A 56,718-nucleotide genomic window follows, 5' to 3' on the forward strand; every position below is an offset into this window, starting at 1 on the left:
CTCGCTCGGCTATTCCTTCAACTCGATCAAACCGGAGGAACTGGCCAAGGCAGAAGAACTGCTGATCAAGGTCAAGCCGCATCTCTACGGCATCAACAGCGACTATCAGCCCGGCATGCGCGGCACCGACGCCTGGATGACCATGTGCTGGACCAATGACGGTGCGCAGCTCAACCGCGACATGCCGGAAATCGCCTACATTCTCGGCTCCGACGGCGGCGAGATCTGGACCGACTTCTACGCGATCCCGAAGAGCGCCGCCAACAAGCCGGCCGGCTATGCCCTGCTTAACTTCCTGATGACACCGGAAAACGCCGTCAAGGAGCACATCGCCAATGGCGCCCCGACCACCGACAGCCGCGTGATGGCCCTGCTGCCGGCCGACGTGACGTCGAACAAGATCGTCTATCCGGACGAAGCATCGCTCACCCCGCTGGAATTCGGCGCGGCCGTGACGCTGACCGACCCGGCCCGTGCCGAGCTGATGGCACGGTTCAAGTCTGCTTGATGGTCTTGGCCGGGTAGGGGTGAAAGCCCCTGATCCGGCCGCCACCACCTCTCCCCGCTTGCGGGGAGAGGGCCGGGGTGAGGGGCAAATCCTCGCTCGATACCTGCCGATCATACACATCAGGACCGCCGCATGGCTCTTGCACCGGACACACGAAAGAGACTGATTACCGCCACGCTGGTCGCGCCTGCGGCCATCTGGCTGTTCGTCTTCCTCGTCCTGCCCTTCATGGCCATCGTCGTCTTTTCGGTTGGCGAGCGGGCGCCCGAAGGCGGCTACCAGGCGGCCTTCACCTTCGCTCAGTTCGCCAACCTCGGGTCGCGCGCCGCTGCCTTCCGCAACACCATGCTGATTGCGCCGCTCGGCGCCTTTCTTTGCCTGATCGTCGCCTATCCGGTTGCCTATTACCTGGCGATCAAGGCCAGTCCGCAATACCGGCTGCTGCTGGTCTCGCTGGTCGTCGTGCCCTTCTGGACCAGCCTGCTGGTGCGCACCTATGCCTGGATGTACATCCTCGGCTCGCGCGGCATCCCCAACCTCCTGTCGATGATCGGCATCGAGGACGTTCGGCTGCTGAACACGCCGGGCGCCGTGCTGCTCGGCATCGTCTATGGCTACCTGCCGCTGATGATCATGCCGATCTACGTGAGCCTCGAAAAGCTCGACCGCCGGCTGCTCGAAGCCTCGGCCGATCTCGGTGCAAGACCGGTCTCGACCTTCTTCGGCGTCACCTTGCCGCTCTCTCTTCCGGGCGTCATGACAGGCGTGGCGCTGGTTACCATCCTGCTTCTCGGCGAATACCTGATCCCCCAGCTTCTCGGCGGCGGCAAGGTGTTCTTCATCGGCAATGCGCTGGTCGACCTCTTCCTCCAGTCGCGAAACTGGCCGTTCGGTTCGGCGATTGCCGTGACGCTGGTGGCGGTCGTCGTCATCGTTCTCAGCGTCGCCATGCGCATCGCCTTCAAGATATCTGGCTCAAGACAGGTGGATCTCGTCTGATGCGCGCGCTCGTCACCTCCGTCTACCTGTTCCTCTATGCACCGATCGCGCTCGTCGTGCTGTTCTCGTTCAATGCGGGCCGCAGCGCTTCCGAGTTCACCGGCTTCTCCACCATCTGGTACGGCAAGGCGCTCACCAACACCTTCCTGATCACGGCTCTGCAGAACAGCCTGCTGATCGCGTTCACCAGTGCCGGGCTGGCCGCCGTTTTCGGCACCATGGCAGCGCTCGGCATGGAGCGGCTTGGCCCACGCGGGCGTGCCATCTTCGACGGCCTGTTCGCCGCGGCCATCGTCGTGCCGGGCGTGGTGATCGGCATCGCCACCCTGGTGGCGCTGGTCGAGGTCTTCTCCTTCGTCAACCCGGCGCTCGCCTCGATCTGGCCGGGCGAAAAGCCGCCGCAGCTCGGGCTTGGCTACGGCTCGATCGTCGCCGCGCACGGCCTCTTTTCGCTGGCGCTGGTGACGATGATCGTCAAGGCGCGGATCGCCAGCCTTGGCCGCGACATCGTCGAGGCGTCGAGCGATCTCTATGCGACGCCCTTCACCACCTTCCGCGAGATCGTCCTGCCGCAGATTCTGCCCTCGGTTCTCGCCGGCTTCCTGCTCGCCTTTACCTTTTCCTTCGACGATTTCATCGTCGCCTTCTTCGTTGCCGGCTCCAAGACCACGCTGCCGATTTATGTCTTCGCGTCGATCCGCCGTGGCGTCACGCCGGAGATCAACGCGATTGCCACGTTGGTGCTGGTCGCCTCGCTCTTCCTCATCCTGACAGCTCGCACGCTGATGCGGGACAAAAAAACGCATGCCGGGGAGTAACCCATGATCCTGAAAGACCGCGTCGCGATCGTCACCGGCGCCGGCTCCGGCATCGGCCGGGCGGGCGCTGCCATCATGGCGCGCGAAGGCGCCCATGTCGCCGTCGTCGACCGCAACATCGACGCTGCGGAGACCGTCGTAGCCGAAATCCGCACGACGGGCGGCAGCGCCGAGGCGCTCGGGCTCGACGTCACCGACGACGTCGCCCTTGAAGCCGGGCTGTCGGCGCTCATGGCCCGCCATGGACGCATCGACATCCTGCACAATCACGCCGGCGCCCAGGTCGCCGGCGACCTCGAGCATGTCGCTATCGAGGGCTTCGACCGCTCGTGGAACCTCAATGTCCGGGCGCACTTCATGGCCGCTCGCTTTGTCACGCCGATGATGAAACGTCAGGGGTCCGGCGTCATCCTCAACACGTCGTCATCGTCCGGCGTGCTCTACGACCGCGAGATGATCGCCTATACGACGACCAAGCACGCCGTGATCGCCATGACCCGCCAGATGGCCGGGGACTATGCGCGGTTCGGCATTCGCGTCAATGCGCTCTGCCCCGGCTGGGTCGACACGCCCTTCAACATACCCTTCATCGAGCAGATGGGCGGCAGAGATGCGATCGAGGCCTATGTGCGCGAAAAGGTGCCGATGGGCCGCTGGGCAAGCGTCGAAGAGATCGCCGAATCCGTCCTCTTCCTTGTGTCCTCGCGCTCGTCCTACATGACCGGCCAGATCCTGGTGGTCGACGGCGGCGAAACCGTTGTCTGACGGAGAGCGCACGCAGCGTCATCGTGACGAAACCTCACCGGAGAAAGTCCGGTTGCGGACTTGTCTAGAAATTTCTGGCGTATTTGTAGACGGTGTTGCGCGACACGCCGAGCGTCCGCGCCGTTAGGCTGATGTTGTTGCCGTTGCTGCGCAGCATCTCCGTGACTTCCCGGCCGATCTTGGTGCGCAAGGAATGGGTCTGACGGCCGTCGCTGTCTCCCGGGTGGCCGAGCAGGTCGAGAACATCGGGAGGTGCGATCCTGTTTCCCTCGGCGGCCATCACCAGCTGCAGCAGGGCCGAGCGCAGTTCGCGCATGTTTCCGCGCCAGCCGAATGCCGCCATCAGCGTCGCGGCGGCGGGATCGATCTGCGTGCCCGGCGAAATCTCCGCCAGCATGCTGTCAAGCACGGCGCCGAAATCGGTTCGGTCGCGTAGCGCCGGCAGCTCCAGACGAATGACGCCAAGGCGATAGAACAGATCCTCCCGGAAGCGCTTGGTGGCGATCGCCTCCTCGAGGTCGACATTGGTGGCGGCGACGATCTGGGTATCGACCTTGCGCACCTGATGGCCGCCGACCGGGCGGACCTCGGAACTGTCGAGGAAGCGCAACAGCGCCACCTGGCTCGACAGCGGCATGTCGCCGATCTCGTCGAGGAACAGTGTGCCGCGATCGGCGGCGACGGCCAGCCCCTCGGCGCCCGTGCGCTGGGCTCCGGTGAATGCGCCGCCGACATAGCCGAAGAGTTCGGCCTCCAACAGATGCTCGGGCAGCGCGCCGCAATTGATGGCGATGAAGCTCCCCTGGCGCCGGCTTGCCTTGTGGATATGGCGTGCCAGCATTTCCTTGCCGGTGCCGCTTTCGCCGCGGATCAGGAAAGGCGGCTTGAAGCGGACGGCGCGCGCTATCTTGTCCAGTTGCTGGCGCACGACCGCGTCGTTGGCGACGAAGTCGGGCTTTGCCGACGGCGGAAGGCCGCCGACGGCCGCATCGGCGCCGGCTGGTTTTCCGGCTTGGGGCAGGCGCTTCTCGAAGCTGTGGCGATTGCGCCAGTGGACGGCGTAGCGGCTGCCGAAACCATCGCGCAGCGTCGGCTGTCGGCTGTTCGACATCTCCGCCAGAGCCAGATCGAACGGAGTGTCGAAGATGGCGTCGAATTCCGTGCCGGGGCGCAGCGAGATGCCGCGCAGGATTTCCCGTGCGCGCTTGTTGACTGCCACCAGCCGTCCGCTGGCATCGAACGAGACAAGCCCGCCGCTGACCGAATTCAGCAGTTCCCAGCGGGAATGAAACAGCACGACGATGTGCTTTTCCTGCTGGGCAAGAAACAGCGAGTTCTCGATATGGGTGGCGGCCATGCGCATCAGCGCCAGGGTATGGCTGTGGCGTGCGCTGCAATCGGACGAGGCGTCGAGCACGCCGGCAAGTTCACCGTCGGAATGCAGGATCGGCGCGGCAAAACAGCTGACGTCGGAATAGGCGGCGAAGAAGTGCTCCTCGCCGTGAACGATCAGCGGCTGGCGACCGGCCGCGCAGGTTCCCAGAGCATTGGTGCCGCGCAGGCTTTCCTTCCACACGGCGCCCGGCACGATGCCCCGACCCGGTCTGCTGGACTGGAAGTCACCGTCGGCGATGGTATCGAGCACCGTTCCCTCGGCATTGCCGAAGGCAATCAGGAAATTGCTCCCGGCAATCTGCTGATAGAGCGAGTGCATTTCGGCCACGGCAAAGCGATGGGTCAGCTCATCGCGCTCGCGCAACTGCTTGAGCTCCCGCATGCCAATCTGGAGCGGTGGCGGCGTCACCCGCGGATCGAGCCCGGATTCGATGCAGCGCTGCCAACTCTCGGCGATCTGCGGGTTGACGAGATTGCCGTCGACCTGACCACCCTGCATCAACGTGATCCTGAGCCTCTTCAGGCGCTCAGTCCGTGAAAGCATTTGTCTGTTCCCCCCGGACAGCGCCTCTCCTCAGGCTTTTCAAGGTTTTTTTCCTTCTTGTCCTGACCTCAGTGGACCAATTTTCGTTCCCGCTGGCAAGTGTTCATGATTTGAACAGGCGAAGTCCCGCCGCTGTTGCGGGCCTGAACATCATGCGCTGCCGCGAGCGCACTGCACCAAAACTTCATCTCTATGATTTTGCTCATCTCTCTCGGATGAACAGGCAGTTGGCACGGCGACTGCAGTGAGAAAGGCGAAATGACAGTGCGCCGAGTGAGGAGGCTTAGGAATGAAGGCAGCAGTTCTGCACGAATATGACGAGAAGCTCGAGAAGAGCGAATTCGTAGTTTACGAGGATGTTCCAGATCCCCGTATCGAGGGGCCAAACGATGTGATCGTGCGGATCGGCGGGGCGGGCGTCTGCCGCACCGACCTGCACGTCATCGAAGGTCTGTGGCGCAACAATTCCGACGTTCAGCTGCCCTATATCATGGGGCACGAAAACGCCGGATGGGTCGAGGAGGTCGGTCCGGGCGTCACACACTTCAAGCCGGGCGATGCGGTGATCTGCCATCCGCTGGTCACCTCGGGCCATTGCCTCGCCTGCCGGCGCGGCAACGACATGCACGCCGAGGAGAGTTCCTTTCCCGGCATCAACGCCAATGGCGGCTACGCCGAATACCTGCGGACCGGCGCACGCTCGCTGATCAAGCTGCCGAAGACGCTCGCGCCGAAGGATGTGGCGCCCTACACCGATGCCGGCCTCACCGCCTACCGCGCCTGCAAGAAGGCCGCTCAACATCTGCTGCCGGGCCAATATGTCGTAGTGATCGGCGTCGGTGGGCTTGGTCATATCGGCGTCCAGGTACTGAAATCGCTCTGTGCGGCGAAGGTCATCGCCGTCGACCGGTCGAAGGAAGCGCTGGAGCTTGCCGCCAAGTGCGGCGCCGACGAACTGGTGCTCGCCAATGGCGAACAGGTCGACAAGGTGTTGGCGCTGACCGGCGGCTGGGGCGCCGAGGCGGTCATCGACTTCGTCGGCGAAGGTAGCGCCATTACCGAAGGTCTGGAAATGACGCGAAGTGACGGCGCCTACTACATCGTCGGCTATGGCGGAAAGCTCGAAATTCCCACCATCGACATGATCACTTCGGAAAAGCGCATCGTCGGCAATCTCGTCGGCACTTATCCCGAACTGGTCGAACTCATGGCGCTTGCCGATCAGGGCAAGGTCCATCTCGCAACGGCGGAATACCGGCTGGCCGATGCCAATCGCGCCCTGCTCGACCTTCACCACGGCAAGATTCATGGCCGCGCGGTGCTTATTCCTTGAGGAGGAGCCGGATTTCGCCGGCAAGGACTTTAAACCTGGGAGAGAGAAAAAATGACATTGAAGACATTGCTTCTGACCGCCAGCACGCTTGCGCTGGCGGCCGCCGCGGCACCCGCCATGGCGGCCGACTACAGCCGCTTCGGTATTCCGTCCGACCTGCCGGGAACCTGCTCCTACGAGGCGATTGACGCCAAGGACTATTCCGGCCGCACGCTCAACATCATCACCCATGCCGTTCCGGTGATCGGCGAGCCGACGGCACTCCATGCCAAACAGTTCGAGGAACTGACCGGTGCCAAGGTGAACGTCGTGCACGTGCCGTTCGGCGACCTGTTTCAGCGCATCCTGATCCCATTCCAGACGGGACAGAATGCCTATGACGTGCTGTTCTACGGCTCGCTGTGGATCGGCGACCTCAACCCCTTCCTCGCCCCCGTTCCGGATGTCTATCGCGAGTCGACCGGCATGAAGGACGTGACCCGCAACTACATCGACGTCGCCAAGTGGGGCGACCAGATGGTGCAATATCCGATCGACGGCGACCGGCATTATCTGAAATACCGCGCCGACGTGTTCGAGAACGCGGAGATGCAGGCGAAATTCAAGGAGGCGACCGGCCGCGACCTGACCGTGCCCGCCACTTGGGAAGAATATAACGAAGTCGCCAAGGTCTTCTCCGGCTGGGACTGGGACGGCGATGGCAATCCCAATTACGGCTCGGCGGAAGTCGCCAAGCGCGACGACCTGATGTTCTCTGCCTTCATCAGCCGCGCGGCTCCCTACGCCAAGAACCCGAACGTCAAGGGCGGCTTCTTCTTCGACCTCGAGACCATGGAACCGCTGATCAATTCGCCCGGCTTCGTGCGCGGCCTCGAACTGTTCGTCGCGGCCTCGAAGGACTGGGCGCCGGGCGGTGCCAATTTCGGCCTCGGCGACGAAATCTTTGCCTTCGGCGGCGGTCAGTCGCTGATGAGCTATTCCTGGGACGATGCCTTCGTCCAGGCGCAGCAGGCTGACAGTCCGATCCGCAACAAGGTGGCCGCGGCTCCGCTTCCGGGCGCCCGCGAGGTCTGGAACCGCAAGACCAACCAGTGGGACAAGTTCGAGGAGCCGAACCGCGCGCCCTACATCACCTGGGGCTGGACTTCGGCAGTGTCGGCCAAATCGAAGAACCAGGACATGGCCTTCGACTATCTGTGCTTCTTCTCCAACGAAGCCAACACCCTGTCCGACCTGCAGGTCGGCCGCTTCGGCGTCAATCCCTACCGCACCAGCCATTTCGATCCGGCGCTGTGGACCGACAAGCTCGGCTGGGATGCCGATCTTGCCAAGAGCTATGTCGAAACGCTGTCAGGCATGGACACCAGCCAGAACCGCGTCTTCGACCTGCGCGTTCCCGGCGTCAACCAGTTCATGACCTCCATGGCGACGGGCGTCGCCTCCGCGATCGCCGGCCAGGCGACGCCGCAGGCGGCGCTCGACCAAGTGGCCAAGGAGTGGAAGGACATCGTCGACCGTATCGGCGTCGACAAGGTGCGCGAGGCCTATGCCCGCGTCGTCGCGCTGGAAGACAACCAGTAACTCCAGGACCGTCGAAAGGGGCGCATCCGAAGCGGTGCGCCCTTCTCCTGGAAAAGGCATGCCGCCGTCCCGTGTCCGTCGACCGGGGGTCGATGTGGCCGTGAACTGAGGAACGAACCGCGTGTATGGGCTGTCGCGCTACAAACTCTTCTTCCTGCTGCCGGGGCTTCTCACCCTGCTGGCGATCATCCTGTTTCCACTGATCTTTACCATCCGCGTGAGCTTTTCGGGATGGGATGCCGCAAGTCCGGGCCTGAACTTCATCGGCGGCTCCAATTACGGGCGCATTTTCAGCGATGCCCGTTTCTGGGAATCGCTCGTCCGGCTCGGCTTCATCGCCACGGCTTGCGTGCTGCTCGAATATGTCATCGCGTTCGCGCTCGCTCTGCTCGTCTGGCACCAGGTACGCCTGAGGCGTCTCACGCGGGTCCTGTTTCTTATTCCGATGATGACGACCCCGGTGGTGATGGCTGTCATCTGGCGCACCATCTTCCACGAATCCCTCGGGCCGGCCAACGACCTCATGCAGTTTCTCGGCATCGGCAATGTCGCCTGGTTGACAAGCGCCGGCTGGGCGACGGTGGTCGTCATTCTCGTCGATGTCTGGCAGTGGACGCCGTTCATGTTCCTGCTGCTGACGGCGGGCCTGCTATCCCTGCCAAAGGAGCCGTTCCTGGCTGCCGCGATCGATGGGGCCGGACCGATCCGAACCTTCTTCAACGTGACCTTTCCCGCCATGGCGCCGATCTCGGCCGGTGCCGTGATCATCCGTCTGATCGAAGCGTCGAAAATCATGGAGACGATCTACGTCGTCACCTCAGGCGGACCCGGTACGGCCACAGAGACCTCGAGCTACTACATCTTCATCCGGGGTCTGCGCGACTTCCAGATCGGCTACGCGGCGGCGCTGTCGATCACCTATCTGGTGATCATGATCGTGCTCTTGACGATCATCGCCAAACTTCTCGCCAGATACCTCGTCAAGTCGGGAGTCTGATTCATGCCGCGCCTTTTTCGCATCATCAAGACGGCGGCGATCCTCGGATGGAGTGCCTTCGTCATCGCACCGTTCCTGTGGGCGCTGACAACCTCGTTCAAGACCGCCAACGGGGTTACTGCCGGGCCGACCTATCTGCCCTATGTCGACTACGAGCCATCGCTCGCGGCCTGGAAGGGCCTGTTCGGATCGGGCGCCGGCAGCATCGACATCGTCGGGCCGTTCGCCGCCAGCATGATCGTGACGCTGTCGGCCAGCGCCATCAGCCTGGTTCTCGGAACGCTCGCCGCCTATGGATTGTCGCGCTTCGTCTACAAGGTGGGACCGATCGGCAATAACGACCTCACCTTCTTCTTTGTCTCTCAGCGGATCATGCCACCGGTGGTGCTGGCCATCCCGTTCTTCCTGATGCTCGGCTTCTTCGGCTTGCTCGACACGATCCTCGGCTTGGTGATCGTCTACATCGCCCTGCTCCTGCCGATCGCCGTCTGGGTGATGGTCGATTTCTTCAACAGTATTCCGCGCGAACTCGACGAGACGGCGATGATCGATGGCTGCACGCCGATAGAGACCTTCTGGCGGGTGATCCTGCCGAATTCGCTGCCCGGCCTGGTGGTCGCCGGCATTTTCTGCATCGTCTTCGGCTGGAACGACTTCTTCTTCGCCTTCACGCTGACCTTCACCGAGACGCAGTTGCTGCCGGTGGCGATCGTCTCGCTCAATTCCTCGGTGACGCCCTGGTGGAGCCTTTCCGCCTCGGCGCTGGTCTCGGTGGCGCCCCTGATCGTGGTGGCCTTCCTGGTGGAGCGCTACCTCGAAAAAGGCAGCCTCGCCGGCGCACGGAAGTAGGAGGCATGATGACCTACGCAATCCGCAATCTGACCGTGGCCGAGGGGAATGCCATCCATGTCGACGGGCTGAACGTCGATCTGCCGGCCTCCGGCGTCGTCACCGTCATCGGCCGCACGCTCTCCGGCAAGACGACCTTCCTCAAGGTGCTGGCCGGGCTGCAGGCCGTGCGCTCAGGCAGCCTCGTGCGTGACGGGGTCGATCTCCTGAAAATCCCGGCCTGGAAGCGCCGGGTCGGCATGGTCTACCAGCAGTTCGTCAACTATCCGCACCTGAACGTGCGCGACAATATCGTCTTTCCGCTGAAGCGGGCCGGCTGCCCGTCGTCAGAACTCGAGGCGAAACTCACCTATGTGAGCGACTTGCTTGGCCTTCGCCCCTATCTCGATCGGCGCCCGGCGGAGCTTTCCGGCGGCCAGCAGCAGCGCGTGGCGCTTGCCCGGGCGCTGGTGAAGGACACCGATTTCCTGCTGCTCGACGAGCCGCTGGTCAACCTCGACTACAAGCTGCGCGAACAATTGCGCGACGAGTTCCGCCGCATCTTCCGCGACAGCAAGGACCGGCTGGTCGTCTACGCGACGACCGAGCCGGCCGAGGCGATGATCCTGCAGGGGCACGTCATCATCCTGCACGAAGGCAAGGTGATCCAGACGGGCGACTACCGCGACGTCTTCCACTATCCCGCCAACACGATCGCAGCGCAAGTTTTCAACGATCCGCCGATGAACCTGCTCGAAGGCGAGATCGCGGGCGGGCGCCTGATCCTCGGGCCATCATTCAAGACGCCGCTGCCGGAGCATTTTTCGACGCTTGCGCCGGGTCGCTACATCTTCGGCCTCAGGGCGACCGACCTGGCGCTCCACGGAGACTTTTCCGCGACCGTGGCGCTCGCCGAGGTCAACGGCTCGCTGACCGTGCTGCATCTCGATCTCGACGGGCGCAATCTCGTACTGGAGGAGGAGGGCGTACATCTCTTTCAGCCCGGCGACAGGATTGGATTTACCCCGGACAGCACGCGCTTCTACGCCTTCGATGCGGCGACCGGCACGCTGATCGCCGCCCCGCCGCGCAGAAGCGTCTCCGGCCAGAAGGATTGATTGCATGGCAAAGATCGAACTCAGGGGCCTTGGACATTTCTATAATACCGTCGACGGCAAGCCGAACTATGCCCTCCATCCGCTGGACCTGACCTGGGAGGACGGCGGCACCTATGCCCTGCTCGGCCCTTCGGGCTGCGGCAAAAGCACGATGCTGAACATCATTTCCGGTCTGCTGACGCCGAGCGAAGGCAGGGTGCTGATCAACGGTGTCGACATGACCTCGGTCGGCGCGGTGAAGCGCAACATCGCCCAGGTCTTTCAGTTTCCGGTGGTCTATCCGTCGAAGACGGTGTTCGAGAACCTCGCCTTTCCGCTACGCTGCCGCAACAAGCCGAAAGCCGAGATCGACCGGCGCGTCAACGAGGTGGCAAGCCTGCTCAATCTGGACGAAGTGCTGCGGAAGCCTGCACGAAAGCTCACACCCGACCTTAAGCAACTGATCTCGCTCGGGCGAGGACTGGTGCGCGACGACGTCGCGGTCATCCTGATGGACGAACCGCTGACGGTGATCGATCCGCAGCTGAAGTTCAGCCTCAGGCGCAAGCTGCGGGACATCAGTGCCCAGCACGGGCACACGCTGGTCTATGTGACGCATGACCAGAACGAGGCGATGACGCTGGCCGAACAGGTCGTGGTCATGGATCATGGTCGCGTGGTCCAGATGGGGAGCCCCCAGGTTCTGTTCGAGGAGCCAGTGCATCGTCACGTTGGCTATTTCATCGGCTCGCCGGCGATGAATTTTCTCGACGGCACTGTCCAGGCGGGCACGGTGTCGATCCTCGGACGTGAGGTCGGAGCGCTCCGCTCTGCTGAAGGCCGTTCGCTGAGCGAGGTGGTGGTCGGCATTCGCCCGGAATTCGTCACGCTTGCCGACACCCCGCAAGCAGGCACATTGCCTGCCACCGTCACCGATGTGCAGGACATGGGCTGCTTCGCGATTGTCAGCGTCGACCTCGGCAATGGCACCATAGTGAAACTCCGCACGCCCGATCGCGTTCCGGCCGTCGGCGCCCCAGCCCATCTTGTTTTCGAGCGCGACAAGGTGCGCTTCTACAGGGACAATTGGCTCGTGGCTTGAGCCGGACTTTCATGCAAAGAGAGGCTCGGCGTTCCCGTCGGTAGCCTTCTCCTTGAAACGCTTCACCAGTAGAGCTTGCCTTTTTCGGGCTTCGAACGGAGCGGAAACAAGGAGAGTTCCTCGACGCTTGCGTGGAGGAGCCAAGCAGGTTGTGCCAGAGTTAACATGAGCGCAGCTTACTTCGCGACAAAAAGCGGTAAACCCGACCGTTTGCTATTGATATGCGTCAAGTCGCGTGTCTCGAATGATGTTACTTCTAACAAAATGGAATTCTTCCGATACAATTGCATTTCCAGATGAGAATCTCGAGCGTGCCACACAACCAGGGAGGTTACCATCATGCTCTACAGTGAGAAGTTCTTCGCGAGTGCTGCGGTAACGGCAGCGTTGTTGCTAGGCTCCGTTTCTGCCGCTGCGGCGTTCACGGCTTGTCAGGTGACAGACACCGGCGGAATTGACGACAACAGTTTCAATCAGACGGCGTGGAAAGGCGTTCTGGACGCGAAGGAAAAGCTTGGCGTCGAAGGCAGATACCTCGAATCGCAGGCTGAAACCGATTACGAAGCCAATATCAATTCCCTGCTTGGCGGGCAGTGCGATATCATCATCACCGTCGGCTTCCTGCTCGGCGATGCGACCAAAAAAGCCGCCGAGGCGAATCCGGATCAGAAGTTTTCCATCGTCGACTTTTCGTACGATCCGCCAATCAACAATGTGGTAGGCCAGGTCTACTCTACCGATGAAGCAGCGTTTCTCGCCGGCTACCTTGCCGCGGGCGTTTCGAAATCCGGCACGATCGGCGTCTTCGGAGGCATCAACATTCCGCCGGTGACGATCTTCATGGATGGGTTCTACCGCGGTGCAAACTACTACAACAAACAGAAGGAAACGAAGGTTGCCGTTCTCGGCTGGAACCCCGAGACGCGCGAAGGCCTCTTCACGAACAACTTCGATTCACTCGATGACGGACGCGCCTTCGCTCAGAACCTCTTTGATGAAGGCGCAGACATCGTGCTGCCGGTCGCAGGTCCCGTGGGCCTTGGTTCAGCGGCGCTCGCCGATGAGCTCGGGACAGACAAGCTGAAGATCATCGGTGTCGATGCCGACCTCTATCTGACCGACCCGCAAAAGAAGCATGTCTATCTCACATCGATCACCAAACGCATGGATTCGACCGTTTACGCGGTCATCGAAGCGGCAATGAAGGGCACCTACAAGGGCGGCGTTCTCGTCGGATCGCTTGAAAACGACGGCGTGGGGCTTGCCCCCTTCCATGACATGGAAAATGCAGTCTCTGCCGAAATGAAGCAGGAGCTCTCCGACCTTCGCAAGGCGATCATCGACGGCACGATCAAGGTCAACGAATAACCCGATCGCACCTTTCCCGTCGCCTGTTGCCAGGCGGCGGGTACGGTTTCTTGCGTCGGCCTTGGGAGAGAGCGGCAGTGGACATCGAGCTAAAGGGGATCACCAAACGCTTCGGTCCGGTAATCGCCAATTCGAATGTGAATCTGACGATTCGCGCGGGGGAGGTGCTTGGGCTCCTCGGCGAAAACGGTGCCGGCAAATCGACGTTGATGAATATCTTGAGCGGGCTTTATGCCGCCGACGAGGGCCAGATCCTGATCGATGGCAAACCCGTCGTGTTCCGGGGGCCGGGGGATGCGATCGCGGCGGGGATCGGAATGGTGCATCAGCATTTCATGCTGGTTCCTGTATTCACCGTCGCGGAAAACGTCATTCTGGGCGTCGAACCGACCGGCAAGCTCGATTGGCTCGATCTGGCGACCGCCCACGACAAGGTCAATGAAATCAATGGAAAATATGGTCTGGAGGTTGATCCCGGCACCCGTGTCGAAGACCTTCCGGTCGGACTTCAGCAGCGCGTCGAGATCATCAAGGTCTTGTTCCGCTCGGCCGATGTCCTGATCCTGGACGAGCCGACAGCAGTTCTGACCCCGCAGGAGGTCACCGAGTTCTTCGAGATCGTCAAGTCACTGCGCGACGCCGGCAAGGCACTCGTCTTCATCACGCACAAACTGAACGAAATTCTTGAGATCGCCGACCGCATCAGCGTGTTGCGCGACGGCCAGATCGTCGGCGAGGGCGACCCCAGGACGCTGACGGAGGCGCAGCTTGCGGAAATGATGGTCGGCAGGCCGGTTGTTTTCGAGGTCGAGAAGGCGCCCTATGCGCCGGGCCGCACGCTTCTTGACGTCAGCGAACTGACAGTCTTGAGCGAGGACGACAAGATCGCAGTCGACCGCGTCAGTTTTCAGGTCAAGAGCGGTGAAGTCGTCGGCATCGCCGGCGTCCAGGGCAATGGCCAGTCGGCACTGATCGAGGCATTGACCGGTCTCCATTATGCCGCCAGCGGCAAGATACTGTTCCTCGACAAGGATATTACGCACGCGTCGGTTCGTGAACGTCACCGTATGGGTATGGCGCACATTCCGGAGGACCGGCAACGAAGCGGCATGATCTCGAATTTCACCGTCGCAGAGAACATGGTGCTCAACACCTATTACGACGAACGATATGCATCCGGCCCGAATATCCGCTGGCCTGACGTGTTCGAGAGCGCAGCGAAGTACGCTGTCGATTTCGACGTGCGCACGCCTTCGGTTTTTTCCAGGGCAGGCAGCCTGTCGGGCGGCAACCAGCAGAAACTCATCGTGGCGCGCGAACTGGAACGAGAGACGTGTCTGGTCGTCGCCGCGCAGCCGACACGCGGCCTCGATGTGGGTTCCATCGAATATATCCATGGCCGGCTGATGCATGCCCGCGACACAGGAGATGGCGTATTGATCGTCTCCTCCGAACTGGATGAGATCCTGTCCCTGTCGGATCGGATCCTTGTGATGTTCAAAGGTCGCTTTGTTGCGGAATTCGATGCGACCAAAGGTCCTGTCGACAAGAACGCCGTCGGGCTCGCCATGGCAGGAGCACAGGCATGACCGTTCAAACCAGCAGCGATACGCTCTCTGAGAAGCTCCTGCAGCGAGCGGCACCGAGCCGTGCCGAGTACGAGGACCTCGTGGTCGTGCCGATCTTCGCGTTCATCGTCGCGTTGATCATCGGGGCTCTGGTCATGCTGGCGACCGCGGTCGATCCGGCGACGATCGGCCGCTCCTACATTGCACTACTGGAAGGCTCGGTCGGTTCGCTCAACGCCGTTTCAGAGACATTGACGGCAGCTGCACCGCTTGTCCTGGCCGGCCTCGGCCTTGCATTGGGCTTCCGGGCGGGCCTCTTCAATATCGGTGCGGAAGGACAAATCATCGTTGGCGGGCTCGTGGCTGCAATCGTAGGCTTCAGTATCGAAGGCTTGCCATGGGTCCTGCATCTGCCGCTGACGCTTTTGGCCGGAGCGTTTGCCGGTGCCGCCTATGCGTCGATTGCGGGATGGCTGCGGGCCGCCACGGGCGCGCATGAAGTGATCTCGACGATCATGCTGAACTTGATCTCCTACCGCCTGCTTGACTACATGCTACGACTGCCCTGGGTCCAGAAGGCGGAACGGGCCGATCCGATTTCCAAATCGGTCGTGGAAAGCGCGGAACTTCCGCGGCTGCTCGCATGGATTGATGCGAACCTCCGCGTCCATGCCGGCCTTTTTCTCGTGGTCGCGGCCGTCATCCTGATCTACTGGCTGCTGTTTCGTACGAAACTGGGATTTGAGTTCCGTGCAAGCGGCGAGAACGCCGATGCCGCACGCTATGCCGGCATCCGCGCGCCGCTCATTATCGTCACCGCGATGGGGTCGGCCGGCGCACTTGCGGGGCTCGCCGGCGCGAACCAGGTGCTGGGCGTTCTCGGCCGCGCGACACCGGGTTTTTCCGCCGGTATCGGTTTCGATGCGATTTCGGTTGCTCTGCTCGGACGTTCCCATCCCGTAGGCGTCCTGTTTGCCGGGCTGCTCTTCGGCGCACTGAAAGCGGGAGGGCGTCAAATGCAGGTCGATGCCGGCGTCAGCATCGATCTGATCGGCATCATTCAGGCCCTGATCATCGTTTTCATAGCTGCACCTCTCCTGGTGCGTGCGATCTTCCCCTGGGGATTTCGAAAATCTGTCACGGATCAGAAGGATAGCGCGGCATGACCATGGCAGCGCCGCATTCAACCTCTTCCGCGCGCGACATCGATACGCGCAAGAACCGTCAGGCGTGGATATCGGGCGCCACGCTCATCGCGCTGTCCATTCTCGTGACAACCGTGTTCAGCTTCGAAACGACCGGCAACGCGGTGTTTCGACTGTCGCGTCCGTCCGATACCTGGGTTCTTCCGGATCTCGTGGTCGCCGCCGCCCCGTTCAACTATCTGGCGGCAGCGGTTCTGGCCTTCCTGGGCGTGCGCCAGTTCTTTCGTGGCGGGGCGAGGTGGACCGCGCTCTCGATCGGATTCGGACTGGTTCTTGCCGTCGCCGCCTTTCTGGTCTGGGCAACTGCGGGCAAGTCCTTTTCGCTGACCGGAATGCTGCAGGCCACGATGGTGAGGGCAGTGCCTATTGCACTTGGCGGATTGGCTGGCGTGCTGTCCGAGCGGGTTGCAGTGGTCAACATCGCCATCGAGGGCATGTTGCTCGCCGGCGCATTCACAGGTGCGCTGATGGGATCCTTGATCGGCGGGTTCGGCGGATTGATCTCTGCGGTCATTGTCGGCGGCCTCTTCGGGCTTATCCTTGCTGCCCTCGTTGTCACCTACCGCATGGATCAGATCATTGCCGGCGTCGTGATAAACCTGTTTGTGCTCGGCCTGACATCTTATGTCAGCAGCCAGGTCTTCCAGGAATACCGCTTCTTGAACGACGCCCCCGTGTTTCGCGCGTTCAAAATCCCGTTTCTCGGCGACATACCCGTGATCGGCCCCATGCTCTTCCAGCAGAATCTCTTCGTCTATGGCGCCTTGGTCATGGTTGCCCTCGCTACCTACTATCTCTTCTACACGCGCCACGGATTGCAGGCCCGTGCAGTGGGCGAGCATCCGCGCGCGGCCGATACGCTCGGGATCAATGTCTATCGAACCCGCTATGTGAACGTCGTCATGGCCGGCATGGTCGCGGGCTTCGGCGGGGCATGGTTCACCCTCGGCTCGGTGGGTCGCTTCGACGAAAACATGACCGGCGGGCGTGGTTTCATCGGCCTTGCCGCCATGATTTTCGGACGTTGGCATCCCGTCGGCGCGCTGATGGCCGCACTGATATTCGGATTTGCGGATTCGTTGCAGCAAAAGCTCGCCCTGCTGCAGACCCCGATCCCATCGGAATTTCTTGCCATGGCGCCCTATATCGCGACGATCATTGTCGTGGCGGGGTTGATCGGCCGTGCAAGGCCTCCCGCCGCGGATGGAAAGCCCTACATCAAGGAATAGCGCGGGAACGGGCAAAGCGATGCTGGTCGGCGTTGACGGTCCAGTTGCCGTTTTGGCGGTGCGGCATTGGCCAACCGGCGGTCAGAGCCCTCCGATAGCGCCAGGATCACAATCATCGACGGTCGCGGGCGGCATTTCCATCAACGGGAGCTTTGGAAATGTCGATCCGCCGGCGGTCGTCGTTCATTCTTCCCTCAGAAGGGCCAAGGTCCCGCAAACGTCCCGATTGGCAAGATATCGGAGACGAGGCCACTTCGTGGACCTTCAAGCCAGGTGTGAAGCATCACGGCGCCTGGTTCCAGGATCAGCGAATTGACTGCCTCCGGCTGAACATCCCGATGGACGGCATGGGCGGTCGAGGGCGCAATCTGGCAAATGACCTTGCCGATGTGCGTGGTCATCGCCCGATGCACGTGACCCGAGATCATGCGCACAGGCCCGGGATGGGCCTGCAGCCGGTTCATCAGCGCGGCCCCATTGCGCAAGTTGTCGGCATCCATTGCCGATATGCCCGAGAACATCCAGGGGTGATGCGTCGCCACGATGACAGGACGTTCGCCCAGCGCAGTCAGTGTCCGGTCGACGAACGCGAAGCCCTCATCCGACAACATCCCGTGATGAGCGCCATCCAGCAGCGTATCGAGCCCGATGACCACGAAGGGCCCGAAGTCGCGCTGCCACTGGATCGGGCCGGATTCCGGCATCCAGTCTGTTCCGATAAAGGCCGAGCGCATCTCCGCATGCCTGTCGTGATTGCCGGGAATGGCAAGCCATGGCAGTTCCAGCGCAGACATGATCTCGAGGAAATGGTCGTATTCCTCGGCAGTTCCATGGTCGGTCAGATCGCCGGTGAGGATCGCGCAATCGACGGACCCGAGCGCCGGAAGGCGTGCATTGATCGAAGCGACGGCGTTGGCGAGCGCAGTCGCCGTATCGGAATGGCCGCAGGCAAGCTGCCCCTTCGCAACAATGTGGGTGTCGCTGATCTGGATGAAGGCGGGCATCAGGCGGCGTCTTTCTCTTCTTCGAGGGTCAGAATGGATTGGGGAGCGACAGACAGGCGGACGGTTTCGCCGAGCTTCGGGGCACACAGCCCTTGGTGCAAGCAATAGAGCGGTTCGTCCGACGCGCCTGACAGCGCGATACGGTAATGCGTGCCGAGGAAGGTCACCGTCTCGACCTGGGCCGCAAGAGGACCATTGGCATCGATCTTCACGTCCTCGGCTCGCACGAAGGCCGTCTTGCCCTCGGCTGCCGCACAAAGGGTCAGCACGCCGCCGCGCAGATGTAGCCGATCGCCTGCGATCGTGCCGCCCAGCGGCATGGCATTGCCGATGAAGCGGGCGACGAAGGGCGTCTCCGGCGCACGGTAGAGCGCTTCGGGTGTTCCTACCTGCGCCACGCGACCCTGTGACATCACCACCACGCGGTCGGCGATCGCCATGGCCTCGTCCTGGTCGTGGGTGACGAAGATCGCCGTGATTCCGAACTGGCGCAGAAGCAGGGCCAGTTCGTCGCGCAACTGCACGCGCAGGGCGGCATCGAGTGCCGACAGGGGCTCGTCCAGCAAGAGAAGTCGCGGACGCGGTGCGAAGGCTCGTGCAAGAGCGACACGCTGCCGCTGGCCGCCCGACAGCGCGGAAATTGGGCGCGCCCGGTAAGGCTCCAGTCGGCAGAGCGCGATCACGTCATCGACCCGTGCCTCGATCTCGGCGCGCGGCAGCTTCTGCATCTTCAGCCCGTAGCCGATATTGGCGCCCACCGACATGTTCGGAAACAGCGCATAGGACTGGAATACCATACCGACCTTCCGCCGTTCGACAGGCTGGGAGGTGATGTCCTCGCCCTTGAAGCGGATCTCTGCGCCGGGATCGGCCGTCTCCAGCCCTGCGATAATCCGCAGTAGCGTGGTCTTGCCGCAGCCCGAGGGGCCCAGCAACGACACGATCTCGCCCTCTGCGATATCGAGATCGGTTGGAGAAAGGGCTCGCGTGCCGCCCGGAAAGGTCTTTGCGATATTGTGCAGATGCAGTGTCATTGGCTGATCCTCTGGGCGCGCGCGCTGGCCCATTGCATGGTGACGAGAAGTGGCACGATCATCACGAAGAAGATCAGCGTATACGCCGAGGCGATTTCCAGGCGCATGGAGGCGTAGCTGTCAGCCAGTCCTACCGGCAGGGTCTTCAGAAAGGGCGTGTGCAGCATCCAGGTCAGGTTGAACTCACCGATGGAAAGGGTAACCACCGTCAGCGCGCCGGCGAGAATGCCGGGCAGGGCATTCGGCACGACAACGTCGACAAAGCGCCGCACAGGCCCGGCCCCGAGACTTGCCGCTGCCTCCTCAAGTGTCTTCAGGTCGATTGCCGCAAGCACCGACTGCACGGAGCGCACCATGAAGGGCAGCGTATAGAGGACGTGCCCGACGAGGATGAAGGTCCAGCTTATCCGGAACTCCTTGAACGTGCCATAGAGCTGCAGAAGCGCCAAAGCCAGCGCCAGGCCGGGTATGGCCAGCGGCAACGAGATGAATTCTTCCATGGCGCGGGCGATACGGCCCGGATTGCGCGCCAGGACATAGGCGGCGGGCACGCCGATGACCAGCGTGACGGCGAGACATGCGAGCGAAAGGCCGAGTGAAAGGAAGGTGCTGGGTGCATAGAGCTCCCAGACCACGGCGATCCATTCGAGTGTCAGTCCCGACCGCAACCCCTGGAAATAGTTGACGGTCAAGCCTGCCAGCACGGACTGGATCGTCGGCACCAGCAAGAACGCCGATGCGAGCAGCGTGACCGAAATTTGCACGATCTTACCTAAGGATGTCATGAGCTCAGCCTCCCGCCGCGACGCCGGCGCCTGAAAAGGACCGGGCGAGGAACAGGATGGTCCATGTCGCGAAGCCGAGCATGACCGACAGGGCCGCCGCCATGGCGATGTTCGCCGACAGTGTGAATTCGGTGTAGATCACCATGGGCAGGACGTCGATATTGGTGGCCAGCGTGAAAGCCGTTCCGAAGGCGCCCATGGCGGTGGCAAAGGCAATGGCGCCGGCTGCGACCAATGCCGGTGCCAGTTGGGGGATCAGCACATCCCGCATGACGCGATACGGCGACGCCCCCAGCGTGCGGGCAGCTTCCTCGAGCGAAGGGTCGATCTTTTCTATCGCCGCCATCACCGTCAGCAGGACCCGCGGGATGGAGAAATACAAATAGCCCAGGAAGAGACCGAGCGTCGAATAGGCGAAGATCATGTGACCCGGCAGGATCTGATTGAACAGGCCCTGTCGCCCGCCGAGGAGGATGATCATGAAGCCGACGACCACGCCGGGAAAAGCCAAAGGCAGCGTCAGGATCGACAGGAGCACGGCGCGACCGCGAAAGCGATTCCGGGCAAGGTAGAGCCCGGCGGTGGTGGACACTGCAAGCGCCGCGACTGTCACTAATGTCGATACAAGCACGGTCTGCACCAAGGTGGCCGTGTAGCGGGGAGTCTGCAGAATTTGCAGATACACCCCCCAGCCGGCATTGCCCTCGCCGGAGGCCAGGACGAGCCTCACCAGCGGCAATGCCAGGAAGGCGAGCGAGAAGACCGTCAGCGGAACGAGGCAAAGGGCCAAGAACTGTCGGGAAGACATCCGGATAGCTCCGATTCTAAAGTGGGCAGAGCGTCGCCGCTCTGCCCGTTGGCGGATTACTTGACTTCAGCGAGGTAGCGTTCGCCGAATGCCGCCTGGGCCTTTGCCATTTCGGCATAGTCGACCGGGACCGCGCGTTCATACTCGGTGTCGGGCAGGAAGCGTGCGGCGACCTCGGCCGGAAGGGCGACCGGGCGGGCGGGCTTGAGGTAGGCGTTGGCCCAGATCGCCTGTCCGTCGTCGGACAGGATGAAGTCGAGCGCCTTCTTGCCCGTTTCGGCATGCGGCGCGCCAGCGACCAGGCTCATCACGTAAGGCACGCGGATGGTGCCTTCGCACGGCATCACGAATTCGAACTTGCCGTTTTCCTTGTATTTGGCGCGGTAAGCATTGAAATCGTAGTCGAAGAGGATCGGGATTTCGCCGGAAACGACGCGGGCGTAGGACGTCTGCTTCGGCACGATCGGGCTGTTCGCCGCCAGTTCCTTGAAGTATTTGAGCGCCGGCTCGAAATTGGTCAGGTTGCCACCGAAGGCCTGGTTTACCGCGACCGCACCGGCATAGCCGACAAAGGCAGAGGCGGGATCGAGATAGCCGACCATGCCCTTGTATTCCGGCTTGGTCAGGTCCGCGAAGCACTGCGGCACCGGAGCCCCGTTGAGCGCATCGACGTTCACGAAGAGACCCAGCGTGCCGTAGTGCACTGCGAACCACTTGCCTTCCGGATCCTTCAGCCCCTCGGGGATTTCGTCGAACCCTTCTGGCTTGTAGGATTGAACCACGCCCTCGCTCGCAGCCTGGATGCCGGTGGTCACGCCATAATAGGCGATGTCGGCCACAGGGCTCGCCTTCTCGGCGATGAGCTGGCTCAGCGTCTGGCCGGAATTCTTGTTATCGTGCGGCATCTTGACGTCGACCTTCTCGTCGAGCGCCTTGAGCATCGAGGCCCAGTCCGCCCATTCGGGCGGGCAATTGTAGCAGACGGCGTCTTCGGCAACGGCAGGGGCTACGAAGGCTGTTGCGAAAAGCAACGCGAAAACAGTATGTTTCATGGGTTGATCCTTGGTTGAGAGAGGTCTTGAGCGAGGAGAGCGGACGGCGGTTGGGCGGCATCCCGACCGTCGTCACCTTATTCCGGGTTCGGCGCGGCAAGGGTTGCGCCGGCTCGGAAATGGAACGGCAGGGCTGGCGGCTGAATGGGTGCCTGCCCCTGCATGGCTTCGAGAAGCGATCGCGCCGCCTGACGGCCCATCGCCTCGGGTGATGTCTCTATGGTCGCGAGCGGCGCCTCGAGCAGCCTGCCGATCTCGATCCCGTCGAACCCTGCGACCGACAGATCCTGCGGCACGCGCCGACCCAACAGGCGGGCGGCTTTGTGTACCGCAATCGCCAGGAAATCATTCGAGGCGAAGATCGCCGTCAGAGTGGGATGATCGTTGAGAATGGCCGCGAGGCTGTCCGGCCGGCTCGCCTCGGCTTCGCTAATTTCGATCAGCACCGGGTCGGGCAGACCACGGGCCCGGCATTCGGCACAAAACCCTGCATAGCGATTGCGCGAGCGGTCGGAGGTCGAAAAGCGCAATGCCAAAAAGCCGATACGCCGGTGACCCAGGCGCACGAATTGCCGTGCCACTTCCCGCGCCGCCTCGAAGTTGTCGACATAGGCGGTGGTGAAGCCTTCGATGGGATCGTGAAACATCAGCGAAATCGGCGTGCCACGCTGCTGTGCCTGCCTTAGTGCGGCACTGCGGTCCGGGGCGACCATGGTGGCAATCAGCCCGTCCGCGTCTTTCGACATCAGTGTTTCGATGGCAGCATTGTCCGCCGTCTCGTCATAGTTTGAACAGGAGATCAGCAGCTGGTAGCCGGAATCCTTCAGCTCGGACTGAACGCCCTGCACTGCCTCGGCAAAGACCGGGTTCGCCAACGAGGGCACCAGGCAGCCGATGGTCATCGAGCGACGGCTCTGCAAAGCACGCCCGATGGCGCTGAAGCTGAAGTCGAGGTCGCGTGCCGCCCGCTCCACCCGCTCGCGCACCTCGGCGCTGGCGGGGCCGGATTTGTTCAGCACGCGGCTCGCCGTCGCCACGCTGCAGCCGGCTGCCTGCGCAACATCGCGGATCGTGACGGAGGTCTTTTGCTGCATGATCTGGTCCCGACTGGAAACGTTTCCACATTAGCCAGGCTTTGTTACAGCCCGATGACAACAGGCGGTAAAATCGGGTTGCGCGGGTCCGGCTTATGGACGACGTGTTGCCAAGTCCGATCGCTGCAGCGATCAAGCGGACCGAGAGAACCAGAGGGAAGTTGAAAGGCGAAATGACGCCGACCACACCATGGGGCGCACGCCGCACATGATTGGTGCGATCGTCCATGCCGGGCAGGAACATGTTTGTCGGCTGCCAGGCGAGCGATGCGCAAGCGGATCAGAAGGGCTCTATGCAGGTTCGTGTCCCATAGAGCCCGGTAGGCGGCAACTTCTTGTTTCAGTTCAGCGTTCGAAAGGCTCGCCGAGCGAAGCGACTCCGTTTAGTTTCAGGAGGCGTTTGTCGGCGGAGATAATGCCGAGGACGATGATGGTGACGAGGTAGGGCAGGCTGGACAGGATCTGAGAGGGCAGGTCGATGCCGGTGGCCTGGGCCGCCAACCCCATCAGGGAGACGGCTCCGAACAGGCAGGCGCCGAGGAAGACCCGGCCGGTGAGCCAGGTGCCGAAGACCACGAGCGCGATGGCGATCCATCCGCGACCGGCGATCATGCCGTCAGCCCAGAGCGGGGTGTAGACGATTGCCGCATAGGCGCCGGCAAATCCGGCCATGGTGCCGCCAAAGGCAATGGCCGCGAGCCGCACGCCGATCACCGAATAGCCGATGGCATGGGCGGCCTTCGGGTTTTCGCCGACGGCACGGATGGTGAGGCCGGTCCTTGTCCGCGACAGCAGAAACCAGACGCCGAGGGTGGTCGCGAGCGAGAGCCACACGATGATGTCTTGTGCAAAGAGACCGCCGACAACGGGAATCTCGGAGAGGCCGGGGATTGCAAGCTTCGGCAGGCCTTTCACCGTCAGGCTCTCATAGGTCTTGCCGACCAGGGCCGACAATCCCTGTCCGAGAATGCCGATCGCAAGCCCGGCGGCGACCTGGTTTGCGCGAAAGCCGAGCACGATGAAGGCGAAGAGAAGCGAGAGCAGCGCGCCTGCCACTCCGGCGGCGACGAAGCCGAGAAAATGGCCGCCGCCATGATAGGTGACGATGAAGGCGATTGCCGCACCCAGTGCCATCAGACCTTCGACACCGAGGTTCAAGACGCCGGCGCGCTCGACCACGAGTTCGCCTAGGGCTGCGAGCAGAAAGGGTGTCGCGGCGGCCAACATGCCAGCGAGGATGAAATCGACGGCGTTCATGTCGGTCTCCGGTGGGCTGTATGCGGCCATTCCAGCCGGTAGCGAACGAAGGCGACGGCCACCAGATAGGCAAGCAGCAGGCTGCCCTGGAAGACACGAACGGCGGCAATCGGCAGGTTGGCGGACACCATGGCGTTGTCGCCGCCAATATAGAGCGCCGCCATGAAAAGCGACGAGACCATGATACCGATCGGGTGAAGGCCGCCGAGATAGGCGACGATGATTGCGGCATAGCCATAGCCGGTGGCGATCGAGCGTTGCAGCTGGCCGACGGGGCCTGCCACTTCCACTGCACCGGCAAGGCCTGCGGCAAAGCCTCCGATCAGGAGGGAGAGCCAGATCGCCCGCTTTTCACTGAAACCGGCATAGCCGGCTGCGCGCGGTGCCAGGCCGCCGACGTGCAGCTTGTAGCCCATGAAGCTCTTCTGCATGAAGATCCAGGCGGCAATCGAGAGCGCCACGGCCAGAAGCAGCGAGACATTCACCCGTGTCCGCGGGATGAGCGTCGGTATTATGGCATCGTATTGGAACATTACGGACTGCGGGAAATTGAAGCCGTTCGGATCCTTCCAGGGGCCGAGCAGCAGGTAATAGAGAAACTGTGCCGCAACGAGGCTCAACATGAGCGAGACGAGGATCTCGTTGGCGTTCAGACGGACACGCCAGAACGCGGTGACCGAGGCCCAGAGCGCGCCGCCGATGGCACCGAGCAGCAGCATCGAAGGCCAGATCCAGGCGCCGGTCGCTTGCGGATACCAGATTGGAATGGCGGATGCGAAGATCGCACCGAGGATGAACTGGCCCTCGGCGCCGATGTTGAAGACCTTGGCGCGGAAACCGATGGCCAGCCCTTGGGCAATGAAGAGCAGCGGCCCCGTCTTCAGGAGGACCTCGGAGAAGGAAGACCAGGAGATGAAGGGCTCGAGCAGCATTGCATGCATGACGGCGCCTGCCTGTCGGCCCATCAGCACGTAGAGCCCGAGATTGAGCAGGATCGCGACGACCAGCGCGGCCAGCGGAGCGAGAACGGTTGCCGCCAGCGATGCGCGTTCGCGGCGCACGAGGCTCGGTAGAAGGGCACGGGCCGGTGCGCTCATGATGCCAGCTTTCCGGGTGTGTTTTCCGATCCGATCATGTAGCGCCCGATATCCTCCGGCCTCGTTTCGCGGGTCACGAGCGGTTCGCTGAGCTTCCCGTGGTGCAGGACCTGGATGAAATCGCAGAGTGCGAACAACTCTTCCAGTTCCTCCGAAATCACGAGGATCGCCACGCCCTCGTTGCGCAGGTTGACGAGACGGCGGCGAATGGCGGAGGCTGCTCCGATGTCGACGCCCCAGGTGGGTTGGGCGACGAAGAGCAGCTTTGGTGCCAGCATGATCTCGCGGCCAACGATGAATTTCTGCAGATTGCCGCCGGAGAGCGATCCGGCTTCGGCATCGGGGCCGGGCGTGCGAACATCGTAGTCGCGGATACAGTCGCGCGCGAAATCCTCCGCGAGGGGTTTGTCGACAAGACCGCGGCGGACAAGTTTTTGTGGGTGAGCGGTCAACAGGCCATTGAGCGTCAGCGACATTTCCGGCACTGCGCCGCGTCCGAGACGATCCTCTGGCACGAAGGCGAAACCGAGCTTGCGGCGGGCGGCGGCATCAAGCTGGCCGACATCCTTGCCCATCATGAAGATGCGGTCCTGCTCTCCGTTTGGAAGCGTCGTTTCTCCGGAGATCAACATCGCCAGATCGCTCTGGCCGTTTCCGGAAATTCCGGCAATTCCGATGATTTCACCAGCCCGCACCGTAAGGCTGATCTTGGATAGCGGTACGGCAAAGGGATCGTCGGGCGTATAGTCGAGGCCGATGAGTTCCAGACGCTTCTCGCCGGGGGCATTCGCCGCAGCCGGCATGGGGGGCGGCATGTCCCGGCCGATCATCATGCCGGCGAGATCGTGGGCGTCATGGTCCCGGGGATCGACGTGCCCGGTGACTTCGCCGGCGCGCAGGATTGTGGCGCGGTCGCAAAGCGACCGTATTTCCTCCAGCTTGTGCGAGATGAAGAGAATGGAGACACCGCCATCGCGCAGCTTGCGGAGCGTCTCGAACAGTTTTTCGGCCGCCTGCGGCGGCAGAACCGAGGTCGGTTCGTCGAGAATGAGGAGCTTCGGATCCGTCATCAGGCAGCGGATGATTTCCACCCGCTGGCGCTCGCCGACGGAGAGCGCATGGACATGGGCGAGCGGATCGACTTCCAGCCCGAAATCGCGGCCGAGCGCACGTGTGCGATCGGCAAGTTCCGCCTTTTTGCCCGGCATCACCAGCTGGATGTTCTCGACCACGGTCAGGGTCTCGAACAGCGAGAAATGCTGGAACACCATGGCAATGCCCTGACGTCTCGCCTCGGCAGGCGAGGCGAGCGTCAGCGGTTCGCCCTTCCAGGAGATGCTTCCGCCATCCGGCTGTTCGACCCCGGATATGAGCTTCATCAGGGTCGACTTGCCGGCCCCGTTTTCACCCAGGATCGCGTGGATCGACCGCGGCGCAACGTCCAGGCCAATGTTCTTGTTGGCCTGGACCTGACCGTAGCTCTTGGAGACGCCGCGAAGCGACAGGAGGGGCGTGGTCATGCTTACTTCGGCAGCGGCGTTGCGACACCCTTGACGTGCCAGTTCATGGCGATGATGTCGCTGTCTGGCAGGGTTGCTCCGGCTGCCACGCCCTCGCTGCCGTCGGCCTTGGTGATCGGGCCGGTAAAGGGCGAGAAACTGCCATCGGCGATCTTCGCCTCGATCTCCTTGATCTTGGTCATCGTGTCTGCCGGGATATTCGGGTTCCAGTCGACGACTTCGACGACATTGTCCGCCATGCCGAGGAAGGCGTTTTGGCCCTTGAACGTGCCGGCGAGATGGGCGTCGACCGAGGCCTTGAAGAAGGGCGACCAATCGGTGGTGACGCAACCGAGATAGGTCTTCGGCGCATACTTCTTCATCGAGGAATTGAGGTTGAAGGCGTAGACGCCGGCCTCTTCGCAGGCCGAGATGACGGACGGCGTGTCCTGGGCGTTCGAGAAGATCACGTCGCAATCCTGCGCGATCAGCGCCTTGGCGGCTTCCTGCTCCTTGGCCGGATCGAACCAGGAGTTGACCCATACGACGGAGACTTCGATATTCGGATTGACGGCCTGGGCGCCGAGCGTGAAGGCGTTGATCGAGGTGATCAGCTCGGGAATGGCGAAGGCCGAGACGGAACCGAGCTTTCCGGTCTTGGAAAGCGTGGCGGCCGCCATGCCGAGCAGGTAGGTGCCCTGGAAGTATTTCGCGGCAAAGGGCGAGAAGTTCGGCGCCACCTGGAAGCCCGAGGCGTGAAGGACGCTGACCGAAGGATCGCGGCGGGCAATCTGAAGCGCGCCGTTCTGGTAACCGAACGAGCCGGCGATCAGGAACTTGGCTCCATCGGCCACAACCTTGTTCATGATGCGGTCGGCATCCGGGCCTTCGGCCACGTTCTCGATGATCGTGACCTTCACCTTGTCGCCATAGGCCGCCTTGACCGGTTCGAGACCGACGGCGAGTGCATGGGCCCAGCCGACGTCGCCGACGGGCGAGGGCACGACGAGCGCGATGCCGAGCGGCTCGTCGGCGGCGAAGGCGGAGCGGCTGGCGAAGACGCCGGCGAGGCCGGTCGCTGCGGCCGCCTGCATCAATGTTCTGCGGGTCAGGTTGGTCATGATTGCTGTTTCCCTCTTTTTGGCTTTTCAGATCGTTACGCTGGCGAGTGCCGCTTCGGCATCGGCGAACAGTTTTCCCTCGTCGAGGCCGGCGAATTCGCCGTTTTGCCAGACGATGCGGCCATTGATCATGGTCATGTCGGTGACGGAGCCGACGCCGACGCGCGGGATCAGGCTCAGCGGATCATGGCGCGTGCCGACATAGTCCATGCGGCGGGTGTCAATGGCGAACAGGTCTGCCGCCATGCCCGGCGCCAACCGCCCTATGTTTTTGCGACCCAGCAGGCTTGCACCGCCCGTCGTGCCGTAGGCGAGGAATTCGGCCGGCGGCGGTACCGGGTGCTTGCGGCTCGACGCGGCGAGACATTGCAGCATGTAGGCCGAATGCAGGCAGTGCATCAGGTTGGAATTGTCGTTGGAGGCCGCACCATCGCAGCCAAGCCCGACCCTGACGCCGAGAGCTGCCATGGCCGGGAGATCCGTAACCTCGGCACCAACCAGATAGACCGGTTCGGGGCAATGGGAGACACCGGTGCCGCTGGCCGCCATCCTGGCGAGCTCGTCATGGGTCAATTCCCAGCAATGGGCATAGAAGGTGTCGGGACCGGCAAAGCCCATTTCTTCGAGGTAATCGACGGTGCGAAGCCCGTGGCGGGCCTCCATCACCGGGCTTTCACCTTCGCCGACATGGGTGTGCAGGAAGACGCCCTTGTCGCGCGCAAGTGCCACCGATTCCACGAAGGTCTCGCGGTAGGAATTGACCGGCTGGCAGGGGGAAACCACCACCTGGCGCATGCTGAAAGGACCGGCGTCGTGATAGACGTCGATCAGGCGCGCGCAGTCGGCGATGAATTCGTCGGTGGTTTCGAGCATTTCGTCGGGGATGGTCGATCCTTCGGATTTCGGCAGTGTGTTGCCGCCCCGGCCGGCGTGGAAGCGCATGCCGAACAGGTCCGCGGCCTCGAACTGCCGGTCGACCAGCCGTTTTCCGGCATGGCGCGGAAAATTGTACTGATGGTCGAAGGCAGTTGTGCAGCCGTGCTTGATGAGCTCGGCCATGGCCGTGACCGATGAATGATAGAAGCAGTCTTCGGTGAGGCGCGAAAAGATCGGGTAGATGCGGTCCAGCCATTCGATGACCGAAAGCGCCGTCCAGTCGAGCTCGGCGTGATTTCGCACGAAGCACTGAAAGAAGTGGTGATGCGTGTTGACGAGGCCCGGATAGACGAACCAGCCGGTCGCATCCTTGACCTCGGTACCCGCGGGCATCGTCCGGGCGCCAAGATCCTTGCCGATTGCCTTGATTGCAGGACCTTCGGTCAGCAGGTCTACCTGGCGGTGGACCACCGGGCCGGTGCCGTCGTCGACGATGACGGCTGCACAGTTTTTGAGGAGATAACCGCTCATCTCATGCCTCCGCCACTTCAGGCTCGGGCTTTAGGTCGTGAAGACGGTGGATACCGGGCATTTCGATGAACCCGTCGAGCGACCGAAGCGCGCGCGACCAAAGGCGGATCATCGGATAGGGATCAAGCAATACATTGCCGTCCGGCGCGAGTGCCACATAGGGGAAGCAGGCGATGTCGGCGATGGTCGGACGATCGGCTGCGAGGAAGCGTTGTCCGCGTTCGGCCTGCTCGAACAACCCTTTCTCCAGCTCTCGCAAGGCCGCGATGCCCCTGGCTTGGAGGCTCTCGATGTCGCCCGGAACCAGCAGCATCTGGTGAAGGCGAGCGCCGCCGAGCGAGGAGGTCAGGCGCGCGGAAAAGGCGAGCCACTGCTGCGTCTTCGCGATTTCTTCGGCAGATCCATTGCCGAGCCAAGCGGGTGCCGCCTTGGCAGCCAGATAGGCGAGCATGGCGGATGATTCCGTCAAGAGCAGATCGCCGTCTTCGAGGATCGGGATCGTGCCTGCCGGATTGAGTGCCAGAATCTCTGCACCGCGGTGCTCGGCTCCGGGGTGGAAATCGACCGGACGCAGCTCGAGTTTGACACCTGCGAGGGCGGCCATGAGGCGCACCTTGTAGCAGCTGGGCGAAAGGACGTAGTCGTAAAGCTTCATTATTGCGCCACCAGTTGCGCGCCATAGGTATACTTGTGGCGCTTCAGCCAGCGCCGATATGCTACCGAGGTCAGGTCGGCCCGTGTCGGGATTTCCATGCCGGGATCGAGCGGCAGCAGGGCCGGGATCTGATTTTCCAGGATCGAGCGGTCCTGCAGGAAGATCGTCTGCTGGAAATGGATGAGATCCGTCATGGAAGACTCGTCATCAAAGAGCGCCATCCATGGCCATACGTCGCAGAGGTCTTCTGCGAGAGGCTGCACGAAGAGCGTGATGACATCCCATTCACCCGGTCGCGGCGGGCAGGTCTTGTAGAGGATCGAACAGGTCGGTGCCGGCACACGGTACATATAGTCGGTGGTGATGCCGCCCGCTGCCGATTTTGCCGCCTGGGGCTGGTAGAACTTCACTTGGGTCGCCCAGACTTCGTCTTCCTCCTCACGGATCTCGACCTTGTAATTTTCCACTTCGGTGTGTGGTTCGGAGCCGAGGATATCCGTATGGACGAAGGGGAAATGGGCAATGTCGAGGAAGTTCTCCACCGCTCTGAGCGGCGAGCAGCGAACACGGACCACACCGACCTCGACGAGGCGGCGGCCCGGCTGGTCCCCTTCGGGGATATCGAAGAGTTCGTGCGCCGGTGTGCCGAGTGAGGTCCAGACGTGACCGTAGCGCACGCGAACGGGAAGGGCGCGACCCTTGCCCTCCGTCACCGTCGCCGCGCCATTCGCATCGAGGGCAACCGTGATGGGCTCTCCCATCAGGATAGTCTCGTAATCCGCCTTGGCGAGCTGGCTGAACAGGGCGACCGGATACCATTCGTTCAGCATTCCCATCTTGCTCATGGTCGTGCTCCTTCCACGGCGAGCGCCTCCGCGCGGCGGCGCAGGGTTTCGGCGAAGCGCGAGGCAGCGATGCGCTCCCGGGACTTCGCCCGGCGGTCCAACAACACATGCATGAGCGTCTGGCCATCGGCCTGATCGGAAAGGAGAAGACAAAGGCCGTCCGCGGCACCGGCCGGCTTCAGCAGGCCATCGGCATCTGTGCTTGCACCCGCCGCAGCTTCGATTGCGGCAATGGTTGCGGAGACGGTCAGGGACCGGAGCGGTGAGAACCCCTCAAGGCGCGGCGGCTGACTTTCCGGCGCGCCTTTGCCGACCCAGACGAAGCCATCCTGTTCGACGACCGGGAAAGTCGCGACGCGGATCGTCTCCGGCGGCGTGAGGCCCGGATGGGCGGGGATGCCGAGACAGTTGCCTGCTTTTGCATAGCGCCAGCCGTGATAGATGCAGGACAGTGCCTCGCCACGGACGAAGCCGTGGGAAAGCCGCATGCCCCGATGCGGGCAACGGTCGGCGGAAGCGGCGGCCTGCCCGGAGGCACTGCGCCAAAGTGCGATGGTCTCGGCCCCGATCCGGGCCGGCATGACCGTTCTTGCCGGAAGATCAGCAGACAGTGCGACTGGCATCCATCTGTCCGTCGTGTCGGAGGGCATGTTAAAATTTCCTAAATCAATCAAAGGAGTAGAGGATGTGTTTGGTGCGCGTGTTCGGTCTTCGACCAGTCATCAAAAGACAAAGTTGCACAACTATTGCACATTGGCAATGAGTGATGAAAAAAAGCGCACAATGCCGGAGTCCGCGAGAGTTTAGAGGATGTGGTCGCTCGGCTTTTGCCGTTGGATGCTTTCTACCCAGACGTCGATCGGCCCCAGGATGCAACCTATTTCCATCATGTCTATCAGTTCTTCGCGGCCGACAAGATCGAGTTCTATCCTGCCTGCCGAGGCGTGCGTGATGGTGGAGGAAAGCCCCAGTTTCGATGCATGACGGCCGATCCAGGGAAGAAAGGAGTCCGGCAGGAGCTCTCCGAGGATCACCATCCGCTGCCTCTGCAATTCGACTTCTTGTTTCGCCATTCGTATCGTGTCCCTACGTTCAAGGGAAAGTCACAGGAAAATCACGCTCGATGCAAGCAGATTGCCGAGTTGCAGGTGGGGCAGGGCAGGTCGATGCTGTCGCTTGAGGCCGCGAAGGCCTTTGCATCGAACCTGGAATGGGCCATGGAGCGTCAAGGTACACGCCAGAGCGGCCAGGAGGATTGATGATGGTGAGTGGTTGGGACAAAAGTCGCCTGGACCAGAGAACGATTACGCCAGCAGGCCATGGACGAAGCTGCAAACCGCACTGCTCATCGTCGCCATCGCTGGGCTGTTTGCGGGCTTGAGATTGTTCGTTTTCGGATAGTCACCGTTTGTTCGTGCCTTTCGCCCCCACGCGCTGTCCTCGTCGATCGACGGCGGAGAAGTGGCTGGCATTTTCAATGAAGGAATCAGGCCTTCATGGGACAAGGGGGCGAACATCTCTCCGGCATCATCCTTTGCGAATGGCGCCTTTCGCCCTGAACACACTACGTCTCCTGCTTCCCATGCGCTCCCTGCAGTATGAATAAGCCAACGCCTGTGCTCCACCGTAGCATTGCGAAGAGAGGACGAGCCGATCAGGCCTGCGGATGACGCACCGCCAGTGAGAAAGTACGGTAACGTATCGGCGTCTGGCGGGCATTCTTATGGATGTTCATTCGGACGCTCCGGTGGATGCCGAAGCTTGGCAACTCCGGTCTCCCCGGTCCAGCCAAAATGGACAACCGCCCGAAAGCTCACAAGTAGAGAGACCGCTTACCACTATTGGTTCGCTATGAGCTGGGCCGTCCGCGCTGTGGAAACCGGCGTCGACACAAGCCTCATGAACTTCTGGAAATCGACGGTCGGATGGCGAGATGCGTAGATCACATCGCGGCTCTTGATCGGGAAATTCTGCCCGATGATGAGGCTGTCCGCAACCGACATATCGAAACGATAGACGATCGGGTATTTGCCTTCCTTGTTCGGCGCCATACCCTTCGAGAGAAGGTCATGGAACCGTTCGGGACCCAGTAGGTCCGAAACAATCTCCGGCTCTTCGTAACGGAAGACAAAATAGCCTTTCGCGTCGATACGTTCGTCGGCTCCACCCCCGGCCAAGGCGACTGCCTCGAGAAGGTTGACGTCGTTGGCGCCGAACGGAATACGTCCGTTCTTCCAGACTTCTCCGAGAGCGGTGAACGTGCGCGGGTCCTGAGTGACGAATATCTGATCCTTCGGCTGTACGTAGATGTTTTCCGATGGATTATCGATGATCGATTGCAGCAAGGCCGTGCCGGTCTTGTTGCCGCGTGTAAGCGTCACATAAGATTCGTAGGGCTGCGTGGCTGGACCGCCTGCCTTGGCAATCACCTCCATGATCGTTTCGCCGGAGAGCCCGAGCGGTACCATCGAGGGCTTGCCCACAGCACCGGAGACCGTCACGTTTCGAGACGCCGTGCTGGCACTCGTCACGATCACGTCAGGCTCAACAGCTTTGTTGACCAGTGCACTGAGAACGGCCTGGCGCGCCTGCTCCAGCGTGCGACCGGCAAAGACCACCTGTCCAACATAGGGGATGGCTGCCTTGCCGTCCGGCTGGACGACGATGTCGATGTTCGTCTGCTTGGAGTCGGAGGTCGAAAACAGGCCGTCGGAGCCTGCCTCGAAGATGGTTACGCGCAACTGATCGCCTACACCGATCACCGCGCTCTTCGCACCACCGCCAATGCCGAAACGTCGCTTGAGGAGGCCGACGGAAAAGTTCGCAACTGTCCTCGCCGTGCGAGCGTCCACGTCGACAACTTCGAATACCGCGGCATTGGCTCGGTGCGACTCGGCGATGGATCTGCCGGATTGGGCATTGATATCCGCTGCCAAAGGACCTGCGCCGGGAAGAGCCTGACAACCCGCCAAGCCAGCACAAACAACCGCCACAACAATACGTTTCAAACTAGGTCTCCCGACAAAGACGGCCCGAAGGCAGACTGCGTTCCCATAGCATAGGAAAATTCGCCATTTCCAGCCGGAAGGCACAAATAAGAATGCACAACCAACATTTTGTGAGCGGACGTATCCTCAAAGCCTCTTGTCATTAGCGCATTTGCCGATGAGTCGAAAATGCCTGATCGCCGGCGCAACGATGAATGCGCCAGGTCCAGGGACCCCACCAACATCGAGGGCCGGTTTTACGTACTCCCCTTGCGCCCGATGTTGTAGAGGTTTCCAGACTGGGATGTAGCAGCCGAAGCTGTTACGAAACCGTGAAGACGGTGTGCATCAATGTACCAAGACGGGATGCGACGCAGCGATCCTTACAGATGACCGCGCTATCCGTCGAGGCGATCACGCTTGAGCGTCGTGCGGCGACGTATCTCGCCGTCCCCTTTCTCGCTACGACCGAACCCGATGACTGCGGGGCTGCGGTGTCCGGACGGCGGTCCCGCCCAGCCACCAGGTCCCGAGTGCATCGAGGAGCGGCACGAGGGCCAGACCGGCAGGCGTGAGTCGCATTCAGCACCCGGTGAATAACCATCGAAAGCCGTTCGCTCGACGATACCGGCATCTTCGATGCTTTCTCAGTTCCAATGTGAGAATGCGGTGCGATACAGTCGGATTGTCGCGCCTAAGGCCGCTATTCGCCCATCCCGTGGTTTGCACGACTCTCGCGCCAAGGGCACCAAATCAGGTGCCCAGGTACGGGCCTACCCCATCTCTCCAAGCCTTGCAAATGCCGCCAGCACCGTGCGTTCGGAGCGTTCGAGATAGGCCTCCAGCGCGCGTGCCGCCTCGACCGACTTGCCCGCTTTCAGCTGCTCCAGGATCGTCGCGTTGAGGTCGACGTAAGGCGCGTGGAGAAACTCCGGATCCTCGAGAAGGCCGAAGCTCAGGCGCAGTTCGGCGGCGATCTGGCCGTAGAAGGCGTTGAGCCTAGTGCTATCGGCAAGGTCGACGATTGCCGCATGAAACGCCATGTTGGCGCTGCCGACGCCGACCCAGTCTTTCGCCTCGCGGCATTTCAGGGCTGCCTCGACGGCCGCGTGCATGCGCTGGACGGCCGGATGCTCCGGATAGGCCTGTTCGAGCGCCCGGCACTCGACCAGGCGGCGCACCCGGTAGATGTCGATGATCGAGGCCATGCTCGGCGTGGCGACGAAGACGCCACGGTTCGGCTCGTGCCGCAGGAGACCTTCCTTGGTGAGCAGGCGAAAGGCTTCCCGAAGCGAATTGCGCGAGACGTCGAGATTGTCGCTCAACGCTGCTTCCGAGAGCCGCTGGCCGGGCTTCAACTCGCCGGCGATCAGCCGCGCGCGGATCTGTTCGGCGAGCCGCTGTGCCAGGGTCAGTGCTGGATCGTGATGTGTCATCGGCCCCTTTCGGCGCGCACGCTGCGTTCTTCCGCCTCCTCCGGTCAACCCGCCCGCCCCCGGATGCCGCGCGCGTCCTGGACCTGCGGGTCCGCGCCTGTCGGGGCGACCCCATAGGGCAATATCCCCGAAGCGGCGGACGAGGCAAGGTCCGCGCCGCCCAAGCGGCAATTATGCGCAACATGAAGGCAGATTCTGCGCGTAAGCATACCATAACGCTCAACAAAATGACACAATGATGGAATCAAAAAAGAAAATTGTTCAACAATATTGACAGAATTGTGAAACGCGGCGACGCTGCGCCTGTCGAATACAGCAGACCGGCCCCACCTCCGTGCATGGGCGGGCCGTAATCATAAGGAGAGGGTTCATGGAACAGCATTCGATATCCGCAGGTGCCGGCCCGATGGCCGATGCTTCGCTCGCCACTCCGGGTAGCCAGTCGGCCAAGTCGCGTCGCGCTTCGCTCACCGCCGCCATCTTCCTGATGGCGACCTCGGCCATCGGCCCCGGCTTCATCACCCAGACGGCCACCTTCACGTCCAAGCTCGGCGCCGCCTTTGCCTTTGCGATCCTCGCCTCGATCGTGATCGACTTCGTGGTCCAGCTCAACGTCTGGCGCATCGTGACGCTGACGCGCATGCGCGCTTCCGACATCGCCAACGCCGCCATTCCGGGAACCGGCTACGTTCTCGCTGTGCTGGTCATCGTCGGCGGTCTCTTCTTCAATATCGGCAATATCGGCGGCTCCGGACTCGGCCTCAATGCCATGCTCGGCATCGACCCGAAACTGGGCGGGGCGATCAGCGCCCTGATCGCGATCGGCATCTTTCTCTCAAAGCGCGCAGGTGTCGCCATCGACCGGCTGATCATCGTCGCCGGCGTCATGATGATTGTCCTGACGCTCTATGTCGCCACCGTCTCCGGGCCGCCGGTCGGTGATGCGCTCTACCAGACCGTCCTGCCGGCCACGATCGATTTCGCGACTATCACCACCATCGTCGGCGGAACGGTCGGCGGTTACATCACCTATTCCGGCGCGCATCGTCTGCTCGACAAGGGAACGGTCGGGGTCGAGAATCTCGGCGCCGTGAACCGGGCCGCACTCTCCGGCATCGCGGTGACCGGCCTCATGCGCTACGTGCTCTTCCTCGCGATCATCGGTGTGGTCGCCAGCGGCATCGTCATCGATATTTCCGGCAAGGGCGCCAACCCAGCGGCACAGGCCTTCGAAGCTGCGGCCGGCAATGTCGGCCTGCGCATCTTCGGCGCCGTCCTGTGGTTCGCCGCCATTACCTCGGTCATCGGTGCGGCCTATACCTCGGTTTCCTTCCTCACCGCCTTCAAGCCGGACATCAGCGAGCGCGCCCGCAATCTCGCAACGGTCGTCTTCATCGCCGTCTCGCTCTTCTTCTACGTCGTGATCACCACGCCGCCGGCGCAGATGCTGGTCTTCGTCGGGGGCCTCAACGGGCTCATCCTGCCGATCGGCCTTTCGATCTTCGTCTATGCCGCTTGGGCGCGCTCCGACCTGATGGGCGGATACCGCTATCCGCGCTGGCTGCTCGTCCTTGGTGCAGCGGTCTGTGCACTCACCTGGTACATGGGTTACAAGTCGATCGGCCCGATCTTCGCGCTTCTGACGGCAACCGCATAAGGGGATTCTCGATGACCGCAATCGATCTCAACAGCGACCTCGGTGAGGGCTACGGCGCCTGGAAGATGGGCGATGACGAAGCGATGCTCGCCATCGTCTCCAGCGCCAATGTCGCCTGCGGCTTTCACGCCGGCGATCCCGCCGGCATCCTGAAGACGGTGAAGGCGGCGGCCGAGAAAGGTGTTTCGATCGGTGCTCATGTCTCCTATCCCGATCGCGTCGGCTTCGGCCGGCGCGACATGGATGTGACGAGCAGCGAGCTCACCGCGGACGTCGTCTATCAGATCGGGGCGCTCAAGGGACTTGCCGCCGTCGCCGGAACGACCGTCGGCTACGTCAAGCCGCATGGCGCGCTCTACAACCGCATCGCCCATGATCCGAAGCAGGGACAGGCCGTGATCGACGCCATCATGGCGGTCGATCCCTCGCTGGTCCTGATGGGGCTTGCGGGCTCTCCGATCCTCGACCTCGCCCGCAAGGCGGGGCTTCAGGTGGTGGCGGAGGCCTTTGCCGATCGCGCCTACCAGCCGGACGGCCAGCTCGTCTCGCGCCGGGAGCCGGGTGCTTTGCTGCACGACCCGCAGCTGATCGCCCGGCGCATGCTGCGGCTCGCCCACCAGGGAACGCTGGAAGCGATCGACGGCTCGACGATCAGGATCGATGCGCAATCGATCTGCGTTCACGGGGACAGCCCCGGCGCCGTTGCCATTGCCCGGGACATCCGCCGTGCCTTCGAGGCCGATGGCGTCCGCGTGCGTTCCTTCCTTGCGAACTGAGGGGAGGAGACCGGCATGATCTCTCTCGAATACCTACGCCATGTCGATGCAGGCCCGGCGCGGGCCGCGCGCGAACGCTATCGTGCCGGCGCCGTCGAGCTGACGTCCGGGGTGGCACCCGGTTTCACCCAGGCGAACATGATCGTACTGCCCCGCGACTGGGCCTTCGATTTCCTGCTTTACGCGCAGCGCAACCCGAAGGCCTGCCCGGTCCTCGACGTTTCCGATCCGGGTTCGCATGAGACGGTGCTCGCCCCCGGGGCCGACCTGCGCACCGACATTCCGCTCTATCGCGTCTGGCGCGGCGGCAAGCTGGCCGAAGAGACGCCGGATGCGACAGCGGCCTGGGCCGAGCACGCTGACCTCGTAAGCTTCCTGATCGGCTGCAGCTTCACCTTCGAAACGCCGATGATCGAGGCAGGCATCGAGATCCGTCACATCACCGATGGGTCCAACGCGCCGATGTATCTGACCGACCAGCCCTGCCGTCCGGCGGGAAGGCTCAGGGGCAACATGGTCGTGTCGATGCGGCCGATTCCGGCCTCGCGTGTTGCGGACGCCGCGACGATCTCCGGCCGCTTTCCCGCCGTTCACGGCGCCCCGGTGCATATCGGCGCGCCGGAATTGATCGGCATCGATGATCTCTCGAAGCCGGACTTCGGCGATCCCGTGCGCATCGAGCCCGGCGAGGTGCCGGTGTTCTGGGCCTGCGGGGTGACGCCGCAGGCAGCCGTCATGGCCTCCGGCGTACCGTTTGCCATCACCCACGCGCCGGGGCACATGTTCATCACCGATATTCCCGATTCCGCCTATCACGCCTGAGGTCCGCATGCGCTTTCTGCCCGTCAGCCTGACGACGATCCTCGTCGAGCTTGCCGATCTCGACGAGACGCTGGCCCTCTTTGCGTCCCTTCAGGCCGATCCGGTCGCCGGCATCGAGGACCTGGTGCCGGCCGCCCGCACGCTGATGGTCCGGTTCCGGCCAGAGCGGCTGAGTGCCGGCGAACTTGCCGCGGCGATCTCGGGTCGGGACCTTTCCGTCCGCGCCGCGCCTTCCGAGCACCTCGTCGAAATCCCCGTGCGGTATGACGGTGAGGATCTGGACGAGGTCGCGGCTTTGACCGGGTTCTCCGTCGAGGAGGTGATCCGCCGGCATACAGAAAGCGAATTCACGGTCGCCTTCTGTGGCTTTGCGCCGGGCTTCGGCTATCTGGTCGGCGGCGATCCGGCGCTCGAAGTGCCGCGGCGGCAAAGCCCGCGCACGCGCATCCCGGCAGGCTCCGTCGCGCTCGCCGGTGCCTTTTCCGGCGTCTATCCGCAGGCAAGCCCCGGCGGATGGCAGATCATCGGCACGACGCCCGAAAAGATGTGGGACCTTTCCCGCGATCCGCCGGCGCTCTTCCAGCCCGGATACCGCGTGCGCTTCTTCGATCTCGAAAAGCGCGACCGGAGCACGGCGGAAGCGGTAACGTCGGCCGCGACGACCGCGGAGAGGGCGTCGAACGAGACTGGGAGCGTACCCACGGCACCCGTGTTCAAGGTACTCACTGCGCCGATCCCCGCGCTCTTCCAGGATCTCGGCCGTTTCGGCCAGACGGGGCAGGGGGTCTCGGCATCGGGCGCCCTCGACCAGGGCGCGCTGAAAGCCGCGAACCGGGCGGTCGGAAACCCGCCCGGCTGGCCCTGCCTCGAAATCACCCTCGGCGGGTTCTCCTTCGAGGCAACCGGCCGCGCTACCATCGCCTTTGCGGGTGCACCTTGCCCGATCTTTGTCCGCGACGCGGCGGGCCGGGAGATCGACGCGGCCGGCTACCGGCCGATCGCGCTCGAACCGGGCGATGTCGTCACCCTCGGCCATCCGCCGGCCGGCATGCGCAGCTATCTTGCCGTCCGCGGCGGCTTCAGCGTCAAGCCGGTGCTCGGCAGTGCGGCGACCGACACGCTCGCCGTCGTCGGGCCCGAGCCGGTCGGGGCGGGTGCGGTGCTTACGCTTGCCGACGAGCGCGAGGGGCTGACGAGTGTGTCACTCACCGAGACGCCGGCCTTTGCGGCACCGAAACCCGGAGAGATCGTGACGCTCGACGTCGTTCTCGGGCCGCGTACCGACTGGTTCACCGAAGTGGGCCTCGCGAGCCTCACCGATCAGCTCTGGACGGTGACCCCGCAGTCGAGCCGTGTCGGCATCCGGCTTTCGGGCGACCAGCCGATCGAGCGCCGGGACAGTGCAGAGCTCCCGAGCGAGGGTACGGCGACCGGGGCGATCCAGGTACCGCACAGCGGCCAGCCGGTGCTCTTCCTCGCCGACCATCCGCTGACCGGTGGCTATCCGGTGATCGGCGCGGTTGCCGAATATCATCTCGATCTCGCCGGGCAGATACCGCCCAATGCGCAGATAAAGTTCCGGCCGGTCTCGCAATTCGCCGAGATCACGCCGACGGTCGGCCGAGCCGCCGCGGAAAGACAGTGAGGAGACACCCGATGAGAAAAGTCCTGATCGCCAACCGCGGCGAGATCGCCGTGCGGATCATCCGCGCCTGTCGCGATTACGGCCTGCAGTCGGTCGCCGTCTATGCCGACCCCGACATGGACGCGCTCTTCGTGCGGCTGGCCGACGAGGCCTACGGGCTTTCCGGCACCCGGCCGGCGGAGACCTATCTCGACATCGACAAGCTGATCGCGGTCGCCCGCCGCTCCGGCGCCGATGCGGTCCACCCGGGCTACGGCTTCCTCTCGGAGCGCGCGGAGTTCGCCCGCGCGGTGATCGAGGCCGGCCTCGCCTGGATCGGCCCCGATCCGCAGGTGATCGAGGCGCTCGGCGACAAGGTCGAGGCGCGGCGCATCGCAACGAGCGTCGGCGCACCGCTCGTTGCCGGCAGCGACGGCCCCGTCTCCTCAGCGGCCGAAGTCCTTGCCTTTGCCGAAGCGCACGGCCTGCCGGTCGCGATCAAGGCCGCCCATGGCGGCGGCGGACGCGGCATGAAGGTCGCCTGGAAGATGGAGGAGATACCCGAGCTCTACGAGTCCGCCGTGCGCGAGGCGACCGCCGCCTTCGGCCGCGGCGAATGCTTCCTCGAACGCTTCCTCGACCGCCCGCGGCACGTCGAGGCACAGGTCATCGCCGACAGGCACGGCAATGTCGTCGTGCTCGGCACCCGCGACTGTTCCCTGCAGCGGCGCAACCAGAAGCTCATCGAGGAGGCGCCGGCTCCGTTCCTGACCGACGCCCAGCGCGAGACGATCCACGAAGCCTCGCGCAGGATCTGTGCGGCGGCCGGCTATTCCGGCGCCGGCACGGTCGAGTTCCTCCTCGGCGTCGACGGCACCATCTCTTTCCTGGAAGTGAACACCCGCCTGCAGGTCGAACATCCGGTGACCGAGGAAACGACCGGCCTCGACCTCGTGGTCGAACAGTTCCGTATCGCCGAGGGCCTGCCGCTTCGCGTGACGGAGACGCCGGCGCCGCGAGGTCATGCGATCGAGTTTCGCATCAATGCCGAGGATCCCGGCCGCGGCTTCCTGCCGACGCCCGGCCGCATCGGCGCGTTCGTGCCGCCGTCCGGTCCCGGCATTCGCCTCGACAGCGGCGTCGAGACCGGTTCCTCGATCCCCGGCGTCTTCGATTCGCTGGTGGCGAAGCTCATCGTCACCGGCGCGACACGGGAGGAGGCACTCAAACGCGCCCGCCGGGCGCTGGCCGAGTTCCGGATCGAAGGCGTGACGACGGTGCTCCCCTTCCATCGTGCGGCCATCGAGGCCGAGGACTTCGTCGGCGTGGACGGCTTCAAGGTCCATACCCGCTGGATCGAGAACGAGTTCGCCGGACGGCTGGAGGCGGAAGCGCGGCCGGAGCCGGTCGCCGAGCCCGCGCTTGTCCGTACCCATGTCGAGATCGACGGACGCCGGCACGAACTTGCCCTTCCGGCAGTATTCTTCCAGGGTTTTGCGGCAGCACCCGCCGGCGGAAACGCACCGCAGACCACGCCCGCCGCGGACCCGTCCGTCCTCTCCGCGCCGATCGCAGGGACGCTGCAGGCCTGGAAGGTCGCCGACGGCGACACGGTGGAAAAGGGTGACCTGCTCGCGGTCATGGAGGCGATGAAGATGGAGACGCAGGTGACGGCAGCCCGGAACGGCACTTTCCGCATTGTCGCCGGAACCGGCAGCTATCTCGAAGCCGGCGCCACCCTCGGCCGCTACGAGGAGTAGAAGGCGGGCGGTGGCCGCGCTCTTCGTCGATGCCGCGCCGACCAGAGGCACCATGCCCGTCTGTTTACGGACGGTAAACAGTAATAGAACTATCTCGATTGTAGAGGGACGGTTTGCACGCAGAGATCGTGCATACCGGCTTGTATCAACGGTGACGCCTGTCTAGCGTGCTGCCAACGGTTGTGGCTGTTGGCCTCTCTCGTGGCATTACGCCCGTGGCCGGCGTCGTTTTCCTCGCCTCCGACAATGAAGGAGATACGAAGTAGGCAACGGATGCAGGCATTCAAGCTTGTCAGTGATGATGCAAGGTTCCTCTCGGCCACATCTCCTGCGGATCGCCTTTTTCATGTCGCGAAGGTACCCAGCATGAGATGCATAACAAGAGATTTGCAGTTAGCGCTCAGCCTGATTGTCGTCGCTGCCCTTTCGGGATGTGACATGTTGGGTTTTCACGAGTGGCAGTGGCGGCAGAAACTCACGGTGTCGGTGATGACGCCCGAGGGACTGAAGTCCGGCAGTTCGGTCACCTCGGCGCGTATCGAGTTTCCGCCCAAATGGACGGGCGTGGGCGATGCTGCCGGCATGCAACGCGGCGGCGTAACCGGCGAGGCCGTGGCTCTCGACCTTGGCGAGGGCCGCTATCTCTTCGCGCTGTTGCAGGGCTACACCGAATGGACGGCCTATACCGCCTTTTTCCCGGAACTGGAGGGAAAGGCGCTGCTAAAGAAAGAGATATTTCCCTATCTCGACCGACTGGTTGCCAACACCGGCCAGTCCCGCGACGTGCCTCGCGAGCACTATCCCCTGCTGGTGACCTTCGACGATATCGCTGATCCGACGAGCGTCAAACGAGTTGATCCTGCAAACTTCGAAGCCTCGTTCGGTCCCGGCTACAGGCTTAAATCCATCGCCATGAGTATCACCGACGAGTCGGTAATAGAGGGGAGAATCCAAAAGATGCTCGAGTGGCTCGGGCCATATCCTGAGCCGAAACTGAGTCCCGCGACAGGACGCACAACTGATATTCCGTTTTCCAGAAGCGTATCCCACGGCGATTTCATTCGGAGATAGATGATGCAAATTACTGAAGAACTGTTCTTGGCCATCCCATCTATGGACGCCTACAACCGTGGCTATGGGTTGGAATTGAAGACGGAATAACGGGGGTTGATGGAGAACTCGATGGATTAGGCGAAGCAGGCCATTGCATCGGGGACGCAACTGTAAAGGATGTCGATCTACCATCTGGTTCGGAAGCAGTCGGTTTCTACGCCGTCGCCTATGAATGGAACAGCCAGACCGTCATCTCCTATCGAGGCACCGACAACTACAGTGTCACCGACAGCGCGAGCGATGTCTACAATGGATGGCCGCTGGCGATCGGAAACCTGAACGCCCCGCAGGCAGCGCTGGCCACCGAATTTCTCGCCTCCGTTACCACCGAAGGGAACAAGGGCCAGGTGCGGTCACCGGCCTCGGGACTGAGGTGTTAGCCACGCATGTCCGTTGCTCCTGTTCGCGCTTGCGATATCAGGCCGCGCCGAGTGGCGGCCCGGTGAATGTCAGACCGAAACGTGCGCCGATCGCGGCCACCTGATCCATGTCTTCGGGGATACGGCAATCGTGTTCGGCCATTCCTATGGGGCGGAGAACCATCTGTCTCTCCATCGTTCAACAGGAAATCTCATCGCACGTCATGTCAGGCGGATTGTTCGAGGCCTTGGCTGACCGTGGCCCGTTCAGGCACCTCCGCCGCTTTCCGACTACGGAAGACCACCACTGCAAACAGAAGCATCGACGCGAGGGTGAGAACCGAGCCGACCTTGGCCAGCAACTCGCCTGCACCCGAAAGTGCCATGGCTATTCCCGGGACGATCAGCACCACCCCAGTGGTGGCCACGGCGAAATGCACCTTTGCCAGTACATGTTCGCCGGCCGCGGGAACGAGGTGATAGTAGATGCCGAAGAGGGCGAGCGTCACCCAGCCAACGAGATTGAGGTGGGCGTGGGCTGCCGCCAGCCTGTGGTCGCCGGTCGCGGCCATGACGATGCCCCAAATCATTCCGAGCGTCACGTAGACGACCGCCGTCATGAAAAACCAGAAGGAGATGCCGCGCATGTCCGTTGCTCCTTTTCGCGCTTGCGATATCAGGCCGCGCCGAGTGGCGGCCCGGTGAATGTCAGACCGAAACGTGCGCCGATCGCGGCCACCTGATCCATGTCTTCGGGGATACGGCAATTGTGTTCGGCCATTTCGGCAAAGAAGCCTTCGAAGCCGCCGGGGGTCATGATGGTGAGCATTCGGGCCGGCAGATCGCCGACAACCCGGAACGTGTGTTCCGTTCCGCGCGGAACGAAGACGATGCTGCCCGGACCTTCCAGTCGCCTTTGGCCATTCATCCAGAACTCCACTTCGCCGGACTGGACGTGAAAGGTCTCGTCCTCGCGATTATGGATGTGGCGGGGAGGGCCGTAGCCCGGCTGATCGAGGCTTTCGAAGATGCCGACGCGCGTCTGCGTCTGCTCCGCCGTCAGGGAGATCCTGTAGGTCGTGCCGAGCCACTGGACGCTGTAGGGTACCGAACGCGCAACCATCGAAGCCTCCCGCCGTCGTGTCATCGTGATCGATGCGGGAAAGCGTGCCAGATTGGAATCTATAATTGAAATCGATAGTTGTTATAGAATAAATTCGTCGAATGAATTTATCGAGCTTCGACCTCAATCTTCTGCGGGTGCTCGATGCCCTGTTGCACGAGCAATCCACCGTGAAGGCCGGCGAACGCATCGGCCTTTCGCAGCCGGCCGTCTCCTCCGCGCTCGGTCGTCTTCGCCATGCCCTGAACGATCCGCTCTTCGTGCGAGAGGGGCAGCGTCTCGTGCCCACGGAATATGCAAGAAGTCTCGAATTCCCTCTGCGTCACATTCTGGACGATGTCGAGGCGCTCCTTGCCGGGCCTGCCAGCTTTGATCCGGCGAAGGCCGAGCAGAGCTTCAAGATCTCCGGCTCGGACTTCTTCGCGGAAATGCTGATGCCCTCGCTTGCGAACGCGCTCTCGCGGCTGGCGCCGAAGATCCAGGTGCAACTCGTCGACCTGGTGCCTGACAATTATGTCGGGACGCTCGAAAGGCACGGCATCGACCTCGCTTTTGTGCCGAAGATCGACTTTCCGACCTGGACCGACAATGCGCCGGCCTTCCGGTCCCGCTTCGTGATGATTGCGCGCAGAGGGCATCCGCGGCTCGAGCCGGCTGAAGTCAGAGAAGGCGAGATTGTGCCGATCGGCCTCTTTTGCGATCTCGGTCATGTGGTGTTCTCGCCCGAAGGCAAGCTAAAGGCCATGGGTGATGCGGCGCTCGCACGGATCGGGCGGGAACGGCGCGTCGTCATGACCATGCCGGTCTTCGGAGGAGTCATTAATGCTGTCGCGGGCAGCGATCTCGTCGCGCTCTTGCCGGAGCAGCTCGCGCGCAAGGTGGCTCCCCGTCTGGGCCTCGCCATCTACACGCCACCCATGCCGATCAATCCGGTTCTCATCTGCATGATCTGGCACAGGCGCAACACCAATCACCCGACCCACCGCTGGCTGCGGGACCTGGTTCTGGAGCTTCTTGCCCCCCTGAACGAAGACGAGGAACGGACGTAGGCCAGCGTTCGAGGAAGGCGATGCGTGTCCGTTGTCGAGTTCTGTGGACGGCCATCCCAGAGGAGACCGTGACCTCGGCTATGTCCTCCTGCTACACCCAGTATCCGTGGCTGTTCGGGACGACTGAACCTTACGGTTAGAAGTTGGAAAATAACCTTGCAATTCTGGAATTAAATTCCATAAATACAAGGATGATCCGTAGAAGAAAAGCCGTACAGCTTCTCGAGCTGCTAAACACCAACCCAGCCGTTGCGCTTCTCGGCCCGAGGCAGGTTGGAAAGACCACGCTCGCCCTTGAGATTGGCGAAAGCCGGTCTGCGGTCTATCTCGACCTCGAATCCGACGCCGACCGGGCAAAGCTTGCAGAACCCGAACTCTATCTTTCGAATTTCGAGAATCAGCTCGTCATCCTGGACGAAGTTCACCGGGTCCCGGATCTGTTTCGGAGCCTGCGGGGGCTAATCGACCGTGGTCGTCGCAAAGGTATTCGTACCGGCCGCTTCCTCCTGCTCGGATCGGCATCTATCGATCTGTTGAAACAATCTGGCGAAACCCTCGCAGGCCGTATTGCGTATCTCGAACTCGCACCGATTGATGCGCTTGAGGTAACGGAAGGTGACCTCCAAAATCTATGGCTCCGGGGAGGCTTTCCGGACAGCTTGCTTGCCGCGAGCGATCGGATCAGTCAGCGCTGGCGCCAGGATTTCATCCGGACATACCTCGAACGCGATATCCCGATGCTGGGTCCCAGGATTGCGGCCGAGACATTGCGACGTTTCTGGACCATGCTCGCTCACCATCAATCGGGCTTGTTGAATGCAGCGGAATTCGCGCGATCCCTCGGCGTCGACGGCAAGACGGTGTCTTCCTATCTCGACCTGATGGTCGACCTGCTTCTGGTCCGCCGACTTGAGCCCTGGCACAGCAATGTCGGCAAGCGACTGGTCAAATCCCCTCGCATCTATGTTCGAGACTCCGGCCTCCTTCACACGCTTCTTGGACTGGAAGGCCTGGATGACCTCCTTGGTCATCCAGTGAGCGGAGCTAGCTGGGAAGGCTTTGTGATCGAGACTCTAATTTCCGCTATGCCTGAGGGTTCTCTGCCGCACTTCTATCGCAGCTCCGCCGGCGCCGAGATCGATCTGGTTCTAACGCTGCCTCGTCAACGGCGGTGGGCAATCGAGATCAAGAGAAGCCTCAGTCCAAAAGTTGAACGCGGTTTCCATCACGCGTGCGAAGACATCCATCCCGAGCGACGGATCGTTGTCTATCCCGGTCGTGATGCTTACCCACTCAGCGCTCAGACCGAGGTTCTTCCGTTACGTCAACTGGCAACCGAACTTGCCGAACTCGGGCAATGAGATGATGTCGAGCGGGCGAGGATCTTCGACGGTCGCAGCGCAGGTGTGATTGTTCCGGGTCTGATCGTATGTTCAGCGCTCTTCGAGCTCCGCCGGCAAGTACTCGGCTTCTCACCCCGTCCCGCGCTTTCCATCCACCCGTTGAAGGAGGGCCAGCAAGCCCTCGAGCAGGCGGGTGGGCGAGGGCGGGCAGCCGGGGATATGAAGGTCGACCGGAACGACGTCGGAGACGCCGCCCGTCACCGCATAGCTTCCGGCAAAGCAGCCGCCATCGCGGGCGCAATCACCGACGGCGACCACCCATTTGGGGGCGGGCGTTGCGGCATAGGTCCGTTCCAGCGCCTCGCGCATGTTTTTGGTCACCGGGCCGGTGACGAGCAGCACGTCGGCGTGGCGCGGCGAGGCGACGAAGCGAATTCCGAAGCGCTCGATGTCGTAGAAGGCGTTGTTGAGCGCGTGGATTTCGAGCTCGCAGCCGTTGCACGATCCGGCATCGACCTCGCGGATGGAGAGGCTGCGTCCGAGCCTGCGGCGCGCCGCCTCATCGACGGCACGGGCAAGCTCTTCGGCTGCGGCATCCGAAGGTGCCGGGCCCTTCTCGGTTAGCGGTTTCCGCAGGAGGCTCTCGAAGAGAAGTTTGCGCATGGCTTCCATCCCTCCCTAGAGATCGTGGCCCGAATAGGAACAGTTGAAGGACTTGTTGCAGAGCGGGAAGTCGGCGACGATGTTGCCTTCGATTGCGACCTCAAGCAGCGGCCACTGGAACCAGGACGGGTCGCGCAGGTGACACCGTTCGACCGTGCCGTTCGCCGCAAGCCGCAGCCAGACGAAAATGTCGCCGCGAAAACCCTCGACGAGGGCCGCGCCCTCGCAAGTCATTCCGAGGTCCGGCACGGGAACCGCGATCGGTCCATCGGGCAGGAGGTCGAGCAGTTGCTCGATCATGGAAAGGCTCTGCTCCACTTCGCGGATGCGGACCCAGACCCGCGCGTTGACGTCGCCCTCGGCGAAGACCGGGACGTCGAAAATGAGCCGGTCATAGGGCGTGTAGCGCAGCACCTGGCGCGCGTCGAAGCCGCGTCCCGAGGCGCGGCCCACATAGCCGCCGGCGCCAAACTGTCGTGCCAGTTCCGGCTTCAGGATGCCGGTCGTCACCGTCCGGTCCTGCAGCGAGGCGGTGTTGTCGTAGAGTTCGACGAGATGCGGGAAGCGTCGGCGGATCTTGGTGACGAGCGCCCGGATCGCGGTAATCCCGTCGCCTTCGAGGTCGGCGGTCACGCCGCCCGGCACGATGCGGTCGCGCATCAGCCGGTGGCCGAAGGCGGTCTCGGCGGCGCGCAGCACCGTCTCGCGCAGCACGCCGCAATGGGCGAGCATCAACGCGAAGGCCGCGTCGTTGCAGATCGCCCCGATGTCGCCCAGATGGTTCGCCAGCCGTTCGAGTTCGGCCATCAGCGCGCGCAGCCAGACGGCCCGCGGCGGGGCCCCGAAACCGATCGCCGCCTCCACGGCTTTCGCGAAGGCAAGACTGTAGGCGACCGTGCTGTCGCCGGAGGTCCGTCCGGCAAGCTGCGCCGCGCGGCCGATATCGGCACCCGCCATCAACCCCTCGATGCCTTTGTGGACATAGCCGAGCCGCGCCTCCAGCCGGACGATCGTCTCGCCGTTCGCGGTAAACCGGAAATGCCCCGGCTCGATGATGCCGGCATGGACGGGACCGACGGGGATCTGATGCAGGCCTTCGCCCTCCGCGGGCAGGAAAGGGTAGGCACGGCCGGTGTCAACCGCCGGCCCCGCTTCGCCGAGGGGCGCGCGAACGCCCCAGCGCCCATGGTCGAGCCACGGCCGCGGATCGGGCAGGCCGACAGGCTCCAGTCCGAAAAGGTCGCGGATCGTTCGTTCGAGTCGCATCGCCGGTGGATGGTGGCACGCGACGGAAGGATAGCTGCCGGTCACGCCTTCGAGGCTCACGACACCGATTGTTCCCGGTTCCTCGAAGAGCGCCATGTGCACGGCCTTCGCCTCGCCCCAGAGGCCCAGCAGCGTCCAGCGTCCCGCGGCGAGCGCTTCGGCCGCGGCGAGCCAGCCCGCTTCATCGACGACAGCCCGTGCGAACGGGTGATGTTGTTCGACCATTCGGCCTTCTAGGAGGAATTCGGCGAGTGTTGTCACGACGATCTCCCTCCCGTCAGCGAAGAAGGTTTGCGATGTGCTGGAACCAGGCGACCAGCGGCGGCGGCAGGTAGATCCCGGCGATCAGTACGAGCGCGAGATGGGCATACATCGGCAGGTAGGAGGCCTCCGCCGGCGCCGTGCTGCCGCGCGGCCGGCCGAAGGCCGCACCGGTCAGCCGCAGGAGCAGTGCGCCGAAGGCGACGAGAAGCCCGAACACCAGCAGGACGCCGAGGATCGGCTGTTTGGAGAAGGCCGAGCTCACGATGAGGAACTCGCTCATGAAGATGCCGCCGGGCGGCAGGCCGGCGATCGCCACGACCCCGGCGAGCAGTCCCCAGCCGAGGCCCGGATGCGTCTCAGTCAGCCCCCGGATTGCGGAAAGCCGCTGCGTCCCCTTGATCTGCGAGATGTGGCCGACAGCGAAGAAGATCGCCGATTTGGTCAGCGAATGCATGACCATGTGCAGGAGACCGGCGAAGTTCGCGAGCGGCCCGCCGAGCCCGAAGGCGAAGACGATGATGCCCATGTGCTCGATCGAGGAATAGGCGAACATGCGCTTGATGTCGCGGCGCCGGTAGAGCATGAAGCCGGCGAAGATCAGCGAGGCGAGCCCCATCGTCATCATCAGCGGTCCGGGCGCCAGCGCCTCGGGACTTGCCGAAAGCAGCATCTTGAAGCGCAGCACCGCATAGAGCGCGACATTCAGCAACAGGCCGGAAAGCACCGCCGAGATCGGCGTCGGGCCTTCCGCATGGGCGTCCGGCAGCCAGGCATGAAGGGGGGCGAGCCCAACCTTGGTGCCGTAGCCGAGAAAGAGGAAGACGAAGGCGATGTTGAGGAGCGCCGGGTCGAAGGCGGCTGCGTGCTGGATCAGGATCGTCCAGACCATGGCGTCATAGCCTTCCCCGACCACGGGCTGCGCCGCGAGATAGACGAGGATCGTCCCGAAAAGGGCGAATGCGATGCCGACGCTGCCGAGAATGAAATACTTCCACGCAGCTTCGAGCGCCTCGTGGGTGCGGTAGATCCCGACCATCAGCACGGTGGTCAGCGTCGCAAGTTCGACTGCCACCCACATCAGGCCGATATTGTTCGACACGAAGGCGAGGTTCATGCCGAACATCATGATCTGGTACATCGCGTGGTAGAACCGCAGGTTTGCCGGTGTCAGCCGGCCGATCTCCAGTTCATGGGCGATGTAGCTCGCACTGAACACGCTGGTCGTGAAACCGACGAAGGTGTTGAGCACGATGAAGACGATGTTGAGGTCGTCGACGAGGAGATACTGCCCGGCCTCGGGCCGCGGCGTGACGAAGAGCGAAAGCGCCGCCAGCAGCGTGAGCAGGCTCGCGACCACGTTGAGCCGCGCGGTGAGGCGGTAGCCGGGCAGGACGGCGAGCACCACGGCGGCGACGATCGGGATCACGAGGACTACACGCTCGGCGTCGAAGGCGAGAAGGGGCGAGAGCGCGTTCATTTGCGCATCCTCCCCTTGAAGTCGTCGAGGGCAGCGACGTCGACGGTGTCGAAACGCTCGCGAATGCGGAAGAGGAAGACGCCGATGACGATGAAGGCGATCAGGATCGAGAAGGCCACGCTGATCTCGACGACGAGCGGCATGCCCTTGGCACCGGTCGCGGCCAGCACGAGGCTGTTTTCGAGTGACATGAAACCGACCACCTGGCTCACCGCGTTACGCCGCGTCACCATCACCAGCAGGCTGATCAGCAGCACCGAGAGCGCGAAGGCGAGGTCTTCGCGCACCAGCGGATTGGCACCGGGGGTGACCCTGAGCATGACCACCATGGCGAGCGCGACGAGCCCGATGCCGGCGAGCATGGTCGGCCCGATACCGACGACGGTCTCGATTTCGCGGTGGATGCCGAGCTGGCGGATCATCCGGTGCAACACGACCGGAATGACGATCGCCTTGAAGATGAGCGCGATCGCCGCCGTCACATAGAGGTGGGGTGCATCCTGGATATAGGCCTGCCAGGCGACTGAAAGGGTCAGCACCAGCGAATGCAGCGCAAAGACGTTGAGGAGCGCGTAAAGCCGATCCTGATAAAGCATCATCATGCTGACGACGACGAGGCCGCCGGCCAGAAGGTGCGCTATGTCGAAGACGAGACCGTGCATCACAAGCTCCTCGATACAAAGCGCAGAAGGGTCGCGAGCAGGCCGAGCATCAGGGCTGCGCCGAGGAATTCCGGAACGCGGAAGATCCGCATCTTGGCGGTCGCCGTCTCGAAGACGGCAAGCAGAATGCCGGCGACGGCGAGCTTGACGGGATAGGCGAGTGCCGCGGTTAGGTAGGCGGCCGGTGCGTCGCCGGGGCCGGCAAGCTGGAAGGGCACGAAGATGCAGGCGATCAGCGAGACGTAGAGCAGGAGCTTCAAAGAGGCGGCAAGTTCGATCATTGCCAGATGCCGGCCGGAATATTCGAGCACCATCGCCTCGTGCACCATGGTGAGTTCGAGGTGGGTCGCGGGATTGTCGACGGGGATGCGCGCGTTCTCCGCGATCGCCACCATGACGATGGCGACGAGCGCGATGCCGAGCGAGACGCGCAGGCCGACTTCCGGTGAATTGACGAAAGCGGCGATGCTGGAAAGCTGCGTCGAACCGGCGACGAGCGCCAGCGAGAAGATGATCAGCAGCATTGCCGGCTCGGCAAGGGTTGCGATCATCATTTCACGGCTCGATCCGATCCCGCCGAAACTCGTGCCGACATCCATGCCGGCAAGCGCGAGAAAGAAGCGCGCGCTGCCGAGGAGAGCGACGATCGCAATCAGGTCCGCCGTCCAGCTGAAGATGAGCCCCGTCGCAAAGGTCGGGACGATCGCGGCCGCAACCCAGGTCGCCGCGAAGATGAGATAAGGCGCGACCCGGAAGAGCCACGAGGCGTTTTCCGCCACGATCGCTTCCTTGCGGAAGAGCCGTGCGAGGTCGCGGTAGGGCTGGAAGACCGAAGGTCCGCGGCGGCGCAGCAGCCGCGCCTTCACCTTGCGCACGAAGCCGGTGAGCAAGGGCGCCAGCGATATGACCATCGCCATCTGCAGGGACTGGATGAGGAAGGAGGAAATTACGTCCATAGCGCCACCACCAGAAGCAGGAGGATGAGGGCGACGAAGACGAGACTGAGATAGCGCCGGATCGTCAGGAATTGCAGGTGATTGAGCTTCTCCGCGATGTAGCCGACCACGCCGGTCAACGGCGCATAAAGCCAGTCCCAGATCAGGTCGCGGGTCGTGACGGTCAGTCGCGCCGGCCGCAGTTCGCCGGGGGCGGGCATGTCGACCCGCTCGCGGGCGCGGAAGACCAGCGTGCCGAACACGCGGCGGATCGGTTGTGCGAAACTGCCCGCCGAATACTGCGTCATCGGGCTCGGCTCGGGGAAGCCGCAGTCCCATGCCGGGGCCTGCCGGAGCGCCCGCGAGCCGAGATGATGAACGAGGAAGGCGGCAACCGAGGCCGAGAAGGCGATGAAGAGGAAGACCAGCAGGCCGTTATAGGAGCTGTGGGTTTCGGTGATCGGCACGATCGACAGCCAGGCAATACCGGCCTGGGACGGCAGGCGGTCGCCGAGAAGTGCAAGCGCGACCGGGGCGAGGCTATCCATGACGAGGCCCGGCAGGATACCGGCGAGGAGGCAGAGTGCGGCAAGCACCAGCATCGCGGCAAGCGAGAAGCGGTCGACCTCCGTCGCCACGGAGGCGATTGCCGTGCGCGGGCGCCCGAGGAAGGTCACGCCGAACGCCTTGACGAAGCAGGTGGCGGCAAGCGCCGCGGAGAGCGCCAACAGCCCGCCGATCGCAGGCACGATGATCTTCAGCCCCCATTGCGGCAGGTCGGGGCTCTGCAGGATCGCCTGGAAAGCCAGCCATTCCGAGGCGAAGCCGTTGAAGGGCGGCAGTGCCGAGATCGCCACGCTGCCGACGAGGAAGGCGAAACTGGTAACCGGCATCCGGTGGATCAGGCCGCCGAGCTTTTCCATATCGCGCTCGCCGGTCGCGCTCAGCACGGCGCCGGCGCCGAAGAAGAGCAGGCTCTTGAAGAAGGAGTGGTTGAGGACATGGAAAAGCGCGGCCGTGAAGGCGAGCGCCGCCGGGCCCGTCATGCCGTTTGCCGCAAAGGCGAGCGTCAGCCCGAGGCTCACGAAAATGATGCCGATGTTCTCGATCGTGCTGTAGGCGAGCAGGCGCTTCAGGTCCCGTTCCATCAACGCATGGAGAATGCCGAGGCTGGCGGTTGCTCCGCCGATCACCAGGACCAGAATGCCCTGCCAGGGTGCGGGCTGTCCCAGAAGGTCGAAGACGATGCGGACGAAGCCGTAGATGGCGACCTTGGTCATGACGCCGCTCATCAGCGCCGAGACATGGCTCGGCGCGGCCGGATGGGCGAGCGGCAGCCAGACATGCAGCGGCACGAGGCCGGCCTTCGAACCGGCACCGAGAAGAAGAAGCACGAGCACACTTCCAGCAACGAGCGGCGTATGCTCTGCGGCGCGGATCGCGGCGAAGGCATAATTGCCGTCCGACCCCGCCAGTAGGCCGAAGGCGAGCAGCAGTGCGAGCGTACCGAAGCTCGCCATGACGATGTAGATATAGCCCGCCTTGCGATTGGCGGCCTCATGGTGGTGCGCCATCACCAGCGCCCAGGAGGCGAGCGACATGAATTCCCAGGAGATGAGGAAGGTGAAGGCGTCGGCCGCGAGGATCACGAGGGTCATGCCGGCGAGGAAGGCGGGAAAGAAGGGAAGCACGCGCTGCGGTGCCTCTTCATGGTGCCCGTAGCCGAGGCCGTAGAGGCTCGCGAGCGCGCCGCCGAGCCCGACGACCGAAAGAAAGAAGGCCGAGAGCGCGTCGAGCCGGAGATGCGATCCGAGCCAGGGAAGCCCGAGCGGCAACGCCACCTCGGAAGCCGGACCTCCTGTCGCCGCGCCAAGCAGTTGCGAGACTGCGGTCGCGACGACCACCGCGGAAACGCAGAAGGCGAGCGCGTAGACGAGGGATGTTGCCCAGGCTCTCCGTCCCGCGGCCGCCCCGAGCACTGCTGTGCCCAGATAGGCGCCGACCGAGACGAGGACGACCTGGACGGGGGTCATGACGGTTCCCCCGCACCTGGGGTGCTTGCGGTCTCTTCGGTTGTTCCGCGGGACGGCGGCGCCTTCAACCGCACGCCGCGACCGCCCCCCTCGCTCGCCTCTCCGTCGTCGATCAAGGCGATTCCGGCATCGTCGAGAGCGCGCAGGAGCCGCATCAGCGAGTCGACATTGCCGCGGATGACGTGGGGGCTTGCTTCCATGCGCTGGATCGTCGGGACGGACACACCGACGAGGCCGGCCAGTTTGCGCTGGTCAATTCCGAGAAGAGCCCTGGCGGCTCGCAATTGAGCGGATGTAATCACGGTTCCGCCATCGCTTCTCATGTTTCAGCCTTGGTGTTTTATATCTACTACCAATCTATTGATGTTTCAAATCGTATTCCCGTGTCTCGCGCGCATGGCGACCTTCGGTCACGCTGGTTCTGTCGAGGGGAAGACGAGACAGGGATGTGTTCGGACGCTCGTGCATCTTGTCCGGTAGACTTTTGCGGTCTGGCTCTTCGTCGAGACACTTGCCGATCAATGAGCATTTCCGGCAAATTCGCTCCGTCAGAACGACCCCGAATTAGCCGGAAATGTCCAATATGCTCGATCGCTGTGCGGACAGCCGATGCCGACTATGGATTTCAGGCGTTGTCGTTGCGGAAGGTCTGGTCGTTTCAATTGCAGTGCGCGGTGAGGCGCCGCCCCGCGTGGCTCCGGCATCGAACGCGATGAATCCATGATCCGCCGTCGGTCGCGATGGATAATCCCCTTTGTCTGTGCCTGGTGCAACTTTATTCCTTATAGAAACTATAGAAAATATTATCATCTGACATCATCGAACGGCGCGGGAGCTGCGCCCTACCCGGAGGTTCATGATGATTACAAGAAGACAAGGCCTCGCACTTCTCGGTGCTTCCGCGGCGGCGCTCGCCATGCCGAATATCCGGACGGCCGCCGCGTCTGGCAATTTTCGCATCGGCTGGCAGAAGAACGGCGTGTTGGCGCTCGCCAAGCGCACGGGGGCCATCGAGAAGCGACTTGCGCCCCGCGGCGTCACGGTGACCTGGTCGGAATTCACCTCCGGTCCGCCGCTTCTCGAAGCGCTGGGCGCCGGCGCGCTCGATTTCGTCCCGACCGGGGACGTCCCGCCGCTTTTCGCCCAGGCCGCCGGCGGCAATCTCGTCTATGTCGGCACCTACAAGGGAACGGCGGCAGGCTCCGCCATCCTCGTTCACAAGCAGTCACCGATCCAGGCGATCGGGGACCTGAAGGGCCGGAAGGTCGCCTTCAAGCGCGGGTCGAGCGCCCATAATTTCACGGTGAAGGCGTTGCGCAAGGCGGGACTGACGGTCGCCGATATCGAGGCTCTGGATCTCACGCCTCCGGATGCCGCCGCCGCCTTCAAGACGGGCGGGATCGACGCCTGGTCGATCTGGGACCCCTATTTCGCGATCGCCGAAGCCGACCCGGACACCCGCGTGCTGACGACGGCGGAAGGCATCGTCGACAGTTGGTCTTTCTTTCTCGGCAACGGCGACTTCGTTCGTGATCAGTCCGAGGTAATCGTCGAAGTGCTCGACGAGCTCGCCAGGACCGGCGTCTGGGCTCAGGCGAACCTCGACCAGACCATCCCTGCGATCGCCGAGATCACCGGCGTGCCGGAGCCGGTCACCCGTACCGTGCTCACCCGCCGCGGCGCCGATCTCGGCAAGGTCCAGACGCTCGGGGATGAGGCGGTCGCCTATCAGCAGGCGCTCGCCGACGAATTCCACGACCTCGGCATCCTGCCGAAAAAGCTCGCCATCACCGACATCGTCTGGCGCCCGAAAGCCAGCTGACATTGTGTTCACGGAAAGGATGTTGCCATGACCCACACCCAGAAGCCGCTCGATTTCCTCTGGTTCATCCCGACATCGGGCGACGGCACCTATATCGGCTCCGACACGCTGAGCCGCCCCGCCGATTCCGGCTATTTCCGGGAGATCGCCACCGCCGCCGACCGCCTCGGCTATTCGGGCGTGCTGATCCCGACCGGGGTCGCCTGCGAGGAGTCCTTCGTGCTCGCCGCCAATCTGGCTGCGCACACTGAGAAGCTGAAATTCCTGGTGGCGATCCGCCCCGGTACTGCCTCACCTGCCTATTACGCCCGTCTCGCCGCGACTCTCGACCGTGTGTCGAACGGGCGACTGCTGCTCAACATCGTTGTCGGCGGCAATCCGCAGGAGCTTGCGGGCGACGGCATCTTCCTGCCGCATGACGAGCGCTATGCCCATGCGGACGAGTTCTTCCGGGTCTTCAACGAACTGATCGAGACGGGCAGCGCAGACCTCGACGGGCAGTACATCAAGGCGATCGGGGCAAGGCTCGGCTTTCCGCCGGTGCAGGCGCCG

General features: G+C 62.9%; 52 protein-coding genes and 1 pseudogene (2 of these 53 cut by a window edge). 24 read left to right on the top strand and 29 right to left on the bottom strand.

Translation table 11 applies throughout. From position 1 onward, the window contains the following. From NHF53_RS02835 to NHF53_RS02850, 4 genes are all read left to right on the top strand, one after another. Positions 1 to 508 carry the 3' portion of a spermidine/putrescine ABC transporter substrate-binding protein gene (locus NHF53_RS02835; protein ID WP_148160587.1) on the top strand. The gene continues 653 nt to the left of window position 1, outside the view, so the window shows 508 of its 1,161 coding nt (coding positions 654-1,161); the start codon falls outside the window, past its left edge; it ends in the stop codon at positions 506 to 508. Positions 509 to 640: 132 nt separating this feature from the next. Then, positions 641 to 1,507: an ABC transporter permease gene (locus NHF53_RS02840; protein ID WP_252833014.1), complete on the top strand. Its 867-nt coding sequence runs from the start codon at positions 641 to 643 to the stop codon at positions 1,505 to 1,507. Further along, positions 1,507 to 2,325: an ABC transporter permease gene (locus NHF53_RS02845; RefSeq protein ID WP_148152648.1), complete on the top strand. Its 819-nt coding sequence runs from the start codon at positions 1,507 to 1,509 to the stop codon at positions 2,323 to 2,325. Before NHF53_RS02840 ends, NHF53_RS02845 begins: the two co-directional genes overlap by 1 nt. A gap of 3 nt (positions 2,326 to 2,328) precedes the next feature. Continuing rightward, positions 2,329 to 3,090: an SDR family NAD(P)-dependent oxidoreductase gene (locus tag NHF53_RS02850; protein WP_252833015.1), complete on the top strand. Its 762-nt coding sequence runs from the start codon at positions 2,329 to 2,331 to the stop codon at positions 3,088 to 3,090. Between the two features lie 64 nt (positions 3,091 to 3,154). Here NHF53_RS02850 and NHF53_RS02855 read toward each other — a convergent pair whose 3' ends face one another. Then, positions 3,155 to 5,029, bottom strand: a complete 1,875-nt coding sequence (locus tag NHF53_RS02855; protein ID WP_252833016.1) for a sigma-54-dependent Fis family transcriptional regulator — start codon at positions 5,027 to 5,029, stop codon at positions 3,155 to 3,157. Positions 5,030 to 5,318: 289 nt separating this feature from the next. Between NHF53_RS02855 and NHF53_RS02860 the strand changes: the two genes are divergently transcribed. The 10 genes from NHF53_RS02860 (at position 5,319) to NHF53_RS02905 (ending at position 17,337) form a co-directional block, all read left to right on the top strand. Continuing rightward, positions 5,319 to 6,362 carry an NAD(P)-dependent alcohol dehydrogenase gene (locus tag NHF53_RS02860; RefSeq protein ID WP_112691764.1) on the top strand — a complete coding sequence of 348 codons (1,044 nt, stop codon included), beginning with the start codon at positions 5,319 to 5,321 and terminating at the stop codon, positions 6,360 to 6,362. Positions 6,363 to 6,413: 51 nt separating this feature from the next. After that, positions 6,414 to 7,943, top strand: a complete 1,530-nt coding sequence (locus tag NHF53_RS02865; RefSeq protein ID WP_252833017.1) for an extracellular solute-binding protein — start codon at positions 6,414 to 6,416, stop codon at positions 7,941 to 7,943. A gap of 121 nt (positions 7,944 to 8,064) precedes the next feature. Further along, positions 8,065 to 8,940, top strand: a complete 876-nt coding sequence (locus NHF53_RS02870; protein ID WP_252833018.1) for a carbohydrate ABC transporter permease — start codon at positions 8,065 to 8,067, stop codon at positions 8,938 to 8,940. Between the two features lie 3 nt (positions 8,941 to 8,943). After that, complete coding sequence (locus NHF53_RS02875) at positions 8,944 to 9,789, top strand: carbohydrate ABC transporter permease (RefSeq protein ID WP_252833019.1); 846 nt, start codon at positions 8,944 to 8,946, stop codon at positions 9,787 to 9,789. Between the two features lie 8 nt (positions 9,790 to 9,797). Next, complete coding sequence (locus NHF53_RS02880; RefSeq protein ID WP_252833020.1) at positions 9,798 to 10,886, top strand: ABC transporter ATP-binding protein; 1,089 nt, start codon at positions 9,798 to 9,800, stop codon at positions 10,884 to 10,886. A 4-nt stretch (positions 10,887 to 10,890) separates the two neighbouring features. Further along, positions 10,891 to 11,967: an ABC transporter ATP-binding protein gene (locus NHF53_RS02885; RefSeq protein ID WP_252833021.1), complete on the top strand. Its 1,077-nt coding sequence runs from the start codon at positions 10,891 to 10,893 to the stop codon at positions 11,965 to 11,967. A gap of 339 nt (positions 11,968 to 12,306) precedes the next feature. Beyond that, positions 12,307 to 13,335 (top strand): BMP family protein, encoded by a 1,029-nt coding sequence (locus NHF53_RS02890; RefSeq protein WP_252833022.1) that lies wholly within the window; start codon positions 12,307 to 12,309, stop codon positions 13,333 to 13,335. A 77-nt stretch (positions 13,336 to 13,412) separates the two neighbouring features. Then, positions 13,413 to 14,924, top strand: coding sequence for an ABC transporter ATP-binding protein (locus tag NHF53_RS02895; protein ID WP_252833023.1), 1,512 nt, complete (start codon positions 13,413 to 13,415; stop codon positions 14,922 to 14,924). Further along, positions 14,921 to 16,069: an ABC transporter permease gene (locus NHF53_RS02900; RefSeq protein ID WP_252833024.1), complete on the top strand. Its 1,149-nt coding sequence runs from the start codon at positions 14,921 to 14,923 to the stop codon at positions 16,067 to 16,069. The genes NHF53_RS02895 and NHF53_RS02900 overlap by 4 nt, the downstream gene beginning before the upstream one ends. After that, positions 16,066 to 17,337: an ABC transporter permease gene (locus NHF53_RS02905; RefSeq protein WP_252833025.1), complete on the top strand. Its 1,272-nt coding sequence runs from the start codon at positions 16,066 to 16,068 to the stop codon at positions 17,335 to 17,337. The genes NHF53_RS02900 and NHF53_RS02905 overlap by 4 nt, the downstream gene beginning before the upstream one ends. Positions 17,338 to 17,531: 194 nt before the next feature. Here the strand turns inward: NHF53_RS02905 and NHF53_RS02910 are convergent, their stop codons facing one another. From NHF53_RS02910 to NHF53_RS03000, 18 genes and pseudogenes are all read right to left on the bottom strand, one after another. Next, positions 17,532 to 18,341, bottom strand: a complete 810-nt coding sequence (locus NHF53_RS02910) for a phosphodiesterase (protein ID WP_252833026.1) — start codon at positions 18,339 to 18,341, stop codon at positions 17,532 to 17,534. Then, a complete protein-coding gene (locus NHF53_RS02915) occupies positions 18,341 to 19,375 on the bottom strand; it encodes an ABC transporter ATP-binding protein (protein WP_252833027.1) in 1,035 nt (344 codons plus the stop codon). Before NHF53_RS02915 ends, NHF53_RS02910 begins: the two co-directional genes overlap by 1 nt. Then, on the bottom strand, positions 19,372 to 20,160 hold the full coding sequence (locus tag NHF53_RS02920; protein ID WP_252833028.1) for an ABC transporter permease: 789 nt from the start codon (positions 20,158 to 20,160) through the stop codon (positions 19,372 to 19,374). Before NHF53_RS02920 ends, NHF53_RS02915 begins: the two co-directional genes overlap by 4 nt. Before the next feature lie 4 nt (positions 20,161 to 20,164). After that, a complete protein-coding gene (locus NHF53_RS02925) occupies positions 20,165 to 20,968 on the bottom strand; it encodes an ABC transporter permease (RefSeq protein WP_114363965.1) in 804 nt (267 codons plus the stop codon). A gap of 56 nt (positions 20,969 to 21,024) precedes the next feature. Beyond that, a complete protein-coding gene (locus tag NHF53_RS02930) occupies positions 21,025 to 22,020 on the bottom strand; it encodes an ABC transporter substrate-binding protein (protein ID WP_252833029.1) in 996 nt (331 codons plus the stop codon). A gap of 77 nt (positions 22,021 to 22,097) precedes the next feature. Next, a complete protein-coding gene (locus tag NHF53_RS02935; RefSeq protein ID WP_254007820.1) occupies positions 22,098 to 23,114 on the bottom strand; it encodes a LacI family DNA-binding transcriptional regulator in 1,017 nt (338 codons plus the stop codon). A gap of 163 nt (positions 23,115 to 23,277) precedes the next feature. Then, positions 23,278 to 23,358 (bottom strand): annotated as a pseudogene (locus tag NHF53_RS24145) (hypothetical protein); the annotation flags it as partial. Positions 23,359 to 23,459: 101 nt separating this feature from the next. Then, a complete protein-coding gene (locus tag NHF53_RS02945; protein ID WP_252833031.1) occupies positions 23,460 to 24,371 on the bottom strand; it encodes an ABC transporter permease in 912 nt (303 codons plus the stop codon). Then, a complete protein-coding gene (locus tag NHF53_RS02950; protein ID WP_252833032.1) occupies positions 24,368 to 25,468 on the bottom strand; it encodes an ABC transporter permease in 1,101 nt (366 codons plus the stop codon). Before NHF53_RS02950 ends, NHF53_RS02945 begins: the two co-directional genes overlap by 4 nt. Continuing rightward, the gene (locus tag NHF53_RS02955) at positions 25,465 to 26,988 is read right to left on the bottom strand and encodes an ABC transporter ATP-binding protein (RefSeq protein ID WP_252833033.1); all 1,524 of its coding nucleotides are present in this window, start codon (positions 26,986 to 26,988) and stop codon (positions 25,465 to 25,467) included. The genes NHF53_RS02950 and NHF53_RS02955 overlap by 4 nt, the downstream gene beginning before the upstream one ends. Positions 26,989 to 26,990: 2 nt before the next feature. Beyond that, on the bottom strand, positions 26,991 to 28,088 hold the full coding sequence (locus tag NHF53_RS02960; protein WP_252833034.1) for a BMP family ABC transporter substrate-binding protein: 1,098 nt from the start codon (positions 28,086 to 28,088) through the stop codon (positions 26,991 to 26,993). 27 nt (positions 28,089 to 28,115) lie between these two features. Next, the gene (locus NHF53_RS02965; RefSeq protein ID WP_252833035.1) at positions 28,116 to 29,495 is read right to left on the bottom strand and encodes an amidohydrolase; all 1,380 of its coding nucleotides are present in this window, start codon (positions 29,493 to 29,495) and stop codon (positions 28,116 to 28,118) included. A gap of 1 nt (position 29,496) precedes the next feature. Continuing rightward, entirely contained in the window at positions 29,497 to 30,150 is a 654-nt protein-coding gene (locus NHF53_RS02970; protein ID WP_252833036.1) for a glutathione S-transferase family protein, read from the bottom strand. Next, positions 30,150 to 30,995, bottom strand: a complete 846-nt coding sequence (locus tag NHF53_RS02975; protein WP_252833037.1) for an aromatic ring-hydroxylating dioxygenase subunit alpha — start codon at positions 30,993 to 30,995, stop codon at positions 30,150 to 30,152. The genes NHF53_RS02970 and NHF53_RS02975 overlap by 1 nt, the downstream gene beginning before the upstream one ends. After that, a complete protein-coding gene (locus tag NHF53_RS02980; RefSeq protein WP_252833038.1) occupies positions 30,992 to 31,645 on the bottom strand; it encodes a Rieske 2Fe-2S domain-containing protein in 654 nt (217 codons plus the stop codon). Before NHF53_RS02980 ends, NHF53_RS02975 begins: the two co-directional genes overlap by 4 nt. Positions 31,646 to 31,798: 153 nt before the next feature. Continuing rightward, complete coding sequence (locus NHF53_RS02985) at positions 31,799 to 32,068, bottom strand: acylphosphatase (RefSeq protein WP_252833039.1); 270 nt, start codon at positions 32,066 to 32,068, stop codon at positions 31,799 to 31,801. A gap of 765 nt (positions 32,069 to 32,833) precedes the next feature. Further along, positions 32,834 to 34,003, bottom strand: coding sequence for a polysaccharide biosynthesis/export family protein (locus NHF53_RS02990; protein ID WP_252834893.1), 1,170 nt, complete (start codon positions 34,001 to 34,003; stop codon positions 32,834 to 32,836). A gap of 752 nt (positions 34,004 to 34,755) precedes the next feature. Then, on the bottom strand, positions 34,756 to 35,418 hold the full coding sequence (locus tag NHF53_RS03000; protein WP_252833040.1) for a GntR family transcriptional regulator: 663 nt from the start codon (positions 35,416 to 35,418) through the stop codon (positions 34,756 to 34,758). Positions 35,419 to 35,788: 370 nt separating this feature from the next. Between NHF53_RS03000 and NHF53_RS03005 the strand changes: the two genes are divergently transcribed. The 6 genes from NHF53_RS03005 to NHF53_RS03030 all read left to right on the top strand — a co-directional run bounded on the left by NHF53_RS03005 (position 35,789) and on the right by NHF53_RS03030 (position 43,128). After that, complete coding sequence (locus tag NHF53_RS03005; RefSeq protein ID WP_374590997.1) at positions 35,789 to 37,075, top strand: NRAMP family divalent metal transporter; 1,287 nt, start codon at positions 35,789 to 35,791, stop codon at positions 37,073 to 37,075. Positions 37,076 to 37,086: 11 nt separating this feature from the next. After that, positions 37,087 to 37,851 (top strand): LamB/YcsF family protein, encoded by a 765-nt coding sequence (locus tag NHF53_RS03010; RefSeq protein WP_252833041.1) that lies wholly within the window; start codon positions 37,087 to 37,089, stop codon positions 37,849 to 37,851. Between the two features lie 15 nt (positions 37,852 to 37,866). After that, positions 37,867 to 38,673, top strand: coding sequence for a putative hydro-lyase (locus NHF53_RS03015; RefSeq protein WP_252833042.1), 807 nt, complete (start codon positions 37,867 to 37,869; stop codon positions 38,671 to 38,673). Positions 38,674 to 38,680: 7 nt separating this feature from the next. Next, positions 38,681 to 40,318 (top strand): 5-oxoprolinase/urea amidolyase family protein, encoded by a 1,638-nt coding sequence (locus tag NHF53_RS03020; protein ID WP_252833043.1) that lies wholly within the window; start codon positions 38,681 to 38,683, stop codon positions 40,316 to 40,318. A gap of 11 nt (positions 40,319 to 40,329) precedes the next feature. Beyond that, on the top strand, positions 40,330 to 42,057 hold the full coding sequence (locus NHF53_RS03025) for a biotin carboxylase N-terminal domain-containing protein (RefSeq protein ID WP_252833044.1): 1,728 nt from the start codon (positions 40,330 to 40,332) through the stop codon (positions 42,055 to 42,057). A gap of 273 nt (positions 42,058 to 42,330) precedes the next feature. Next, complete coding sequence (locus tag NHF53_RS03030; protein WP_252833045.1) at positions 42,331 to 43,128, top strand: hypothetical protein; 798 nt, start codon at positions 42,331 to 42,333, stop codon at positions 43,126 to 43,128. Between the two features lie 459 nt (positions 43,129 to 43,587). On the opposite strand, the gene NHF53_RS24055 is transcribed toward NHF53_RS03030, so the two are convergent. From NHF53_RS24055 to NHF53_RS03040, 3 genes are read right to left on the bottom strand one after another with little or no spacing between them, the layout of a single operon-like run. Then, positions 43,588 to 43,713 (bottom strand): hypothetical protein, encoded by a 126-nt coding sequence (locus NHF53_RS24055; protein ID WP_256481251.1) that lies wholly within the window; start codon positions 43,711 to 43,713, stop codon positions 43,588 to 43,590. A gap of 43 nt (positions 43,714 to 43,756) precedes the next feature. After that, a complete protein-coding gene (locus NHF53_RS03035) occupies positions 43,757 to 44,176 on the bottom strand; it encodes a hypothetical protein (protein WP_252833046.1) in 420 nt (139 codons plus the stop codon). 29 nt (positions 44,177 to 44,205) lie between these two features. Continuing rightward, complete coding sequence (locus tag NHF53_RS03040; RefSeq protein ID WP_252833047.1) at positions 44,206 to 44,652, bottom strand: cupin domain-containing protein; 447 nt, start codon at positions 44,650 to 44,652, stop codon at positions 44,206 to 44,208. Positions 44,653 to 44,753: 101 nt separating this feature from the next. Between NHF53_RS03040 and NHF53_RS03045 the strand changes: the two genes are divergently transcribed. Together NHF53_RS03045 and NHF53_RS03050 are read left to right on the top strand one after the other, a co-directional pair. Continuing rightward, a complete protein-coding gene (locus NHF53_RS03045; protein WP_252833048.1) occupies positions 44,754 to 45,701 on the top strand; it encodes a LysR family transcriptional regulator in 948 nt (315 codons plus the stop codon). 191 nt (positions 45,702 to 45,892) lie between these two features. After that, complete coding sequence (locus NHF53_RS03050) at positions 45,893 to 47,062, top strand: ATP-binding protein (protein WP_252833049.1); 1,170 nt, start codon at positions 45,893 to 45,895, stop codon at positions 47,060 to 47,062. A 111-nt stretch (positions 47,063 to 47,173) separates the two neighbouring features. Here NHF53_RS03050 and NHF53_RS03055 read toward each other — a convergent pair whose 3' ends face one another. The 7 genes from NHF53_RS03055 to NHF53_RS03085 are packed head-to-tail and all read right to left on the bottom strand — an operon-like array spanning position 47,174 to position 54,667. After that, positions 47,174 to 47,707, bottom strand: coding sequence for an NADH-quinone oxidoreductase subunit B family protein (locus tag NHF53_RS03055; protein ID WP_252833050.1), 534 nt, complete (start codon positions 47,705 to 47,707; stop codon positions 47,174 to 47,176). Positions 47,708 to 47,722: 15 nt separating this feature from the next. Continuing rightward, complete coding sequence (locus NHF53_RS03060; protein ID WP_252833051.1) at positions 47,723 to 49,234, bottom strand: NADH-quinone oxidoreductase subunit C; 1,512 nt, start codon at positions 49,232 to 49,234, stop codon at positions 47,723 to 47,725. A gap of 16 nt (positions 49,235 to 49,250) precedes the next feature. Next, positions 49,251 to 50,714, bottom strand: coding sequence for a hydrogenase 4 subunit F (locus NHF53_RS03065; RefSeq protein WP_252833052.1), 1,464 nt, complete (start codon positions 50,712 to 50,714; stop codon positions 49,251 to 49,253). Further along, complete coding sequence (locus tag NHF53_RS03070; RefSeq protein ID WP_114363938.1) at positions 50,711 to 51,376, bottom strand: hydrogenase-4 component E; 666 nt, start codon at positions 51,374 to 51,376, stop codon at positions 50,711 to 50,713. The genes NHF53_RS03065 and NHF53_RS03070 overlap by 4 nt, the downstream gene beginning before the upstream one ends. Continuing rightward, positions 51,376 to 52,332, bottom strand: a complete 957-nt coding sequence (locus tag NHF53_RS03075; RefSeq protein WP_252833053.1) for a respiratory chain complex I subunit 1 family protein — start codon at positions 52,330 to 52,332, stop codon at positions 51,376 to 51,378. Before NHF53_RS03075 ends, NHF53_RS03070 begins: the two co-directional genes overlap by 1 nt. After that, a complete protein-coding gene (gene hyfB, locus NHF53_RS03080) occupies positions 52,323 to 54,344 on the bottom strand; it encodes a hydrogenase 4 subunit B (protein ID WP_252833054.1) in 2,022 nt (673 codons plus the stop codon). Before hyfB ends, NHF53_RS03075 begins: the two co-directional genes overlap by 10 nt. Then, positions 54,341 to 54,667, bottom strand: a complete 327-nt coding sequence (locus tag NHF53_RS03085) for a helix-turn-helix domain-containing protein (RefSeq protein ID WP_252833055.1) — start codon at positions 54,665 to 54,667, stop codon at positions 54,341 to 54,343. The genes hyfB and NHF53_RS03085 overlap by 4 nt, the downstream gene beginning before the upstream one ends. Before the next feature lie 536 nt (positions 54,668 to 55,203). Between NHF53_RS03085 and NHF53_RS03090 the strand changes: the two genes are divergently transcribed. Both NHF53_RS03090 and ssuD read left to right on the top strand, forming a co-directional pair. Beyond that, a complete protein-coding gene (locus tag NHF53_RS03090) occupies positions 55,204 to 56,166 on the top strand; it encodes an aliphatic sulfonate ABC transporter substrate-binding protein (RefSeq protein WP_252833056.1) in 963 nt (320 codons plus the stop codon). A 27-nt stretch (positions 56,167 to 56,193) separates the two neighbouring features. Continuing rightward, positions 56,194 to 56,718: the beginning of an FMNH2-dependent alkanesulfonate monooxygenase gene (gene ssuD / locus NHF53_RS03095; RefSeq protein ID WP_252833057.1), read on the top strand. Its footprint extends 645 nt past the window's final position; the window shows 525 of its 1,170 coding nt (coding positions 1-525); the start codon lies at positions 56,194 to 56,196; the stop codon falls past the right edge of the window.

This window comes from Ciceribacter sp. RN22 (genome assembly GCF_024054295.1).
Lineage (GTDB): Bacteria > Pseudomonadota > Alphaproteobacteria > Rhizobiales > Rhizobiaceae > Allorhizobium > Allorhizobium lividum.

What these genes read in the sequence shown, in the direction of transcription:
- NHF53_RS03050 (WP_252833049.1), top strand. Translation starts at nt 45,893, where the DNA reads ATGATCCGTAGAAGAAAAGCCGTACAGCTTCTCGAGCTGCTAAACACC.
- NHF53_RS03005 (WP_374590997.1), top strand. Translation starts at nt 35,789, where the DNA reads ATGGAACAGCATTCGATATCCGCAGGTGCCGGCCCGATGGCCGATGCT.
- NHF53_RS02875 (WP_252833019.1), top strand. Translation starts at nt 8,944, where the DNA reads ATGCCGCGCCTTTTTCGCATCATCAAGACGGCGGCGATCCTCGGATGG.
- NHF53_RS02890 (WP_252833022.1), top strand. Translation starts at nt 12,307, where the DNA reads ATGCTCTACAGTGAGAAGTTCTTCGCGAGTGCTGCGGTAACGGCAGCG.
- NHF53_RS02865 (WP_252833017.1), top strand. Translation starts at nt 6,414, where the DNA reads ATGACATTGAAGACATTGCTTCTGACCGCCAGCACGCTTGCGCTGGCG.
- NHF53_RS02970 (WP_252833036.1), bottom strand. Translation starts at nt 30,150, where the DNA reads ATGAAGCTTTACGACTACGTCCTTTCGCCCAGCTGCTACAAGGTGCGC.
- NHF53_RS02920 (WP_252833028.1), bottom strand. Translation starts at nt 20,160, where the DNA reads ATGACATCCTTAGGTAAGATCGTGCAAATTTCGGTCACGCTGCTCGCA.
- NHF53_RS24055 (WP_256481251.1), bottom strand. Translation starts at nt 43,713, where the DNA reads ATGGTTCTCCGCCCCATAGGAATGGCCGAACACGATTGCCGTATCCCC.
- NHF53_RS02910 (WP_252833026.1), bottom strand. Translation starts at nt 18,341, where the DNA reads ATGCCCGCCTTCATCCAGATCAGCGACACCCACATTGTTGCGAAGGGG.
- NHF53_RS03070 (WP_114363938.1), bottom strand. Translation starts at nt 51,376, where the DNA reads ATGCACGGTCTCGTCTTCGACATAGCGCACCTTCTGGCCGGCGGCCTC.
- NHF53_RS03025 (WP_252833044.1), top strand. Translation starts at nt 40,330, where the DNA reads ATGAGAAAAGTCCTGATCGCCAACCGCGGCGAGATCGCCGTGCGGATC.
- NHF53_RS02965 (WP_252833035.1), bottom strand. Translation starts at nt 29,495, where the DNA reads ATGAGCGGTTATCTCCTCAAAAACTGTGCAGCCGTCATCGTCGACGAC.
- NHF53_RS02930 (WP_252833029.1), bottom strand. Translation starts at nt 22,020, where the DNA reads ATGAAACATACTGTTTTCGCGTTGCTTTTCGCAACAGCCTTCGTAGCC.
- hyfB (WP_252833054.1), bottom strand. Translation starts at nt 54,344, where the DNA reads ATGACCCCCGTCCAGGTCGTCCTCGTCTCGGTCGGCGCCTATCTGGGC.
- NHF53_RS03035 (WP_252833046.1), bottom strand. Translation starts at nt 44,176, where the DNA reads ATGCGCGGCATCTCCTTCTGGTTTTTCATGACGGCGGTCGTCTACGTG.
- NHF53_RS03015 (WP_252833042.1), top strand. Translation starts at nt 37,867, where the DNA reads ATGATCTCTCTCGAATACCTACGCCATGTCGATGCAGGCCCGGCGCGG.
- NHF53_RS02960 (WP_252833034.1), bottom strand. Translation starts at nt 28,088, where the DNA reads ATGACCAACCTGACCCGCAGAACATTGATGCAGGCGGCCGCAGCGACC.
- NHF53_RS02945 (WP_252833031.1), bottom strand. Translation starts at nt 24,371, where the DNA reads ATGAACGCCGTCGATTTCATCCTCGCTGGCATGTTGGCCGCCGCGACA.
- NHF53_RS03055 (WP_252833050.1), bottom strand. Translation starts at nt 47,707, where the DNA reads ATGCGCAAACTTCTCTTCGAGAGCCTCCTGCGGAAACCGCTAACCGAG.
- NHF53_RS03045 (WP_252833048.1), top strand. Translation starts at nt 44,754, where the DNA reads ATGAATTTATCGAGCTTCGACCTCAATCTTCTGCGGGTGCTCGATGCC.
- NHF53_RS03030 (WP_252833045.1), top strand. Translation starts at nt 42,331, where the DNA reads ATGCAGGCATTCAAGCTTGTCAGTGATGATGCAAGGTTCCTCTCGGCC.
- NHF53_RS02885 (WP_252833021.1), top strand. Translation starts at nt 10,891, where the DNA reads ATGGCAAAGATCGAACTCAGGGGCCTTGGACATTTCTATAATACCGTC.
- NHF53_RS02850 (WP_252833015.1), top strand. Translation starts at nt 2,329, where the DNA reads ATGATCCTGAAAGACCGCGTCGCGATCGTCACCGGCGCCGGCTCCGGC.
- NHF53_RS02950 (WP_252833032.1), bottom strand. Translation starts at nt 25,468, where the DNA reads ATGAGCGCACCGGCCCGTGCCCTTCTACCGAGCCTCGTGCGCCGCGAA.
- NHF53_RS02880 (WP_252833020.1), top strand. Translation starts at nt 9,798, where the DNA reads ATGACCTACGCAATCCGCAATCTGACCGTGGCCGAGGGGAATGCCATC.
- NHF53_RS03040 (WP_252833047.1), bottom strand. Translation starts at nt 44,652, where the DNA reads ATGGTTGCGCGTTCGGTACCCTACAGCGTCCAGTGGCTCGGCACGACC.
- NHF53_RS02955 (WP_252833033.1), bottom strand. Translation starts at nt 26,988, where the DNA reads ATGACCACGCCCCTCCTGTCGCTTCGCGGCGTCTCCAAGAGCTACGGT.
- NHF53_RS02975 (WP_252833037.1), bottom strand. Translation starts at nt 30,995, where the DNA reads ATGAGCAAGATGGGAATGCTGAACGAATGGTATCCGGTCGCCCTGTTC.
- NHF53_RS02915 (WP_252833027.1), bottom strand. Translation starts at nt 19,375, where the DNA reads ATGACACTGCATCTGCACAATATCGCAAAGACCTTTCCGGGCGGCACG.
- NHF53_RS02985 (WP_252833039.1), bottom strand. Translation starts at nt 32,068, where the DNA reads ATGGCGAAACAAGAAGTCGAATTGCAGAGGCAGCGGATGGTGATCCTC.
- NHF53_RS02925 (WP_114363965.1), bottom strand. Translation starts at nt 20,968, where the DNA reads ATGTCTTCCCGACAGTTCTTGGCCCTTTGCCTCGTTCCGCTGACGGTC.
- NHF53_RS02980 (WP_252833038.1), bottom strand. Translation starts at nt 31,645, where the DNA reads ATGCCCTCCGACACGACGGACAGATGGATGCCAGTCGCACTGTCTGCT.
- NHF53_RS03090 (WP_252833056.1), top strand. Translation starts at nt 55,204, where the DNA reads ATGATTACAAGAAGACAAGGCCTCGCACTTCTCGGTGCTTCCGCGGCG.
- NHF53_RS03000 (WP_252833040.1), bottom strand. Translation starts at nt 35,418, where the DNA reads ATGACACATCACGATCCAGCACTGACCCTGGCACAGCGGCTCGCCGAA.
- NHF53_RS02855 (WP_252833016.1), bottom strand. Translation starts at nt 5,029, where the DNA reads ATGCTTTCACGGACTGAGCGCCTGAAGAGGCTCAGGATCACGTTGATG.
- NHF53_RS03085 (WP_252833055.1), bottom strand. Translation starts at nt 54,667, where the DNA reads ATGAGAAGCGATGGCGGAACCGTGATTACATCCGCTCAATTGCGAGCC.
- NHF53_RS03075 (WP_252833053.1), bottom strand. Translation starts at nt 52,332, where the DNA reads ATGGACGTAATTTCCTCCTTCCTCATCCAGTCCCTGCAGATGGCGATG.
- NHF53_RS02935 (WP_254007820.1), bottom strand. Translation starts at nt 23,114, where the DNA reads ATGCAGCAAAAGACCTCCGTCACGATCCGCGATGTTGCGCAGGCAGCC.
- NHF53_RS02900 (WP_252833024.1), top strand. Translation starts at nt 14,921, where the DNA reads ATGACCGTTCAAACCAGCAGCGATACGCTCTCTGAGAAGCTCCTGCAG.
- NHF53_RS03010 (WP_252833041.1), top strand. Translation starts at nt 37,087, where the DNA reads ATGACCGCAATCGATCTCAACAGCGACCTCGGTGAGGGCTACGGCGCC.
- NHF53_RS02905 (WP_252833025.1), top strand. Translation starts at nt 16,066, where the DNA reads ATGACCATGGCAGCGCCGCATTCAACCTCTTCCGCGCGCGACATCGAT.
- NHF53_RS03065 (WP_252833052.1), bottom strand. Translation starts at nt 50,714, where the DNA reads ATGAACGCGCTCTCGCCCCTTCTCGCCTTCGACGCCGAGCGTGTAGTC.
- NHF53_RS02845 (WP_148152648.1), top strand. Translation starts at nt 1,507, where the DNA reads ATGCGCGCGCTCGTCACCTCCGTCTACCTGTTCCTCTATGCACCGATC.
- NHF53_RS02860 (WP_112691764.1), top strand. Translation starts at nt 5,319, where the DNA reads ATGAAGGCAGCAGTTCTGCACGAATATGACGAGAAGCTCGAGAAGAGC.
- NHF53_RS02840 (WP_252833014.1), top strand. Translation starts at nt 641, where the DNA reads ATGGCTCTTGCACCGGACACACGAAAGAGACTGATTACCGCCACGCTG.
- NHF53_RS03020 (WP_252833043.1), top strand. Translation starts at nt 38,681, where the DNA reads ATGCGCTTTCTGCCCGTCAGCCTGACGACGATCCTCGTCGAGCTTGCC.